This window comes from Phocaeicola faecicola, from assembly GCF_013618865.1.
Lineage (GTDB): Bacteria > Bacteroidota > Bacteroidia > Bacteroidales > Bacteroidaceae > Phocaeicola > Phocaeicola faecicola.
This window is the reverse complement of sequence record NZ_JABSOE010000014.1, coordinates 1-57671: the sequence shown is the minus strand read 5'-3', so window position 1 is coordinate 57671 and position 57671 is coordinate 1. Positions and strand designations below refer to the sequence as shown.

Sequence of the window (57671 nt, the reverse complement as noted above, 5' to 3'; positions counted from 1 at the left end):
TATGCTTCTGCAACAGCACATACACCAGGCTAAAGCCCAAAAAGAGAAACAAGAAAAGTCCGCTGCTGAAAATCATCGGCTGCTGCGGATTATACGTCAGTAAATCAGAAAGTTTACTCCAGTCCAGTTGCCACATATTGATTATACGCTTTTATAAATGCTTCATGTAATAATAATCCCTGCAAAATATATCCTTCACGGGTGAAATGAATCTTGTCACGCTGGAACATGCCCGCATTGTCCCAGTTCCGGCAGGCCTGCTGCTTCCCTCCTACCGTATCATAGAGGTCCCAGATGGCCAGTCCGTGTTCACGGGCATAGCGGAGTTCGGTATCCACCACCTTTTCCGTCCGCGGATTAGGAATCCGCTTTCCCCTTCTGCCGTTGCGGACATAGGCCCCCGGCGGAGTAGTCAGCAGAAAATGCCCACCCGGACAACTCTCCTTCAGTTGGGTGATGACACGGTCCAGCGCAGCCTCGTGTTCGGAAGCCACATAGCGCCATCCGTGCGCCTCATTCGTACCGAAAGAAAGAATGATCAGGTCAGGATGCAGGGCAATCACCTCGTCAAGACGCTCCGGAGTGGCAAAACTGGCACAGGTAGCCCCGTTGACTCCCAGCATGTGATACACGATGCCGTTCTTGCCGGTCTCCCTGGCAAGCCCTGAAGTACGGTAATCCACCGGAATATCCTCTACCGCATCCTTTCCGAAATCATCTTCCAGGCAGCGGCGCATGACATAAGGAAATAAATGTCCGCGCACATGCGAATCTCCGATATGCACAATGCGCAAGGGACGGTCCATCCGGCTCATTTTCTGCCAGAACGGATAGAGTGACCCCACCGGATCGGTAATCACGTTGTCCAATGTATCCCGGAAGGTTTCCGGCATCGGGTTGCTGACAGCCACAAAACGCATCAGTTCCCTGATTTCACGACTGGGATAGATGGGTACGGAATGCCTGTCGGGAACCGCCTGAGACGGCAAGTTGTCCTGCGCCCACAAGGCAGTAGGCAGCAGACATACGAGGATGACTGCCAGCCAGTGTTTCCGGCACCAGGCGGAACGGAACAATCGCTTACTCTGCTTCATAGGCCTTCCGCTTTTCATATTGCTCTTTTCCATACATCAATGTCTCAAACAGGATTTCGGCCAGGTGCTTCCCTCCCCGGAAGTTGATGTGTGTGTAATCCAGATTGGCCTGCGAAGGCTTCGCCTCCACCATCCGGACAATGCTTCCATCGCCACCCATGGCTTCAAAAAGGTTCCAGAATGCCACCTGCGCCTCCGCAGCCAGTGCCTGCTGGTAACGGATGAGGTTCTTGACACCCGGCATCGTACGGAGGTCGCCGTTTTCGTTCTTGTTCTCACGGTCTCCCACTCCGACAATCAGGATACCGGCCTGAGGAAAGGCCGCTTTCAGATGAGCCACGACCTTGATCATGGCATCCTTGTAATAGGAATAGTTGACTCCCTTCTCCGAAGCCACATTCAGTCCATACTGCAAGACAATCAGGTCGTACGTACGGAGGCGGTTGTAGTCGGCAAGAATGGAGTACGGAATGTTCCGCAACTGCTGTCCACTGCTGCCGCGGGTACTGAAGTTATCCACAACGACACCCTCCTGCGGATCCATGGTAGCCGCATAGAATACAGCCAGGGAATCTGTATCGTCGACCGTCCACTTGACATTTCCAATCCGTCCATTCACGGAAACGGCCTGCAGTCCCTCTTTTCCGGGCAGGGCAAAATGCTCGGTACGGCTGCCATTAATCACTGCAGTCAGTCTCACCGAATCGCTTGCCTGGAAATACAGTGCAGAAACCTCACAGGTATCCAGGCGGACCGCATATTTCTTCTGCCCCTGCAGCGTTACCGTCGCACCGGTGCGGGGAATGAAATAATGGTTGGAAATATCCTGTAAATCACGGTCGAAGTAAGTAGAGTCAGTAATCGAATGGCTTTCCCAGCCGCTAAACGAATGCTTCACGGTAGGACGGAATCCGAAGGTAGCGGAAGTAATGGGCACATAACCTACTCCACAGCCCCCGAAACGCTGCTGCAGCAGGGCTCTCAAATCGGCTGTCAGGATATCAGCCTCGATGTAAGAATCTCCAAAATACGCAATACGGACCGGACGGCCAAGGGTCTGGTGCTGAAGCAGAGCCTCATAGAAAGGACTCATGCCGCGCATGGTAGAGTCGGAATAATCCTCAATGCAGACCATCCCTCCCTTACAGGTATCTACGAAGACCGGTTTCACGGGAGGAGGCAGTACCACCGTATCGGAATCGGCTACCACTTCCGGGATTTCCGGACGCAGATCGGATAAAATATCCACTTTCCGCAGTGTATGATTACCTATCGTCAGCGAAGGCAAATAATAAAGTCCGAGCAGTCCGGCTACCACACAGGCTGCCAAAAAGAAGGTAAAAGTTATTTTATTTTTCATCTGTCACCATAATAAACAGGTGCAAAGATAGGGTATTTTTAATTACCAAGGAGAGTATCACTCCTGCTTTTCGACCACAGACTGCAAAAAAGCATTTACCATCTGCATACCTTTCTCCGTGGTAATGCCCCTCATGTGTAAAAATGTGATTTCCCGGTAAATATCGGCCAGCGGATAATCTTCGGTGATGTCGGAATAAATCAGCAGGTCCAACTGCATGGACATAGCCTGGTTGATAATATCGAAATTGATGTCGTCGCGGAAAATTCCCTGCTTCACTCCCTGCTTGAAATGCGCCAATGCCTCTGCATCGTTCGCCTTCTGTTTTTCCCGGATGCACTCCAGCACCTTCGGATATTTTCTTAAATCACGGAAAAACGACGGGTTGAGTTCGCACAGTTCCCTCGACTTGCGCGTATAGAAAGCGAAAATCACTTCCAGGGCATTCTCTGCCCTGGAAGCTACTTCCGCAATATAAAGATGCATCTCCCGGTGATGCTCCAACATGATTTCGAGCAAAAGCTGTTCCTTGTCGGTAAACAGTTCGTAAAGCGTCCGTTTCGAAATAGACAGCGAGCCTGCAATGTCATCCATGCGCACATTGCGTATGCCATGAACGGCAAATGCCCGGGCTGCTACAGCCAGCACCCTCTGTCTCAATTCCTTTCTGTCACACTTTACTTTCTTTACGCCCGCCATATCTGTTTTTTTCATCCATGTTGGATAATTCCCAACTGAGAGGTTTCTACAAACGAAATGATCATATCTATCTCCTTGCTGTGCGGTATCTGTTCACGGATACGCAACAACGCATCGTGCTGAGAGGTATTTGCCTTGTACAAGATACGGTAAGCCTGAGCAATGTGCTTGATCAGGGTTTCCGAGAATCCGGCATGCTCCAGCACCTTGGTATTGATGCTATAGAAAGCAATCGGTTCGTGAGCCGCTACAATGAAAGGAGGAATGTCCTTGATGAAACGGCATCCGCCCTGTACGACTGAATAGCTTCCCAGACGAGTCTTTCCCTGCATCAGTACGTTGGAAGTCAGTATCGCATAGTCCTCAATGATACAATCTCCCGAAACCTGAGAACCGTTACCTACAATACAGTGGTTTCCTACCTGTACGTCATGCGACAGACGGGCTCCCGACATGATGAAGTTATGGTCTCCCACACGGGTAGCATGACCGGCATGTGTACCGCGGATAATCACCGCATTCTCACGAATGACATTGTGGTCACCGATGTAAGCCAGTGTGTCTTCTCCCTGATATGCAAAATCCTGAGGAACCGCAGCAACCACTGCTCCCTGATATACAGTATTCCCCTTTCCCATGCGAGTACCGCTCATCAGACTCGCATACGGCATAATTACATTATCATCGCCTATCTCAACATTCTTGTCGATATAGGCAAAAGGATGAATGGTAACGTTTTTTCCAATCTTTGCAGACGGATCCACGTAAGCTAATGGACTAATCATAGTTGCATGTATTTAAGGTTAATTATTCTCTGCCCCCTCCCAATGCACTGTACAGGTTGATGACAGCCTGTATGCGCTGGAAGTTATCAGCTACCTCGCTCAACTGAGCACTCAGCAGGTTCTGCTGTGAAGTCAGTAGCTCCAGATAAGTAGCCTCTCCGCTCTGGAACAAGGCATTGGTGTATGTCACAGCCTTATCAAGCTGTTCCACCTGTCCACGGTCTTCTGCCAGTTTTTTAGTCTGTGTATCGAAGAGGAACAAGGCATCACTCACTTCTTTTCCTGCTTCCAGAATCGTCTGCTGATAGTTCATCTGGGCAATCTTTTCCTCAGCCTTTGACACCTTCAGGTTGGCAATCAGTTTTCCATTGTTGAAAATAGGCTGTGCCAATGAAGCCAAAGCCTGGAGCATGAATTCTCCCGGATTAACCACAGTCACTCCCGAACCGTTTGTCCAGCCGGCCAGACCTGTAATGTTCAGTCCCGGATAAAAGGCTGCACGTGCAGAGTTGGTAGTATAATAAGCAGCCGCCAAAGTCATTTCCGCCATCTTCACATCCGGACGGTTCTCGAGCAACTGCATCGGAACACCCGCAGCAAGTTCTTCCGGCATTACCTGTTCGGCCAGTGTACCCCGTTCTACGGTCTGCGGAGTTCTTGCCAGCAACACTGCCAGAGAGTTTTCCGTTTCACGTACCTGGCGCTTCAGGTCGAGCAGAGAAGCCTCAACCTGATGGCTGGCCGCACGCATCTGTGCCACAGCTGCTTCGGTAGTCATACCGGCAATCTTCATGGCCTCCATGGCACGTACATTCTCTTTATAGATAGCCGCAGTTTCGGTAGTGATTTCCACCTGACGGTCGAGCATCAGCAACGAATAATATACGTTGGCAATGCCACATATAATCTGTGAACGGACAGCCTGTTCTGCGTACTTGCTCTGCTCATAAGCCACCTTCTGTCCGCGCTTGGTATTCAGGATCTTTCCGAAAAGGTCAATTTCCCAGCTGGCAGATACCGGCAACTGATATGCCTTTACATAATTGCTTCCTCCCATGCTGGTGGCAGTTCCCTGAGGAGCCAGATTGATGGAAGGCAAGTAAGACAATTTCGCAGCGGTAAGCATCACCTTGGCCTCCTGTACCCGGAGCGCTGCAGCCTGGATATCCACATTCTTGGACAAACCTTCCTCGATCAGCGCCTGCAGTTTTGCATCCCGGAAAATTTCTTTCCAGGGCAGGTTACCCATATTTGCGGTATCGGCAGCCAGCGTATCGACAGCCGATGCCGGGTCACGATAGATGCCCGAGGCATCTATCGTTTCCGGTCTGTCGTATGATTTGTAAATGTGACAGCTACTCATCAAAGCAGCCAGACACATGGTTCCTATTATCTGTTTTTTCATCATCATAATCATTTGTGAATGTTTGTTGGAGAATACTGTTCGATTTCAGCTTCTACTTCGCTTTCATCAAGGCTATCCCATTCCATCGGTTTGACTTTTTCCTGCAGCCACTGGAATACCACGAACAGTACAGGCACGATGAAAATCTGGAAAATCATACCGATCAACATACCTCCGATGGCAGAAGCACCCAGCGTACGGTTACCGTGAGCACCTACTCCCATGGCCAACATCAACGGAATCAAACCAACGATCATGGCCAGTGAGGTCATCAAAATCGGTCGCAGACGGGCAGCGGCACCCAGTACGGCAGCCCATGAGATACTCATACCCTGCTTACGGCGGTCGAGGGCGAACTCAACAATCAGAATGGCATTCTTAGCCAACAGACCCATCAACATAATCAAGGCAATCTGCATGTAGATGTCGTTTGACATCGTACCCAGAATCATCTTCAAGGCCGGGATGCTTCCCAGTGCACCGAATCCGTTGACAAATACGAAGCTACCCATCAGACCGAACGGTACTGAAAGCAATACGGCCAACGGCAGGATGTAACTTTCGTACTGTGCACTCAGCAACAGGTAAACGAATACGAAACACAGCACAAAGATGATACCGGTAGTACTTCCGCTTGAAGAAGCCTCTTCACGCGCCATACCTCCCAGCTCATAGCCGAATCCCATAGGCAGGTTCTCTTTTGCCACTTCTGCAATGGCCTGCAATGCCTGACCTGAAGTATATCCGGAAGCCGGAGCCACCATCACCTTCATGGAAGTATACAGGTTGAAACGGCTGATGATATCCGGACCGTACACCTTCTTCATGCTTACGAACTGTGTAATCGGAGCCATTTCGTTTCCGTTTCTGACCTTGATACTGTTCAGTGATTCCATATTCTTCGTTGCATCCGGTTCAGCCTGAATCATTACACGGTACATCTTACCGAAACGGTTGAAGTTAGATGCATACAGACCACCGAAATATCCCTGCATGGTAGTAAGGATATCGCTCGGACTGATACCAGCCTTCTTACAAGCTGCCGCATCGATATCCAGCTGATACTGAGGGAAGTTCGGGTTGAAGGTTGTCTTTGCAGAGTTGATTTCCGGACGGGCTTCCAGGGCAGCGGTATAATTCTTGACTACGTCAAAGAAGTGATCCAGGCTACCACCGGTCTTATCCTGCATGTTCAACTCGATATCGCTTGATACAGAATAACCCGGAATCATAGGAGGTGCGAAGAACAATACCTGTGCATCCTTGATTACCTTCTGGGCACGCATGAACAAAGTAGCATATACGATGTCCGAATTCTGCATCATTGAACGTTCTTCCCAGTCTTTCAGCTTGATGATGACAGAACCGTAAGAAGGTCCCTGACCACCGATGAAGCTATAACCGGAAATGATGGTACGTGACTGTACGGCCGGTTCTGCTGCTACCAGACTGTCTACACGCTGGAGCACTTCCATAGCGCGTTCCTGTGAGGTTCCAGGAGGCAGTGTCACTGCACCCATGATGGTACCCGTATCTTCGTTCGGCACCATACCGGTCGGAGTAATCTTCATGAAGAATACCAGCAGCACGATAGAGGCAGCTACCAGACCGAATGACAACCATTTCTTATGAATGAAGAATACCACACGTTTCTTATAGCTCTTCAACAAAGAATCGTAAGCTGCATTAAACGAAGTATGGAAGCGGTCTACCATACTCATCTTCTTAGGCTTGTGCTCTGAATCATGCGGTTTCAGGAAGATGGCACACAGTGCCGGAGACAATGTCAGCGCGTTCAATGCCGAGAAGGCGATAGAGATGGCCATTGTAATACCGAACTGACGGTAGAACGTACCGGCCGTACCTCCCATGAAACTTACCGGGATAAACACGGACATCATGACCAGTGTAATGGAAACCAATGCACCGCCCAGTTCACTCATGGCATCAATAGAAGCCTCACGAGACGATTTATATCCCTGGTCCAGCTTGGCATGGACACCTTCGACCACAACGATGGCATCATCGACCACAATCGCAATGGCAAGCACCATGGCCGACAGTGTCAGCAAGTTCACACTAAAGCCGATCAGTTTCAACACAAAGAAGGTAGCAATCAACGCCACCGGAATGGCAATGGCCGGAATCAAGGTAGAACGCATATCCTGCAAGAATACGTATACTACGATGAACACCAGGATAAAGGCCTCGATCAATGTCTTGATTACTTCGTGGATAGAAGCGTAAAGGAAGTCGTTGGCATTCTGAGCCACATTGATCTTCAATCCCGAAGGCAAGTTTTCTTCAGCCTTGCTGATTACATCCAGCAAGTTGTTGATGGTTTCGGTAGCGTTGGTACCTGCCATCTGGAACACGATACAGGTTACCGCCTTATGACCGTTTACCGTATTATTAAAGGTATAAGCCAGACGGCCCAGCTCAATGCGTGCCACATCTCCCAGACGAAGCACCTCACCGTCAGGCAATGCCTTGATTACGATATTCTCGAATTCTTCAGTCTGCTGCAGACGTCCCTTGTAACGGATCGTATACTGGAAAGTCTGGTTACCGCGTTCACCGAACTGTCCGGGAGCCGCTTCAATATTCTGTTCAGCCAATACTCCAGAAATATCCGACGGAACCAGCTTGTACTGTGCCATCACATCCGGTTTCAGCCAGATACGCATAGAGTAGTCCTGACCCATCACGTTGGCATCACCCACACCTTTTACACGCTGTACTTCCGGAATCAAGTTGATCTTCGCATAGTTTTCGATAAACTCGATGTTGTACTTATCTTCCGCATCGTACAAAGAGAAGATCAGCAACATAGAGTTCTGACGTTTCTGAGTAGTCACACCGACTTTGGTAACCTCGGCCGGCAACAGACCCTGCGCCATTGACACACGGTTCTGCACGTTCACCGCAGCCATATCCGGGTCGGTACCCTGGTTAAAGTAAATACTGATATCCGCCGAACCACTGTTGGAAGCAGTAGACTGAATATACATCATATTTTCCACACCATTGATCTGGTCTTCCAGCGGTGCCACTACTGAGTTCAAAACGGTCTGCGCATTGGCTCCCGTATAGGTAGCTCTTACCGATACGGTAGGAGGCGCAATGTCCGGATACTGTGTTACCGGCAGGGTGGCCAGACCGATAATACCCAGGATAACTATCAAGATAGAAATTACCGTTGACAGTACCGGGCGGTTAATAAATTTATCTAGTTTCATTCTATTCCCTCAAAATAATATTATACGATATAGTTTTCACGCTGCACATCAATTGAACGCAGTCTGAATGTTTCCGTCACGCTGGTCCTGCAAAGCCTTCTGATACTTAGCCTCTTTCTGAGCCACAGTGATCGGAGTAATCTTCTGTCCGTCCTGCAAAGTCTGAACACCTTCCACTACAATCTTGTCGCCGGCCTTCAGTCCGCCAGTCACGATATAGTTCTTGCCGTCGTTCAGATTTGACACCTGGATTTCAGTATGTTTCAGTGTGCTGTCTGCCTGCAGTACGTATACGAATTTCTTGTCCTGGATTTCCTGAGTAGCCGACTGAGGAAGCAGGATGATATCATTCATGGCATAAGGGAATACCACATTGGCCATACCTCCGCTTCGCAGGATATTCTGCTTGTTCGGGAAGATAGCACGCATACTTACAGAACCTGTAGTCTGGTCGATGACACCACTTACGGCATCAATCTTACCTTCAGCATCATACAGGGTTCCGTCAGACAACTGCAGTTTCACTGCCGGCATCTTTTCCAGCTGTTCCTTCAGTGTACCTCCAGCCTTTGTCATGGCCAGCAACTGCTTTTCAGTCATTGAGAAATACACATACATATCGCCGATCTGAGAAACGGTAGTCAACGGTTCAGCCACCGAAGGACTCACCAGCGCACCTACACGGTAAGGGAACGTACCGATGACTCCGTCCGAAGGACTGGTTACCGTACAGAATCCCAGGTTCTGTTCAGCCGCTGCATAAGCCGCCTTTGCCTGAGCCAGGTTTGCCTTGGCAGTCAACAGGTTGTTTACTGCTGTCTGATATTCAAAGTCACTGATGATTTTCTGTTCGTGCAACATCTTCTTGTTGGCCTCTGTTTCAGTCACCGTCTTCAGGTTTGCCTTAGCCGAAGCCACACTGGCCTTCGCCTGGTCATAGGCTGCCTTGTATTGAGTCGGATCAATCTGGAACAATGCCTGTCCCTTGCGTACCGTAGCTCCTTCATCCACACACAATTTCACGATAAAGCCAGATACCTGAGGACGAATCTCAATGTCCTGAAAACCCTTTATCACAGCCGGATACTGAGTCGTCTGGTTGCTGGAAGTCATCGTAACCTCCTGTACAGCAAACTCATTATCGCCTATTTTCATACCGCCTTGGCCACCGCCGCAGGCTGTCAAGACCGATACTCCCAAAGCCATTAATGAGATCCGGCCAAAAGAAAAACACTTGTTCCTTTTCATGCACATATTCATATTCTTATCATTAAATATTTATTCCCCTTTATAGAAAACTTTTTATATACTCTTAGTTTTTAGCTCGACAAAGATAGTAAAAAAGCGAAGAAACCTTTGTGCATTTAACTAAGAATAACCATAAAAAAAGAAAGTTATGCCATAATATATTTCAAATTTTCCATTTTATATACTTTTTGGCACAGTGAATTCTTCAAATACATTAATCCGTAGTTTTTTATGTGAAAAAATCTTCTTTTTATCATTTTATTCATACATTTGCGATATACTTTCTAAACAGTGAATAACCTAAAATAAAATTATAACACTATGGCTAAAATAACCAAAGAAGCGGCTTTGCTTTACCACTCACAAGGTAAACCGGGGAAAATAGAAGTAGTTCCCACAAAGCCTTATCAAACACAAAGAGACCTTTCACTTGCATACTCTCCGGGCGTAGCAGAGCCCTGTCTGGAAATACAGAAAGACCCTAAAACAGCTTATGACTATACGGCCAAGGGAAACCTGGTAGCCGTAATCTCCAACGGTACAGCGGTTTTGGGACTGGGCGATATCGGTGCGATGAGCGGAAAGCCTGTCATGGAGGGAAAAGGATTGCTTTTCAAGATCTATGCAGGCATCGACGTATTCGACATTGAAGTCAACGAAAAAGACCCGGACAAGTTCATCGAAGCGGTAAAAGCCATTGCTCCTACCTTCGGAGGTATCAACCTCGAAGACATCAAGGCGCCGGAGTGCTTCAAGATTGAACAGCGCCTGAAAGAAGAGCTCGACATACCGGTGATGCACGACGACCAGCACGGTACGGCCATCATTTCCAGTGCCGGTTTGCTGAACGCTCTGGAAGTAGCCGGAAAGAAGATTGAGGAAGTCAAGATCGTAGTCAACGGTGCCGGAGCTTCTGCCGTATCATGTACCAAGTTGTACGTATCGCTGGGAGCCCGTCTGGAAAACATCGTCATGCTCGACAGCAAGGGAGTGATTTCGAAAGAACGTACCGACCTGAACGAACAGAAGAAGTACTTTGCCACCAGCCGTACCGACATCCACACACTGGCCGAAGCCATTCAGGGTGCCGATGTATTCCTGGGACTTTCCAAAGGCAACGTGCTGACACAGGACATGGTACGCAGCATGGCCGACCATCCGATTGTGTTCGCACTGGCCAACCCGACTCCCGAAATTTCGTACGAAGATGCAATGGCTTCACGCCCCGACGTACTGATGGCTACCGGACGTTCGGACTATCCTAACCAGATCAACAACGTAATCGGATTCCCGTATATCTTCCGCGGTGCCCTCGACACACAGGCCACTGCCATCAACGAAGAGATGAAACTGGCTGCCGTAAGAGCCATCGCCGGACTGGCCAAACAGCCGGTGCCGGATGTGGTGAATGAGGCTTACCACGTAAACAACCTGAGTTTCGGTGCCGAATACTTCATTCCGAAACCGGTCGACCCGCGTCTGATTACCGAAGTGTCCATGGCCGTAGCCAAGGCTGCCATGGAATCGGGAGTGGCACGCAAGCAGATTACCGACTGGGAGGCTTACAAGAACCACCTGCGCGAACTGATGGGACAGGAAAACAAACTCACCCGCCAGTTGTACGATACAGCCCGCCGCTGCCCGCAGCGCGTGGTATTCGCCGAAGGTACACACCCCAACATGCTGAAAGCAGCCGTGGAAGCCAAGGCAGAAGGTATCTGTACGCCTATCATTCTGGGAAATGAAGAACGTATCACCAAACTGGCCAAAGAGCTCGACCTGAACCTGGAGGGTATCGAAATCGTCAACCTGCGCCACGACCGCGAATCGGAACGCCGCGAGAGATACGCACGCATCCTGTGCGAAAAGCGTGCCCGCGAAGGAGCCAACTATCAGGAAGCCATCGACAAGATGTTCGAACGCAACTATTTCGGTATGATGATGGTGGAAACCGGAGATGCGGATGCATTCGTAACCGGACTTTACACCAAGTACAGCAATACCATCAAGGTTGCCAAGGAGGTAATCGGCATACAGGAAGGATACAAGCATTTCGGTACCATGCACATCCTCAACTCCAAGAAGGGTACTTACTTCATTGCCGATACACTGATCAACCGCCATCCGGATACCGATACGCTGATTGACATTGCCAAACTCGCCAACAAGGCGGTCCGCTTCTTCAACCAGGAACCGGTAATGGCCATGCTGTCATACTCGAACTTCGGTTCCGACAACATCGGCAGTCCGGCCAAGGTACACGAGGCCATCAACTACATGCATACTCACTACCCCGATCTGGCCATCGACGGTGAAATGCAGGTTAAATTCGCACTGAACAACGCCCTGAGAGACGAAAAATATCCGTTTACCCGCCTCAACGGCAAGGAAGTCAATACCCTGATCTTCCCGAACCTGAGTTCGGCGAATGCCACCTACCAGCTGATACAGAACATGAGCGAAACCGAAGTCATCGGCCCGATCCAGATGGGTCTGAACAAACCGATCCACTTCACCGACATCGAAAGCTCAGTCCGGGACATCGTCAACATCACCGCCATTGCATGTATCGATGCCATCGTAGCAAAGAAAATGAAGTGCAATCAATAATCTATCCTGACGACCAGACACCGCAGCGACCCGCTCCTACGGTGTCTGGTCATTTTTTTATCCGATAAAATCCTGTTATGAAAAAACCACTGACCCAATCCCAGTGCATCGTGCTTACCCTCTGCTGGGCAGCCCTTTGCTTCCTGGTACTCACCTCCTCGCCCCGCATCGACGGACCGCTCATTGTCACCATTTTGTTGTCTGGTGCCCTGGTATTTATCCCTGTCATCAAGAGCATACGACAAAGACAAAAATAAACACTTCAACCGCTTTTCGTGCAACAATATATTTTTTTGATATATTTATAACGATTTCTCCTATAAAATGTTGCATAAATAAAATTATATCTATACTTTTGTCACGTCAATACAATACAAAAGAAATAAACCAAATCAATAATTAGATCGATAATTCTTTTTATTATGAATGCAGCAAAAGTACTGGAAGATCTGAAAAGAAGATTTCCGAATGAACCTGAATACCATCAGGCAGTAGAAGAAGTGTTGAGTACCATTGAAGAAGAGTACAACAAGCATCCGGAATTTGACAAAGTCAACCTGATTGAACGTTTGTGTATTCCTGACCGTGTATTCCAGTTCCGCGTAACCTGGATGGACGACAAAGGAAATATCCAGACCAACATGGGATATCGTGTACAGCACAACAACGCCATCGGCCCGTATAAAGGAGGTATCCGCTTCCACAGTTCTGTAAACCTGAGCATCCTGAAGTTCCTTGCTTTCGAACAGACTTTCAAGAACTCGCTGACTACACTTCCGATGGGTGGTGGTAAAGGTGGTTCAGACTTCTCTCCACGCGGTAAATCTAACGCAGAAGTAATGCGTTTCTGCCAGGCATTCATGCTGGAATTGTGGCGTCACATCGGTCCTGAAACCGACGTACCTGCCGGAGATATCGGTGTAGGCGGACGCGAAGTAGGTTTCATGTTCGGTATGTACAAAAAACTGGCTCATGAATTTACAGGTGTATTGACAGGTAAAGGACGTGAATTCGGTGGTTCACTGATTCGTCCGGAAGCTACCGGATACGGTAACATTTATTTCTTGCTGGAAATGCTGAAAACCCGCCAGATTGACATCGCCGGAAAGACTTGTCTGGTATCCGGTTCGGGTAACGTGGCTCAGTATACAGTAGAAAAACTGATTGAACTGGGTGCAAAGGTAGTTACCATGTCAGACTCAGACGGATATATCTACGATCCGGACGGTATCGACCGCGAGAAACTCGATTATATCATGGAACTGAAGAACCTGTACCGCGGACGTATCCGTGAATATGCAGAAAAATATGGCTGCAAGTACGTGGCAGGCGCTCGTCCATGGAACGAAAAAGCCGACATCGCTTTGCCTTCGGCTACACAGAATGAAATCAATGGTGACGATGCAAAAGCACTGATTGCCAACGGAGTCATCGCTGTATCGGAAGGAGCCAACATGCCTTCTACTCCGGAAGCTATCCGCGTATTCCAGGAAGCAAAGATCCTGTACGCTCCGGGAAAGGCTGCCAACGCAGGTGGTGTATCTGTATCAGGACTGGAAATGACACAGAACTCTATCAAACTGAGCTGGAGCCAGGAAGAAGTGGACGAAAAGCTGAAGAGCATCATGAAGAATATCCACGAAGCTTGTGTACAGTATGGTACAGAGCCTGACGGATACATCAACTATGTGAAGGGTGCCAACGTAGCCGGCTTTATGAAGGTGGCTAAAGCCATGATGGCACAGGGTATCGTATAACACAAACTGATTGATACATAAACAGAAAATCCCCGGAGAGCTTCTCCGGGGATTTTTTTATGCGGTCCCCCTGCAGGAACACGAAGAACGCACCCGCTTAAAGATTTGTCCGATGACAACGACAGGTTCATGTTTCGCCGGAAATATTTCTTCCAACCCCCATATGCAAGTTGTCCGACCTGCGCCGCAAGGTGATACAACCCGCGTACGAAGGTCGGACAACCCCGCACCGGAAGTGGAACACTTCCTTTTTACATTCAGACAATCCTCTGCCCGTCTTTCCGGATCTTTCTTACATCCGGCAGAAAAAAGACACGAAGAACGGTACGCTGACATTAATCAGCAGTCCGTGAATCACGGCAATCGGAATCATCTCCTGACCCGAATACCTGGAAATGGAAGGCAACAGCAAGTCGGTAGAAGTCACCCCTGCCGCCGAAATCGGAGCAAAACGTCCGAACAGCTTGCAGATTACCGGGGCCCCCAGCAAGGCCGTCATCTCGCGGAAGATATTGGCCAGCAAGGCAATGGTTCCCAGTTCCGTAGCCAGCTGCATGCCCAGGCTGGGCTCCTTGAGCTGGGTAATCAGTACCGAAGAAAGCGAATAATAGGCAAAACCGCTGCCCACCGCCATGCAGTCGAACACGCTCCACTGGCTCAGCACCAGTCCGGCCAGAGCCGAGAACAGGAAAGTACCACTCACCGTAGCCACCGGCACCAGCAGCATCTTAAACGAAAAACGTGAGGCAAAATGCCCAATCTCCCGGTTGCTGCCCAGGCTGATACCAATCAGCAGCATCAGCACATACAATATGATGACCGAAATGGCATGAACATCAAATCCGGCCTCGTGATAACATCCGCTCAGACAACCCAGGATAAAGCAGACCAAAATCAGCAGACTTCCTTTCATGAGTTCTTCTCCTTTCTGAAAAATGTGTGAAACACCAGCCAGGAAGCCAACAGACTGCCTGTGAGACTCATGAAAGCGATGAAAGCGGCCTGACCGCAGAAATAGCTGAGATGGTCGATCAGAAAACGGTTGGAACCAATGGACAAACCCAACATATAAAGCAATGCGCACACTACTACCTGAATGACAGTGCCTGTCTTCTGCACTGATTTTCTGTCACGGACGAAATAACCGATTACTGCTCCACACAGCATGATTGAAATAAAAATATACATAAAAAAACTATCCCCTTGAAACTTGTTTAATGAAAATAAAATAAAGAACGCAATCAAATAAAAAACAGGTTCCGAGGCCTAGGGCACATTAATAAAATTCCATGAACGGATGGATAAAATTTTTTTCATTCTACTCTACTGCTATAATACTACATGGGGTTCAAAAACGCGGCAAAATTACTGCCATTTCGAGAATAAATCATCGTGATATGCAGGAAAAAATTACGTGCTTTCAGTTTTCAAAATCACCCGCATCTTCACTTATTATCTGTTAGACGAAAACCGGGATATGCTAAAAAACAGTAAAATCTGATAAATATTTATGCAGAAGATATTCAGTAAAAATCTGCATTTCCGAGGCGGTTGTGCTACCGTTTCTTAAAAACCCGCAAACAAGTTGCGAGCTTTCTTTTACATATCATACATTTTTATATACCTTTGTAATAATCGGAAAACAATTAATTTATATTACCAAAGTATATCGAATAATGAAAAAGATTCTTGCATTCCTTTGTTTACTGACCTTTGTCCTGGGGCTGCATGCCGGACAGAATGTCACCTTGAAGCAGATAGCCGACGGGGCATACAGGGCAGAAAATATCTACGGCATCAAACCGATGCTCGACGGAGAGCACTACACACAGATCAGTGCCGACAGAAAGCGTATCGTAAAGTATTCTTTCAAGACCGGCAAGGAGGTGAGCACACTGTTCGACGTGACCACTGCGCGTGATTATTCACTGAAGTCGTTCGACGACTATATCATGTCGCCCGACGAAAAGCAGATTCTGATTCAGACAAAGACGAAACCGATTTACCGGCGCTCGTTTACGGCCGAATATTATATTTTCAATGTCAAGAACAACCGGCTGACTCCGCTGTCGGAAAACGGTCCGCAGCAGGTGCCGCAGTTCTCGCCCGACGGCTTCCAGATTGCCTTCGTACGCAACAACAACATCTTCCTGGTAAAGCTGCTCTTCGGCAACAGTGAATCGCAGGTGACCAAGGACGGAGAGTACAACAAGGTATTGAACGGTATTCCTGACTGGGTGTATGAAGAAGAGTTCGGCTTCAACTGTGCCTTCGACTTCAGTGCCGACAGCAAGATGCTGGCTTACATCCGCTTCGACGAGAGCGAAGTGCCGATGTTCCGCTTCCCGTGGTACAAGGGTATGGCTCCCGAACGGAGTGAATATCAGACATATCCGGGATTTTATGAATACAAGTATCCGAAGGCAGGCGAAGTGAATTCGAAGGTGAGCGTGCATACTTTCGACATCAAGACTCGCGTAACCCGCAAGATGGACCTTCCGCTTGATGCAGACGGCTACATCCCTCGCATCAAGTTTACTTCCGATCCGGAAAAACTGGCCATCATGACCCTGAACCGTCATCAGAACCGCCTGGATATCTATATGGCAAACCCCAGAAGCAGTCTGTGCAAGCTGGCAATCCGTGACGAATCGGAACAGTATATCAAGGAGCAGGCATACAGTGACATTGCTTTCTATCCGGAAAACATTGTGATGATGAGCGAACGCGACGGATACAACCACCTGTATCTGTATACGATAGGAGGAAACCTGGTACGCCAGATTACCCGCGGGGAGTTTGAGGTACAGGAATTCCTGGGATGGAACCAGCAGACCAATACGTTCTACTACCGGAGCAACGAGGAGAGTCCGCTGCGCAGCGCCATCTACAAGATTGACGCGAAGGGAAAGAAGACGAAACTGTCATCGCGCACCGGTACCAACCAGGCTATTTTCAGTGCCAACCAGGCCTATTACATCAATACGTATTCCAGCATGAACACGCCTACCCTCATCACCATCAATGACAACCGGGGCAAGGAGCTGACTACGCTGCTGGACAATGCGGCTTTCAAGGCGAAAGTGGCTCAGCTGAACATGCCGGTGAAAGAGTTCTTCACCTTCCGTACGACCGAGGGAGTGGAACTGAACGGATGGATGATGAAACCGGCCAATTTCGATCCGTCGCGCAAGTATCCGATAATCATGCATCAGTACAGCGGACCGGGTTCGCAGCAGGTACTCGACAAGTGGGGCATCGGAAGTTTCGGTGACGGAGGTATGTTCGAAGCCTACATGTGCGACAGGGGCTACATCATGGTATGCGTAGACGGACGGGGTACCGGAGGACGCGGAGCGGCTTTCGAGAAATGTACGTATCAGTTCCTGGGAGTCAAGGAATCGCACGACCAGGTAGAGGCTGCGAAGTATCTGGGTACACTGCCTTATGTCGACGGAAAACGCATCGGTATCTGGGGATGGAGCTTCGGCGGATACAATACGCTGATGTCCATGAGTGAGGGAACTCCGGCTTTCAAGGCGGGTGTGGCCATTGCGGCTCCGAGCGACTGGCGTTTCTACGATACGGTGTATACCGAACGGTTCATGCGTACTCCTAAGGAAAACGGTGACGGATACAATGCGGGATCGGCTATTCTGAGGGCTCCGAAATTGCAGGGAAAACTGCTGCTGATTCACGGTACGGCCGATGACAACGTACATTATCAGAACTGTACGGAATACAGTGAGGCGCTGGTACAGGCAGGCATTCAGTTTGACATGCAGATTTATACCAACCGCAATCACAGTATCTTCGGGGGAAATACCCGCAATCACCTGATGAACCGGGTAGCCAACTTCTTTATAGAAAACTTATAAAACTCATTACAACAGCCGCCACAGCAGGCTCTGCCCTGCTGACGGCTGTTGTCTTTTTATATTGACCTTGAGGTAAATGACATGGAACACGTAAAAAAACCGGAATGGCTGAAAATCAAGATCGGTACCAATGAGCGGTATACCGATACGAAACGGATTGTAGACACGCATAAGTTGCATACGATATGCAGCAGCGGACGTTGTCCGAATCTGGGAGAATGCTGGGGAAAGGGAACGGCTACGTTCATGATTGCCGGAGCAATTTGTACGCGGTCGTGCAAGTTCTGTAATACACTGAGCGGCAAACCGCTGCCGCTGGACCCGGAAGAGCCGGCACGGGTGGCTGAGTCTATCCGGCTGATGAAACTGGATCATGCGGTGGTGACTTCGGTGGACCGGGATGACCTGGAGGACCTGGGTGCGGAACATTGGGCAGAGACTATCCGCTGCATCAAGCAGGAGAATCCGAATACCACACTGGAGGTGCTGATTCCTGACTTTCAGGGAAGAAAGGAACTGGTGGAGAAAATCATTGCGACGGCCCCTGATATCATTTCACACAACCTGGAGACAGTGCGGCGAATGACTCCGCTGGTACGGAGCGTAGCTACCTACGACCGGAGCCTGGAGGTGATACGGATGATTCACGAGGGAGGAATCACTGCGAAGTCGGGCATCATGGTGGGCCTGGGCGAAACTCCGGAGGAAGTGGAGGAAACCATGGACGACCTGAGAAGCTGCGGCTGTGAGGTCCTGACCATCGGACAGTATCTGCAACCGAGCCGGAAACACTTCCCCGTAGCCGAATACGTCACTCCGGAACAGTTTGCCCGGTATCAGCAGACGGGAAAGCAGAAAGGGTTTTCCATTGTTGAAAGCGGACCGCTGGTGCGCTCGTCTTACCATGCGGAAAAACATATCCGCAAAGGGTGAACAAAATCACATTCCACGTTGTTTCAAATGTATGAAGTTCTCTTATAACGCGTATGAAGTTTCTTTTTAAGTACAAAGACAAGATTGTTTCCATGGGATTGCTTCCCATTATCGGTACACTGATCGGACTGCATTTTCTTCCTGATTCCCAGATGTTGGGCATCGGGGCACTGGTGAGTCTGGTGTTGCTGGTATATGGGATTATCCGGCTCCGGCAACTTAATTTTTTCCTGTTGATGGGTACCATCGGAATTGGTATGTGTTTCTTCGTCCGTCTGGCAAGCGACTATCTGCTGATTCCCTACGGAAGCATTACCCCCATCCTGGAACTGATGCTGTTTGTGTGTGCCTTCATTCACATTACCGTCCCCGAGGTATACCTCAGTCTGCACCGGAGACTGAAACTGAATGAATGCCATTCCTTTACGCTGGAGGCGAAGATTATCGTCGTTTTATCGGGTATACACCTGATAATATGGGCGGTCAGCTACAAGCATTTCCAGGATTTGTCGTCTACGGGAACTTTCATCATGATGTATGGCATTCCCATTTCCATTTACATTATCTGTCTGCTGATTAATATAGTAGGAATCCGACTGGCACTGCAGGAGAGTATCGGCAATCACCTGATACGGATTGCCCTGATTTCGGGAGGAAAGATTTATCTGACTCCTCAGAAACAGAAAGAAGAGTCAGGTGAAGCATTGTGGGACCTATCCATCGAAAATATCTACAGAGGACCGACGGAATTTATCGGACAATACATGCAGAAGCTGACGCGTCAGCAACCGGTGATTCATGCTGCACATGAGGTTCCCCGACTGATATTGAAGCATACTTCTCATCTGGAGTGCGCCCATCTGGAAGATGTCCTCCTGTACATCCTGCCCATTGCACCTCAAATGGCAGAAGAACTGCTGGAGGGACAGTGGTTCGAGTTTGAGGAGGTGAGTGCATCTCCCCAGAAATTTGCTCCGATGCTGCTTTCTGAAATCAAGCACCTGGAGGTGGTAGCCGGCATGTGGAAGAAGTTCGGCTACTGATTCTTGCCTCTCCCTGTCCGGCAAATCCATTATTTGTAAATCAGGAAAATACAAGGAATTTTCGTCAGGTCGGGCAAATGGTTCTTCCATTCCTTCACGGTACGGGTCTTGATATATTCTCCTTCGCAGGTAATATTGGCTGCGATACACAGTTTCGTCTGAGGACGGCAGTTGCGGATAATGTCCTCCAGCATCTTGTGGTTACGGTAAGGCGTTTCGATAAAGAGCTGTGTCTGATGCTCCGAATAAATGCGGTTCTCGAGTTCCTTCAGGCGGCGTGCACGTTCCGAAGGATCGATGGGCAGATAGCCGTGAAAGGCAAAGCTCTGTCCGTTGAAGCCGGAAGCCATGACGGAAAGAATAATGGAAGAAGGCCCTACCAGCGGAATGACTCTCAGGTTTTTCCGTTGGGCAATGGCAACCACATCCGCTCCCGGATCGGCCACTGCGGGACATCCGGCTTCGGAAATCACTCCCATTGAATGACCTTCCATCAGAGGAAGAAGATAGCCTGAGATTTCATCGGGAGAAGTATGCTTGTTCAAAGGATAGAAGGTCAGTCCGTCAATATCCATGTCACGGTCGACTTTCTTCAGAAAACGTCGTGCCGAACGCACGTCTTCTACAATAAAATGCTTAATCTGACAAATAATCTCCTTATTGTAAGCAGGCAACACTTGTTCCAGGGGGGTATCTCCCAATGTAACAGGAAGTAAATACAATGCGGTTTCCATAATTCCATATTTCTCCCTCAGACAGGGAAAAGACTAATAATCAATCAATTTAAAGACAAATCATCAAAATACTGGGTCTCGAGCAGTTCCTTGATACTCAGGTCCGGATGCTCATCCATATACTTCTGTACCAGCTGCATTCCCATCCATACACCTATGACAGGGGGAATTTTCTCACCGTTGAATACAGCGCTCGGATCGGGATGAGTATAGGCCCGGACAACCATCGGATCGGTACTGGAGAGATGTCCTTGCGACTTCATCCATTCCCAGATTTTTTTCCTGTTTTTCTTGCACCAGCGGCTTTCATCCTCTGTATATCCCAATACAGCAGCGTCCGATTTCAGTTTCAGGATGTGTTTCACTACCCAGTTAATCTTTCCCTGGTGCATGATGATATCGAACAGCGAACGGTGGTTGGGCATCCAATGAAACGGATAATAGCTCATCAGGTAGAAAGTAAAGCAATCCGGCAGTATACGCTCCGGATTCATCGACCTGCGCTGGTAGGCATAATAATATTTCTGGTAGAGCGGATAATCCTCTCCCATGTATTTGTCCAGACTGAATCCGACCAGACTGTCTCCTACTACCACGGACTGGTTCAGGGCAGATATCTGGGCATAGATGCGGGGAACCGGGATTTCGGGAACTTCCCGTACCAGGTTTCTGAAACCGTCAGTCAGCCCTTCCTCTATCCATGTCATGTCCTTGAACTTGCTTTCGGCATCTTCCATCAGTTTCAGCAATACCGAATCGGAATAGTAGGCACACAACCGCTCGTTGATGGCCGGTTCGTTGACGCGGCCCAGTCCAAGTACCTCTTCAATCAGAATCTTGGTAGCCTGCGGACAGTCAAGACTCATTTTCTGCATTGCGGAAAAGCTGTTCAGCGCCACCGCTTCATACTGCAGACGGTCGTAACGAAAAACCTTCACGTCTGTCTGTAAAGAATTAATGCCCTGCTGCCTGTCAGAAAGACAAGCAGTCAAGGCAAAAAGACTCATCAATATCAGTACGATAATGTTTTTCATTCATCCATGAATATTATCCGTAGATAATGTTACCGTTTTCGTCCTTATATTCGTCCAGACCCTTTTCATAAGTAGCCATGGCACGCAAACTCATACCCACGCTAGAGAATCCGCCGTCGTGGAAGAGGTTCTGCATAGTCACCTTACGGGTGAGATCAGAGAACATCACGATACAGTAGTCTGCACACTCATCAGCCGAAGCATTGCCCAGAGGAGACATACGGTTTGCGAAATCGAACAGTTTATCCATACCCTTCACTCCCGATCCGGCAGTTGTCATGGTCGGCGACTGAGAAATGGTATTGATACGCACATGGTGCTCACGGCCATAGATGTATCCGAAGCTGCGTGCGATTGATTCCAGCAATGCTTTGGCGTCTGCCATATCATTATATCCGTAGAATGTACGCTGTGCTGCCACATAGCTCAATGCTACGATAGAACCGTATTCATTGATGGCATCCAGTTTTTTTGCTGCCTGAATCATCTTGTGGAATGATACTGCAGAAATATCCAATGTTTTGCTCAGCATATCATAATCCAAGTCATCATAAGTACGTTTCTTACGTACGTTCGGTGACATACCGATAGAGTGCAGTACAAAGTCGATTTTACCCCCAAGTACTTCCATTGAGCGCTTGAATACATTTTCAAGATCAGCTACACAAGTAGCATCAGCCGGAATCACTTCACAGTTCAATTTTTCTGCCAAAGCTGAAACTTCACCCATACGGACTGCAACCGGAGTATTAGACAAAGTAATGACAGCTCCTTCTTCTACAGCCTTTTCTGCTACTTTCCAAGCGATAGACTGTTCATTCAAAGCACCAAAGATAATACCTCTTTTTCCTTTAAGTAAATTATAACTCATACCTTTTAATTATAAATTTGGGGCAAAGATACAAACTTTTCTGTTATAAATTTGCTTTTTTTTGATTAAAAACATAAGATATCGGGGGTAATCTGTAAAATCCGCATAAAAAAACTTCTGTATATGAAGAACTTGCCAGATGCTTCATATACAGAAGTTGCCACTGCGGGTTATCGGTTTCCTCCGATCAGTTACTCTAATTCCAGCGGAATGCCCCGGTAAAAATCGAGTATCTTCACCCGGAACAAATAATCATATTTAGCCTGAATACGGTCGGAAACCGCCTTCATCCATGCCGTTCTCGATTCGTTATATTCAGTGGCCGTAGCCTTTCCGTTCAGATACTTTTCCTTGATCAGTGCGAAAGACTCTTCCGCAGCCTCATCGGCCACCCGGCTGCTCCGGTACTTGGCACTGGCATTCTGGGCATTATAATAAGCCTGCTGTATTTCCTTATACAAAGTCTTCTTACTTTCCTCCAGTTGCCAACTCAGCGTAGTATGCTGAAGTCGTGCACTTCTCACCTGGTTCCGTGTAGACAGGCGGTTGAATATCGGAATATTCAGCGAAAATCCGATGTACTGACTGAAGTTATCACGAAGCTGTGACCCGAAGTTGCCGTTTTCCCGTCCCGACACATTATAAAAATTGGTACTCAGTCCGGCCCCCAGACTCAGTTTCGGATAATAAGCACTCTGGGCGATACGGATACTCTTCTGCGCTCCCTGTACCCGGTACTGTGCAGCCTTGATCGACGGTTTGATCAGTAACGCATCGGTATAGATATCGGCAGGAGACATTGCCATGCTCTGACTCTGTACCGTATCCACCTTCGGTGACAATATCGCAAAACCATCCGGCGAAGGAAGTTCCAGCAACTGCGAAAGGTCGAGCAAAGCCAACTTATAGTTGTTGTCTGCCTGAACCGCCGAAAGCTCATCCTGAGCCACCCGGGAACGCGCTTCATACCATTCGGCACGCGAAGCCTTTCCGGCTTTATAGAACGCCTCTTTCTGCGCCTTTATCTCCTGACTCAAATCAACCTGACGATGAGCCACCTCCATCAGTTCCTGGTTGAACAGTACCTGAAGATACGAGGAGGCAACCTGAATGCTGATATCTTCTTTTGCCTTATTCAGATCCTCAATGGCCGCACTCAGGTTCAACTTAGAAAGTGCGATGTTGTGCGTAAGCTGCATTCCCGTAAAAAGCGGGACACTGGTCGACAGGTTAAACCCTGTATTCTGTGTATTGATACTACTATACGTATTATCTGCCTGAATACTTCTTCCGAAGTTGAAAGAATGGGAAAAACTACCATTCAAATCCGGCAGCCGGCTGTTTTTGGAGGTACTCAAATCCACCTCACTCTTATCTCTCGCTACCTCCTGCTGCTTGACCGTCAGATTGTGTTCAATCGCATAATCGATGCAACGCTTCAGATCCCATACTTCCTGTGCCTGAAACGGAGAGGCACAAAGCAAGGATAACACTCCAAGAACTTGCAGTTTTCTCATACCTTTTTCATTATAATCCTTCCATCTTCAATCCACGCACCCGGTCGGCAGCCGAAAGGCCTTCCTTTACCTCAATGTGAATTCCATCACTCACTCCGGTCTGTATCCTGCGGCGTTCAAACTTCTGCACCGGGACACTGTCTGTCAGTACATAAGTATATACCGTATCCCCTCTGAATTCCACCGCGCTCTCAGGAATAGCCAGTACCTGTTCTGCCCGCTGCAGCTCCATTTCCGCATTGGCACTGTATCCCGAACGTATGGTCACACTGTCGGGAACCGTAATAGCCGCCTTGATTTCAAACTGATTGGCTCCGTTGTTCTCCACGCTTTTCGGAGAAATATACTCCAGTACCGCATCGAACGTCATATTCTGTAAGGCTCCCAGCTTGATTTTCACCGGAATACCCTCCTTGATTCTTCCCACTTCCGTCTCATCGACATTTCCCCGGAAAATCAGGTCGCCCATATCCGCCACCGTCGCAATGGTGGTTCCGTCGTTGAACGTATTACTCATGATTACCGAATTTCCCACCTTTACCGGCACATCCAGTATCAGTCCGGTTATGGTAGAACGGATCAGCGTACTACTGAAAGAAGCGCTGTTCTTGGTAATTCCCTCCTTGACAATTTCCAGGTTGTCCTTTGCAGCCTGAATCTCCTCACGTGCCTGACGGGCTGCAAGCAACGTCTTTTCATACTCCTCATTGCTCACCAGCTTATCCTGATACAGCTTCTCCATTCGCTCCAGGTCGATTTCCGCCTGCCGTCCGTTCATTTCCGCCAGACGAACCCGGCTTTCCGCTGCATTCAACTGTCCCAGTTCCGGAATCACCTTCACCTTTGCAATCACCTCTCCCTTGCTCACCTGCTGACCGGCTTCCTTATATACCTCCGCAATGATTCCCGAAATCTGAGGCTTGATCTGCACCTCATCCCTCGGCTCAATCTTTCCGGTAGCTACCGTAGCCTGCACCACATCGGTCCGCTCCACAGGCAATATGTGATACACGGTATCCTGAGGCTGAGATTTTTGATACAAAAAAACAAAGGTGCCCACAAATATCAGTGCCACCAGTACCAGCACTGCTATTTTCACATACTTTCTCATAGATACAAACATTTAAAAACATTCGGAAGCCTGTTTCCATACACCCTAACCGGATGACTTGCAAACGGTTCTATCCCAATATCTCTTTTTTATACATTCCTTTTATTTTCTGCAAAAACTGCTCACAATATTGATTAAAATAATCGAGATATGCAAGCCTTCTTTCCAAAAACTAAAAAAAGAGATTGATTTTTCTTTGTTTCCATGACCTTTTCATTTGCTCCCCAATCATCAGCCTCATCCGAGAAATACCGTTTTTCACCTTACAGATCCCTTCTCCCCTTTGCTAGATTTCATACCCCAGTCTCAACAATCCGATAAGATTCCTCTCCCGACTGTTCACAATAACGTGTAAAGTCGGCTGAACATACCCTTTCTTCAGACAAGGAATCCGGCAAGTCAGTTCCCCGGCCCATTCATACGCGTCCGTAAAATCCGCATAATCCACAAACACACCTCCGGTCCACCGGTCGTTGTTTCCGTGAAACACCAGTCCGCCTCCGGCATAACTCCGGCATCCCCAGTCGCGCGACGGAGCCACAGACCCCTGACACAAAAGAGACACACGGTTGCCCAACTTCTGTTCGGTATATCCCCAGACCACCGCTTTCACTTCCTTCTCCACCGTCTTCCCTTCCAGTTCCGGATTTCCCATCTCATCAACCACAGGCAGCCCGTAACGTAAAGCAGCCCCCATATAATAACCATTGCCACTGTTACTCTGATAATTTACAGATGTTACACCCATTATTCCATCTTCTCCCGGACAAAACCGGAACATATTCTCTCTTCCGCTCCAGGCCTTATATCCCACACCGTTGTAGACAGAAGTCTCCCACATCCACTTATCCAGTTCCAGTTTATAATCCACACACACCGACGACATCGGATAATTGGCCAATGGAAAATTCACCGACAACGTAGGAAAGATGCCACACGAACTGTTCGTAAACAACGAAGTCACTGGCGACGTGAAATAATCCTCATTCACATTCCTGATTCCCCCGAAGAAGACCGACCTGCCCACCTTCCACTCTACTCCCAGCACCGCCAGCGACAACGGCAAGTTGTCCTCCTCAATATTCGAAAAAGTCTGCAAGTCATTCGCCAGCCGCTCCTCCCGCGTCTTGGCAATACTGATGGAAGCCACATGAAAACCAACTCCCTTTCCTAAGTTCCACGCACCCTCGGCGCGCAGCAGATTTACCCAATTGTAACCATTTTCTCTGAAATCCGTCTGCATTTCAGCAGTATACGTCAATCCCACATGCTGAGCCATCAGGCAGTGGCTGCCCGTCACAGCCACTGCCATCAGGCAACATGTCCTCAATCCTACCCTCATCTCTTACAACCATTTTACGAAACGTTTGATATACCAGTTCTTAATCACCTGTGTCAGTACACAATACGACAGCAGAATACCTGCCAGCCACGGGAAATAACTCAGCGGCAATGCCGACAGACCAATTGAACTGCCGAAAGGCGTAAACGGAATCACAATACCTACAGCCATGATCAGCAAGGTCAGTCCCGTCACCTGCCAGGAAGCCCGGCTCTGGAAGAACGGAATCTTCCGCGTACGGATCATATGCACAATCAGCGTCTGTGACAGCAGTCCCTCGATGAACCATCCCGACTGGAACAGAGTCTGATGATCCACCGACTGGCAGTCGAACACATACCACATTACCAGATAAGTCACAATGTCAAATACCGAACTGATAGGGCCGATGAAAATCATGAACCGGCTCAAGTCGGAAGCATCCCACTTGCGAGGCTTTTTCAGGTAATCCGCATCCATCCGGTCGAACGGGATGGTAGTCTGTGACACATCATACAACAGATTCTGTATCAGCAGATGAATCGGCAGCATCGGCAAGAAAGGCAAGAACGCACTGGCCGCCATTACACTGAACATATTTCCAAAGTTCGAGCTTGCCGTCATCTTGATATACTTCGTAATATTTCCGAACGTCTTTCTGCCTTCCAGTACCCCGTCTTCCAGTACCATCAGGTCCTTTTCGAGCAGAATAATGTCCGCACTCTCCTTCGCGATATCCACAGCCGAATCCACCGAGATACCGATATCCGACTGCCTCAGCGCTGCCGCATCATTAATACCATCTCCCAGGAATCCCACCGTATTCTGCTGTTCCTGCAGCAAAGCAATGATCTGCGTCTTCTGGATGGGAGTCAGTTTGGAGAATACCGTTGTCTCGCGCACTGCCACCAGCTGCTGCTCCTCACTCAAGGCAGCAAAGTCCACACCGGTCAGCGTATTCGTCGTATCAATACCCACCTGACGTGCAATGGTTCTTACCACCGCATCGTTGTCGCCCGACAGAATCTTCACCTCTACGCCGTGCTCATGCAACTGCCGGATGGCACTGGCAGCCGACGGTTTGGGAGGATCGAGGAAAGCCAGATACCCGATCAGCACCATGTCATTCTCATCCTTCACACTAAAGTCACATTCCTTGTCCAGGTAACTCTTCTGTGCCACGGCCAGTACCCGCATACCCAGCTTGTTCATCTGCTCACTGATGCTCTTGGCATTCTTCTTCAGTTCCTCCGAGAACGGACGCACCTCACCCCTAAACTCCGCATGCGAACAAATCTCCAGCATCTCTTCTACCGCTCCCTTAGTGATAATCTGACGCTTTCCCTGTCTGTCTTCCACCACCACCGACATCCGGCGACGCGTAAAATCGAACGGAATCTCATCCACCTTCCGGTAATTGTCCTTCAGATGCTCCATATCCAGTTCCTTCACGTGCGACAAAATCGCCTTATCCATCAGATTCTTCAGTCCCGTCTGGAAAAAACTGTTGAAATAAGCATGACGCAGAATACGCTTCTCCACATCCCTGCTGCCATCCGCATTGATATACTTCTCCAGCACAATCTGGTCGCAAGTCAGCGTACCCGTCTTATCGGTACAAAGAATATTCATCGCCCCGAAATTCTGGATTGCATTCAGGTCCTTCACAATCGTCTTTTTCTTCGACATCGCCACTGCCCCCTTCGACAGATTGGCAGTCACAATCATCGGCAGCATCTCCGGAGTCAGTCCCACAGCCACCGAAACCGCAAAGATAAACGCTTCCAGCCAGTCGCCCTTCGTCAGTCCGTTTACCAGGAACACAAAAGGAATCATTACCAGCATGAAACGAATCAGCAGGAAGCTCACCTTACTGATACCCCGGTCGAAAGCCGTAGCTGCCCGGTGTCCCGCAATGCTCTTCGCAATCGTACCCAGATACGTATTGTTTCCCGTACCAAAGACAATTCCGGTAGCCGAACCACTCACCACATTCGATCCCATGAAACAAATGTTGTCCAGTTCCACCACACTGCCCTTGCTATATTTATTCTCCTTATTCTCCGCACATTTCTCAATCGGGTCCGACTCTCCCGTCAACGAAGACTGACTGACAAACAAGTCCTTTGCCTCAATGATACGGATATCCGCCGGAATCATGTCTCCCGCAGCAATCATCACCACATCCCCCGGAACCAGTTCCGCAATGCTGATTTCCTCATCCTGCTCACCCGCCCGTCTCACGTAACAAGTATTTGTCACCATTTTCAGCAGCGCCTCGCTCGACACATTCGCCTTCCACTCCTGACAGAAACGAAGAATCGTACTCACAATCACCATTGTCGAGATAATCACGATTGCCGTCCAATCCTGCTCTCCGGGTTCCGCCAGCAGCACATCCAGCACAAACGAAATGACAACCAGTCCGGTCAGTACCCCGATAAACGGATTGATAAAAGCCTTTATGAAAGCCGAAACCGGGTTTTTCTTTTTCTCATGCTCCACCTCATTCTTCCCATACACTTCCTGCCTGTTCTCTATCTCCTCACCAGTCAGCCCCGAACGGGTTGTCTGAAAATATCCCCAAACAGTATCCAGCGGTTGTGCCGCAGCCAGAAATACCTTTTCAGCATTAAAAGCAAACTGAGTCTTTCGTGTTTTCTTCTTCCACATAGTCCTTCACATTTACAAATTACTACCCTAGTTGATTTTCACGCCGCAAAAGTAAGAAGCATTTTTCCGGGAGGCTGTTAGAAAACTATTAGAAGCGTATTAGAAAACTATTAGAAACGACATACCATACTGACAAACAACTGATTACAAATAAAAAGGAGCAGCATACCTTCCGTATCTGCCCCTGTAAACATAGCTCAGGCCGGTCGGTCGGGATTTCCGACTGACCGGCCTGAGACTCCTATCATACTCCTCCTGCCCCCAGTCCGAAGGCAGAAATCAACCCTTACACTCAGTTCAGCATAGACACCACATACAAATACAATACCGCAGCCGGTACCGCCATCAATGTACTGTCAAAACGGTCGAGCATCCCCCCGTGTCCCGGCAGGATATTTCCCGAATCCTTAATCTGTACCGTACGCTTCAGCAACGACTCGGTCAGGTCGCCCAACGTACCGAATACCACTACCACCAGCGCCAGTCCGATCCATTCACCCAGACTCAGGAAAGAGAAGAAATGAGCCAGCACCACCGCAGCTACCACCGAGAAGCACGCTCCGCCGATAGAACCCTCCCAGGATTTTTTAGGAGAAATACGCTCAAACAACCGGTGCTTACCCAAGAGCGATCCCACACAATAAGCCCCCGAATCATTCACCCAGTTGAAGATAAAAATCGACAACGGCAAAATCGGATTATACTGCGACACACTCTCAGCCCCCGCATTATGATAAGCCAGCACATTCAACATCGAAAAAGACAACGCAATATACATCTGGCTCATCATCGTATAAGCCCAGTTGTGAATCGGATTCTTCTGCTTCCGGTACAATTCACTGATCATCAGATACAACATCAGGAACAGATACGGAACAAACACCTCCTCCTTTCCCGGAATCAGTCCCACATAGCCGAAGCAAAGGAACAGAAAGACTCCCGCCAATACAGAGATCAGCCGGTTGATCTGCACATCCGGCACATGCCGGTTGACAATCGTTCCAAACTCATAAATGGTCAATGCCGTAATCAAGGCAAACAAAAGGGTAAACGTCACCGGTCCGCCCATGATAGCCCCTACCAGCACACCCACAAAGATCACTCCTGTAATCGCACGTTGGATAAAATTACTCTTCATACTTCCTATAAATTATATAAGACACCCCGGATTCCTCCACTTTTCCCATCCGGAAAAGTATCCGAAATCCGGGGTATCCGGTTATGCTTCAGCCTTATTTTCCTGTTCAGTCTCCGAAGACTTCTCTCCCGTTTCAGGCAACCCTTTCGGTTCCTCCTGACGAGCTTCAGTATCCTCCTGCTGCGCCTTCTTCTCCTGTTCCTCGATAGCCATAATCTCCTCCGTACGCGATGTCCACGGACGTTCACCGAAGATACGTGCCACGTCTTCCGCGAAAATCACCTCACGCTCAATCAGCAGCTGTGCCAATTGATTATGACCTTCCTTATGCTTGAGCAACAGGTTCTTGGCTCTCTCATACTGCTCATTCACCATCTGTTTCACCTCCTGGTCAATCAGCTCGGCCGTATGTTCACTGTAAGGCTTACTGAAACTGTATTCCTCATTATTGTAATAACACAGGTTCGGCAACTTGTCGCTCATACCCGCATAGGCCACCATTCCGTAAGCCTGCTTGGTTACCCGCTCCAAATCGTTCATCGCTCCCGTAGAGATATGCCCCAGCATCACCTCTTCGGCCGCACGTCCACCCAGTGTCGCACACATCTCATCGAGCATCTGCTCCTTCGTCGTAATCTGACGCTCTTCCGGCAAATACCATGCAGCCCCCAACGCCCGTCCGCGAGGCACGATTGTCACCTTAATCAACGGATTGGCATGTTCCAGGAACCACGAAATAGTGGCATGACCCGCCTCGTGCAGCGCAATCGTACGCTTCTCGGCAGCCGTCATCACCTTCGTCTTCTTCTCCAGACCACCCACAATACGGTCGATCGCATCCAGGAAGTCCTGCTTGCCCACCGCATTCTTCGAATGGCGCGCAGCAATCAGAGCCGCCTCGTTACATACATTGGCAATATCCGCCCCACTGAATCCCGGAGTCTGACGTGCCAGCAAGTCCACATCCACCGTATCATCCAGTTTCAACGGACGCAAATGCACCCCGAACACCTCCTTACGCTCGTTCAGGTCCGGAAGGTCCACATATATCTGACGGTCGAAACGACCCGCTCTCAGCAACGCCTTGTCCAGAATATCCACACGGTTGGTTGCCGCCAGGATAATCACCCCACTGTTGGAACCGAATCCGTCCATTTCCGTCAGCAACTGGTTCAAGGTATTCTCGCGCTCGTCATTTCCACCCATACTCGGGTTCTTGCCACGAGCCCGTCCTACCGCATCAATCTCATCGATAAAAATGATACACGGCGACTTTTCCTTTGCCTGACGGAACAGGTCGCGCACACGCGAAGCACCCACTCCGACAAACATTTCCACAAAGTCCGATCCCGAAATCGAGAAGAACGGAACCTCCGCCTCTCCGGCTACCGCCTTTGCCAGCAACGTCTTACCCGTTCCCGGAGGACCTACCAGCAAGGCACCCTTAGGAATCTTACCTCCCAGTTCGGTATACTTCTGAGGCTGCTTCAGGAACTCCACGATTTCCTGCACCTCCTGCTTGGCCGCAGCCTGTCCGGCCACATCCTTAAACGTAATGCGGTTGGAACCCTTTTCAAACAACTGCGCCTTGCTCTTGCCTACACTGAACACATTGCCCGCACCACCGGGAGTACCGCCCCCGCCTACGCGCCGCATGATCAGCATAAAGACTCCGAACAACAGCAGGAAAGGAGCGACATTCCAGAAAATGATACTGAAATAATCCGTATGCTTCTCATAACTCACCTCACCGGTAAAGTGTCCTGCCTCCTGTTCCTTCTCCAGGAACTTGTCAAGCGCCTCCATCGAGCCCACCTGTACATTCACCGCCGGGCTCTTTCCAGCCCGCTTCGCATCGTTCTTGAATACATCCACCACATGGTCCGGCTTAATAAACACCTCAGCCGTATTATCGTCATATGCCACAATCTTGTCGGCATATCCCTTGTTCACAATTTCTTTAAATTCCGTATAGGAAACCTGCTTTACCACGCCTCCCTCATCGCTGGAGATATAAAGAAAAAGGAAAAATACGGCAATCAGCACGTACAGCCAGCTCAAGTTCGGGCGGGGAATATTAATCTTGGGCTTATTATCATTCATATTATTACTCATCACTATTCATTGCTATTAATTACAATACTCGCGGACCCCGCTTTCCAAAAGCGTCTTCCGCCTCCACACTCTCAATCCAAATCAGGGATTTCAGTCAACTTCGCGTCAGCCCACAAATGTTCCAGCTGATAATGCTCGCGAGCTTCCGGAAGGAAAATATGAACCAGCACGTCTGCATAATCCAGTACCACCCACTGTGCATTACGCATACCGTCGGCTCCCAAAGCCTTTTCACCTGTCTCCTTGCGGACATATTCCTTGACCGAGTCGACAATGGCCAGCACCTGGCTGGGAGAATTACCCTGGCAAATTACAAAATACTTGCATATCGTATCATGAATCTCAGTTAAATCTACAACTGTGATTTTCTTTCCCTTCTTTTCCTGAATTCCTTCTGTGATTTTTTGTACTAAAATTTCTGTCTTGTTGCTCATTTATAGTTTTTTTAATTACGCTAAATTTTCTACTTTTACTATCTCGCAAATATACTTGCTTTTCTGTACATCACGAAAAAAAGTAACCATAATTATTTTTTTAATCATTTTTTTTAAAAAAATATCGGGAAAAGATTGTAGGTTTTGAAAAAAGCTGTACCTTTGCACCGTCGAAACAAAAACGAAGCGTCGACAATGACATTCTGGGCTATGGTGTAATGGTAACACAACAGATTCTGGTCCTGTTTTTCTTGGTTCGAATCCAGGTAGCCCAACAAAATTGAAATGACATTCTGGGCTATGGTGTAATGGTAACACAACAGATTCTGGTCCTGTTTTTCTTGGTTCGAATCCAGGTAGCCCAACGATAAGGAGAGTTTTTACTCTCCTTTTTTCGTATATATCCGCCGGAAATACGCTTCAAGATACGCTATATGAATCTTTCCGGATAAAATAAAGCAGAAATACATCAGAAAAAATCCTTTTCCACAAAGAAACTCTCCTTTCCTCCTGTTTATATATAATCCAACCTCCATACGAAGGTCGTCCAACCCGCGTACGGAAGTTGCACAACCTCCCCATCCGGGTTGTACAACCCCGCCCCGCAGGTAGAAAATCACCTATACTTCCTTTCCTCTTCCCAACTATATCCATCAAAAAACGGGTAACCGTCTGAGGAAATCCCCTTCCGGTACCCGTTTTTCTCACACAATATATACCCAACAATAGTTACATCTTGGTCAGCTCCACTTCAAAGCTGGCGGCATCCTTGCACACAAACTCCAGCACAGTCTCCTTCTTTCCAGCCTCAACCACCTTGCAGAACGGTGTTTCCTTCAACGCCCACTTTCCTTTCAAGGTAATCCGTACCGGAATCTCCAGACTCTTGTCGAACTTCCACGGACGCGAATAAATACTCCGCTCGATCCGCTTGCCGTTCTCGTCGAAAGCCTCATCACTCGGACCGCGATACAAGGCCAGGTCAGGCTGTGCCACCGTCACCCGAAGCATCTTGCCCTCTGCCTGCGTCATGACCAGGCAAGACGTATCCGCCTTCGCCACCGGCCCGCGTTCCGGCAGTTCCACTCCGCCCTCGAACAACACATACGAAGTCAGCCCCTGTTCCGGATCGGCCACCACATGCGCCGACTGATCCTTCCGCAACACCCGGTAAGCCGGCTTCCGCACAAACGCCTTCAGCTCCTTCGCCGTAGTCCGCGGCAACACCGCATATTCATACTCTCCTCCCTTCGGAGCCTTGCCGTGCGCCAGCACCAGCGAAACCCAGTCCCCCTGAGTCGGCTTCGTACTGCGCTCACCCACAGTCACCTGCGGGAAATTCTTTTCGAAACGGGCAATTCCCGCCGAAGCCTTCGACAGGCAGTATCCCACTCCGTTCGGATCCAGGTACGCCCGGTCCGCCATTACCTCGAACCCACTCCGATTGTTCCAGAAATCCACCCGTTCCGGAGAATTGGGCGCCAACTGGAAGACCGTTGTCTCCGTCGGATACTCCCGGTTCTCATTCTCGATGCCCGTACCCAGGCAGACAATCACATCTCCCAGGAAATGGTACGACTTCCGTGCCCGCATCGAACCGTTGTACTTATCATGATCGTGCAGCTTCATACCGAAGTTACCGTTCTCACCCCGGTGCGACAAGCCGCCCGCAAACGCCTCGTCCGAATAAAGCATTTCCTCCATTCCCGAGAACGCATCCACGTTCAGCACCTTGGCTCTCAACTGATCGAAAGGCAAATGAATCGACGTCGCTCCCGGAATACGGTTCCAGTCGAATCCAGCCTCCTGCCACCCGCTCGTAGCAAACGTCACCTTCTCTCCCGGTTTTCCAGTCTGAATCTGCATGCTGCCGTGCGCCAGATAACGCCCGTAGAAATTCGCATCCAGGTAATGCTCGGCCGCCCACAGATAACGCGAGTGTCCTCTCACCACCGCCGACCAGTTGTCTCTCCGCTGCACCGATACACAACCGTATCCCAGCGCCAGGTTGCCCGACGGATCCGTCTCAGCCCGGTAACCCGCCTTTGTCAGTTCCTCTCTCAACTGCTTTTCCTTTTTCGGAGAAGTCTTAGGCAGATAATCCGGCGCATTCTTATCCTGCGTAGCCGCATACGAAGTCAGTCTCAGATAAGCCTCCGCCATCTCCCTGTCGTATTTTTCCTTGCCGTCCGGACTTCCGGCCACCGCCATCGTACCGTAATGCGACGGAATCAGCTGTCCCTTACCGTTCGGGTGTCTGCCCGACATCGACAGCGGCCACTGCCACGTATTGCAATAAAAACGCATGGCCAGCAGCACCTCCTTCACCGTCCGGTGCGCCTCTTCCGATACCCTGAAATCCGTTCCGCTCAACAGGTAAATCATATTCGTTGCCCCTTCCAGTCCACCTACCGCATACGCCGGATAGTTGTTGCAATGATGGAAAGCCGCCCCGTCACGCTTGAACGAACCCGCCAGTCCCTCCGAAGGACGACAGCCGAAATCCAGCCAGCGCGAGAAAGAACGCAGGTACTGCAACTTCTCGGGCGAATCCTCCATGATCAGGATGCTCGCCATCCGTCCCTGCGTCTGCGTATTAAACGTATCAATGTCAATGCCGTTCACCGTAGGCTTCGGATACACCTCATTCGTAATGGCATACCACTGCAGCGTACGCTGCGCCTCCTCCAGTTTTCCGGCATTCCGGAGCACATCCTTCATCAGGAAATAAGACACATACAGACTGCGCACGCTGTATCCGTAATGATGGATATTTCCCCAGCAGCTGCCATAAGCCACTCCCTGATCCGTAATATGATCGTACATCGCCAGGAACTTCTCCTTCATTTCCTGCCGTACCTCCTCCGAATCCGTATTCCGGTAAGCAAAGGCAATGCGCTTCATCAGGTCGAAGTAACGCGCCATCTCCATGCCCAGTTTCACGAACATATCCTTGTTCCAGTCCGGTACCAGCCGCTCGTAAGCCTCCGCCTGACGCACCATGAATATGGGCATTCCGCTCACCTTTCCGTTCTTATACACGATGCCGTAGCGGTCATACTCCTTGCGGATGGTCTCCACCTCCTTCGGCTTGCAGACCGAAGGCGTGTACAGCATATCCAGGAAACGCTTCTCCATCCGCTGAATATCCTGCTTCAAAGCCGGAGTAAGTGCCTCCAGCGCAATATCCGGCTTCCACAGCGAATGCGGATAAATCATCAGCCAGTGACTCTTCGTCAGCTTGTTGACAAAAGGCACCTGCACGTCTGCCGTCTGCTGGCGCGCATCCACCTTGGCACCGGTAATCATATGGTCGAAGAACAGCTTTCCCTTGACATCGGGAGCCACGATTCTCAACTCATTCATCCCCTCCTCGGGAGTTCCCTGCATGTCTCTTTCATAACATACCCAGGCCCCCCGCCATCCGGTAAAGTTAATGCCGAACGGGAAAGAAGCACAGACCTTTCCGTCCTTCAGGAACTGAAACTCAATCTGCTTGTCGTGCGCCTGTTCACTGTACACCCACACGATAAATGCCGACAGGTACGTATCCTTTCCCGTAGGATCCTTCCGTTCAAACTTCAAATCCCTCTTGAGCGACAGCACCGCCCCCGGTTCAAACTCCCACGACAGGCAATGCTTGCCATCCTTATAATGCTCGTCATTGATGCCCAGCACCCCGTTTTCCGCAGTAAAATCGGCCGGTACCTCCGTTCCCTCAAACGAGAGCAGACGCTCGTGCTTCACCACCTGTGCCTTTGCCGGACACCATGCGGCAGCCATCCACAGCATCCCGGCCCCACAAATATATCTTCTTAAATTTCCCATGATATACATTTAATTAATATTGTCACACTCCTCTGTCCGCCTCCATCAATACGGAATCATGTCCGAGAGAATCCGGTCGCGGTACCAGGGATCATCTATCTCCTTCAGCATCGCTCCCATCCGCTTGCACAGGGAAGCCACCACCTCACGGTTCTCCTCCAGCGGCAGGTTCTTCAGCTGATAAGGATCCACCGCATCGTGATACAGCATCGTATTCTTTATCTTACCCGTCTTCTTGTCGATGAAGATAGCCAGCGTATAATCCTTGGTCTTGATACCCCTCGCCGACGGGAAATAACTTCTCACCATACCGTCCTTATCCTTGTCTCCGTTCAGGTTCTGGATATACAGCGCCGCATCCGGACGCACCATCCGCACGTTTCCGTTGAAGAACAGCGGAGCCAGGTTGCGGCCCTGCACCTCCTGCGGAATCCGGTCCTCCAGTCCACACAAGCCCAGTACCGTAGGCATGATATCCGGCGTAGACATCATCATGTCGTCCACCCGCGGCTTCAGCACCTCCGGATAACGCACCAGGAACGGAATATTCATTGACTCCGCATACGGAGAATTCTTCGGATCGTCCGTCCACTGACTGCACATGGTCTCTCCATGGTCGGAAGCAAAAATCACAATCGTATTCTTATCCAGGTTCAGTTCCTTCAGCGCCGCCAGAATCTGCCCGAAAGCCCGGTCGACACCCGTTACCGAAGCAAAATAATACCGTGCCGACTCCGCCTTCTCCATCTTCAGTCCCGCATTCGGGCGCACCAGCAGTTTCTCCAGCGGTACATTCTTATACAAGTTGAAATCCTCCTCCTCGCAATCCTCCAGCGAACGGTAAGGACTGTGCGGCGGATTCATTCCCACCATCATGAAAAACGGCTTCTTTCCGTCGCGTTCCCCCTGTTCGTTTCTCAGGTACTTCACCACCTGCGCAGCCTCATGCAGCGGCGACCACTCCTTCGGCTCGTGCTTCTTTCCATTCGTATCCCAGTAGTGCGGGTCCTTATGCACGTCGAACGTACCGTACGAATACCAATAATTGAATCCATGCCGTCTCTCGGCCGGTGTATACGCATCCCAGGCAGGCACCCTGTCCTCTACATAATGTCCCGGATTCTCCGGATCATTCGGTGTAGGGAAGTCGGCATGCAGTTTTCCGAAGTACGCACAGTCGTATCCCGCCTGGCTGAACACGTCGCTGATACACTCCGCATCCTCGCGCAGCGAACTGATAGGACGCTCAGAGTTACAGTTCAAGGGCACCCCGCTCCGGTTAGGATACATCCCCGTAAGCAACATTCCGCGGTGCGGACTGCTCAGCGGACAGTTGCTCATGGCCGAACTCAGCACCACCGACTCACGCGCGAACCGGTCCAGATTCGGCGTATGTACCGGGTCGTTCACCCAGTTGACATGCTCCTTAAACCCATCCTGCCCCCAGAACGCCAGTGCCTGATTGCGGAACTGGTCGGGAAATACATAAATCACATTCGGAAACTCCTGTGGTGCAGCCTCCAAAGCCATACATTCCGGAACGCCCAGCAAGGCCATTCCTCCCATTACATAACCTGAAAGTCTCATTATATCCATTGATTAAAATTGTTTTCAATAAATTAAAAGCAAATAATTACAAACAGCTTAGAGCTAATATCACATCAGCTCCAAGCCGTCAAGCCTTTGTCCCCTGACGGAGACCCGGCTTCCCATGTTGACATAAAAACGATTATTTTAGAAAGTCACAAACGATATTTCCGTACTTCTTATTTACAAGCTACGAACTTCCATTTAAGATTAACGAACAATAAGGCTTATGATTTACTATCGAACTTCAAACAAGTGATATCTCAGTTGCAAATATTATCATTATCCCTTAAATATCCGTATCCAATCTTCCATTATTTATCCAAAATAGTCCATCCGCCTCAAAAATCCTCCATTCACAGATTTCCCGTTAACAATGAAACACTTGCATTCCCGGAGAACGAAAAATCAAAAATTCCCCGTCTTTTCCGCCCGGAAAGAGAGGAGAAATACGAATCAGTTGAAAAAATCATCCATATGTACAATTTTATATATAAAATCGTATGAAATGTACATATTTAATTGATAAAAAAGTCCTAATATTGTAACTAGAATTCAGGCTGATAATCCTTCAGCGATTATCCGATTCTGCCACGCGGCACACTATGAAAGCCATGAAAATAATTTTAGCATAATCATATATATAAAAAGAATCATTTATGAAGTTAGCAAACATCCTTCGCACCAGTGCACTGTCACTGATGGCTGTCGGAGCTATCAGCTGCACATCACAGAAATCACAGGAAGTGGAAAAGACTTGGAGTGAAAAAGCTATTGAAAACGCGAGAAAACAGATTGGTCTGGAAATCGACACAATTGAAGCAAGCGGAAAGATCCTGAACCCGGTTACGCTGACTCCGGAAGGTAAGGTATTCTACTGCGGATACGAAGACTGGAGAAGCGGATTCTTCCCAGGCAACGTATGGTATCTGTATGAACTGACCAACGACTCTACCCTGATTCCGCTGGCACAGAAATATACTGAAGCACTGGATTCGGCCAAGACTCTGACATGGCACCACGATATCGGTTTCATCGTAAACTGCAGCTACGGTAACGGTCTCCGTCTGAGCCACAAGGAAGCCTACAAGGATGTAATGATTGAAGCTGCGAAGTCACTCTGCACACGTTTCCGTGAAAAAGCCGGTATCATCCAGAGCTGGAACGTAGACAAGGGATGGCAGTCACAGAGAGGCTGGGAATGCCCGGTTATCATCGACAACATGATGAACCTGGAACTCCTGTTCGAAGCTACCAAACTCTCAGGCGACTCTACATATTATAAGGTAGCCGTAGCACATGCCGACAGAACCCTGCAGGAACACTTCAGAGAAGACGGAAGCTGCTACCACGTAATCGACTACAGCCTGAAAAACGGAAGCGTACGCAACCGCCACACAGCTCAGGGATATGCACACGAATCAGCATGGTCTCGCGGACAGGGATGGGCTATCTACGGATACAGCGTATGTTATCGTGAAACCGGCGACAAGAAGTACCTGGATCAGGCACTGAAGACCTTCAACTTCATGAAGAACCACAAGAGAATGCCGGCCGACCTGGTTCCTTACTGGGATATGGATGCACCGAACATTCCGAACGAACCGAGAGATGCTTCTTCGGCTGCAGTCATCGCTTCTGCACTGTATGAAATCAGCACTTACAACTTGCCGGATGCTGCTTCTTACAAGGAATATGCCGACAAGATCATGGAATCACTGGCATCGCCCAACTACACCGCTGCTCTGGGAGAAAACGGACGCTTTATCCTGATGCACAGCGTAGGAAGTATTCCTCACAACAACGAAATCGACGTGCCTCTGAACTATGCAGACTACTACTATCTGGAAGCGCTGAAGCGTAAGATGGATATCGAAAACAAGAAATAAACCTATAAAAACAGCAACCGGATTCCGGTTGCGCAATCACTTATAAAAACCAACTGCAAGAATCCTCCGGTTTACGGGATGTAAACCGGGGGATTCGCTTTTTTATCCCCTTGTACGATCAATCTGTTACCTATTCCCTGCACTGCTATTGCAACCCGATTCCGCAGACATTCCATTACTTGCTGCCTTTCATCTCCCTCTCTCTTGTTTTCCCTTTCCCCTTACTCGCTTGCTGTCTGCCTCCGCATCCATACCTGATGCCTGTTTCCTCCACTTAATTCCTTTTTTTTCTCAAAAGCAGTACCCCCCACCAGTAATACCGGCTTATTCATTACACTTACCATTCCTCAGCTATATCCGACTTACCTACAAAGAAAAAACAAGCAGCCACGCCCTTCCTTCCTCCCATGTTCCATATCAGACACTCCCAGTCTTTCAGGCAAGGGCATAAAAAGTACGCAGCCGACTTTTCACAAAGCCGACTGCGCGAATATAGTAAACTTTATAAGAGAGAATAATTCTATCTGATTATCAAGTCTCTGTACATTATAAATCCTTGCTTAGAGACAAATTCAAAACCTGTTCTACCCAACCTGCAAAAGTGGATCCCTGGAAAGCACCCAGAATCAGATCAGCCACGGCACTACCTCCCGAAGCAGCTCTGGAGCGGCCAAACTTATAAACCACTTTTCCATTCTCATACATTGGGAGACCTACAATATCACCTTCCAAGAACAAAGCCCCACCTTCTGAACTGTACAAAGTCACCAGGTTAAAGCCTTGGATAGTTCCCACATTCTGGCCGGCAGCAATCTTTAAAAGCCCATTCTCAAATACCAATGGAAGATAAACATCCTGTAAAGTTAAAGCAGGAAGCACGTAAAGATGTTCGGTTGACGTCTTCTGTATAGGTACATCTGCAGCTACAGGCACAGGTACTCCATCATCACCAGCCAGTCCCATAGAAGAATAAGCACAGTTCCATACATCAGCTATCATCTCTTCGGCAACTTCCACCTGCGAGATTTGCAATTTAACTTCCTTAGTAGAAGTAAAAATACTTATGACAGCTCCACGAGGAGTACTGCTTGCATTAGGTTTTACAGTAACATTCAACAAGTGATTCTCTTCGTCCATCTCATAAGATACCCATGATGCCGCATCAGCAGACAAAGACACATCGTATGTACAGTTTGCCTTAAATGAATAAGAGAAACTGCCTCCCGAATAATCAAACCAGTGATACAAATCATACTCATCGGTACTCATAACCAGTCCCTCCTGTACTACAGGAACGGTAACACTCTTACCATCAGCATTGATTGTAATAGCCGCCGTACGGCTGGACATTCCAGTAAAATGCTCTGCATGCACATTCACTGTATTCCCTTCGATATTAAACGTACACCACTCCTTGTCCGAAGACGCTTCCAACGTACCTACAGCCTCTACAGTAATGCTGCCCCATCCGCCATCAGGCTGAAAATTAATGTTTTCTACCGAAATAATTCTCAAAGTTGAATCATATACCGGAGAATCCTCTTCGCTACAAGCTGCAAATGCACAACAAATGCATAATATCCAAATATAAAAAAGATTTCGTTTCATAATACACATTTTATCATTCTGACACTTTCACAAATACCGGATTTTCCCAAATAGCTGTGGCCCGGTAGCCACCATCCTCGTAGATAAACAGCCAGTCGTACATGCCAGCTCCTTCTGTATACGGATTATTGGTAAAGGAGATTTCAATAGAACCATCCCTTTCTACCGTATGTCCTTCGAAAACGCTGTTCAAATCAGCATAGAAATTACCCGAGGCAGATCCCGGATACAGACAAACCGGGAATCCATTATAATAACCAGCTACCTGACCTGCAACCGAGATATCATCCCGTTCCGTATCATAATACAGTTCCAGTTCCATGGTCCAGCTAGAATACGGTATCACAAGCTGATAGCTCTTACCATCCTTCTTTACCTTTATTTCCACAGGGATACGCTGTTTACCTGCCTGGATATTATATTTACCCACATACATATCATATTTTGCAGGACGTTCGAACACCCACTTCACATCCACACCATTGTCCGTGCAGATAAATGAATTCGAATTGAAATCCCAAGTAAAATTCTGAACCATTACCTCGCCGACAGTCAAAGGCCGAATCAAGTTCATCCCCTTATCGGTAAAAATAAAAGGGACATACGTGTAGGAAACTGTACCAAACTCATCCTGCGAAGCGAGAATAAAAGTTCTTCCATTTCTTTGAATTTTCCCAATATTCTTTCCATTTACCAACATATTAAATGAGGTGAAATCCGACTCCACATCAATATTTGCCGCGGCAGTCAGGTAACCCTCCCAGTCAGTAGCAGGTTCCAGACGAGTCAACGCCATCTCCACCCCATACTTTTTACCAGTCAAAATGATTTCATTCTCAGATACAGAACGAACGATGAATTCATAATCTCCTTCATATCCCGGATCCATATAACTGTTAGGCTGACAGAATGAATGCAGAATAGGGTTATACGAATCGAAAGTCAGCATGGTACCCTGATAAGACTGAATCGAGTAACGACTGGTCTTCACATCTCCCGCAGTATAGGAAGATGTCTGAAAATCAGAAGCCATTTCCACCTCTTTGTCAGTAAACTTCAAAAAGATATTTGCAGCTCCACCGTCTCCAGACGAACCACCATAACGATATCCCAATTTCCACCCTCCTTCTGAACTGACCAGCACCTGGCTCAATTCTTCTACTGCCGCATTTTCCCTTTCAGCAGAAGATACCTCAAACAAATCATCTTCACTGAAAAGACATGACTGCATACTCCATGTAATACAAGCCATTAAACCATATAATACAATTTTTTTCATACCTCATCCATTTTAATCATTGAACAACATCGGGAAATCAGCCTGCCGGCGCTGTACCACAGCACGGAGCTCATCCAAATCTACATTCCAAGATTCCTTCATGTACTTGTACACAATAGCAAACTTCTTCTCAATAATAGCCCTACCGTTTACATTCGGATTATAATATGGACTACTCGGATCAGGTTCTGCTATTTTCAGATAATTCTCCCAAATGTCTGCCGTACTGGTTACGTAAATAGACATCATCTCAGCAAAATCCTCCGAGCCACGGTCCATTGCATAATTTGAAATAAATCCCTTCTGCAGTGCTTCTGTACCAGAAATCCGGTACCAGTCAGATCCTACATAATCCGATTCCGTAATCAAGTCATAATTTACATCATACGGCTTACGCTGATTCAGAATGTGAGTAAATTCATGATGCATTGTCTTGAAATAAAACTCATTCAACTCATCCACATTCAAATTATCCAGATCCAAGTCATTTACTTTAAAAAGCGTAACCTTCATTCCCTGTTCTGCCTGTCCCAGAATCATACCCGATTCAGTATAAGCCACATTACCAACCATCTGAATCAACTTCGGAACATATACACGGGTAGTCTGCAAGCCCCACACTTCATCATAAGCCTCCATCCACAGATACTTGACTATCTTGGCCAGGGCAAAAGCCTTATCGTAATCAGCCGGAACCAGATCATACTTCACATCCGTCTCATTATCATCCAATCTGTACTTTACCTGAATATTGTAAGTATAGATATAGTTCTCCAGCAACCATTTATCAAATTCATTCATCTCCCCAGGAACCAGATCTCCTGCAAAGATACTGTTTGCTGTATCCACCTCGTTCTCTTCATTATTGCAGGCAGACAGACCCACCATTGCAAAAAAGACAAGCCAACTATAAATAAATATTTTTTTCATACGTCATCCTCCTTAATTTCTTGGGTTAGGTTTCATACCGGCAGTAATCACATCACTAGGAAGCTGAATAGCCCGGCGTTCGTCATCTGCCTTCATCATATCCATAATATCGATCTTACCGTCATCACGCATGAAACGGCGATAAATTGTAATACCGAACCGTTTGATATCCAACCATCTGAGTCCTTCATACAAAGTGGTAATACGGCGTGCCTGCAAAACCGCATGCAATATGTTTTCCTGCACATCACTGACGAGTGCAAACTGCGGATGCAATTCCTTTTTCACAGTCGGCTGTAACGGTTGATAATATGCCAGTCTGCCATAAAAATTATTTATGCTTTCTACCGTCATAGGTGTCTCCTGATTAGTATATGCGAACATCCACGCGTTCAAATCGGCAACTGCGCTCTCATAATCCTGCTTCACCGCATAAGCCTCAGCACGAGAAAGCAACAGTTCATCCATTGTCAGTGCCGCATTGACACAATAACCATTAATCGTACCAGCCACCGGGTCAATCACCTGCTTATATTGAGCTACCTTCATTGAAACCACCTTAGTAGGCAAAGCCGAAGAATTGCTCCATACATCTGTATAATACACATTATGTGACGGATCATAGTTTCCCCAAGGGCCGTTGGAACGATTGGTCTCATACGAAAGCTTAGGTCCGTGTGCATAACGTTCTCCCAATCCATAAGGACCACTTACATACCCCCAATAAGAGTGATAACTGATAAGCAGGATATTAGCCGGACTCTCTACATCAATGTATTCATTCGGCTGGACATCTCCGTTCACTGACAACTTGCCGATAGCTTCCCAGTTACGCAAGTTCACTGACGGATTATCACCCAATACCCTTGTAGCATAGTCAATCACCTTATCATAGTTTGACAAATCAGGCTGAGTATAATTCAGATAAAAGCGTGCAGCTAATGCATAAGCCGCATTTCTGGTAAAATGATATTTGGCCTGTTTGTAGCGGCTGTCATCAAGCAAAGGAATACCTTCCAGCAAATCCTTCTCAATCATCTCATAAGTCTCTTTCAGCGTACCTCTCTCATAGCTCGGTGAAACAGTTGTTTCCAGATAAGTCATATATGGAATACCCAAATCAGTCTCTGCCGACTGAGAATATGCCTTACAGAAAGTGGTAGCCAGTACAAAATGATTGAATGCACGGCATAACAGAGCCTCTCCCTTCAAAGAAGCCAAGTTGGCAGGATTTCCATTCCGTTCAACCATATCCAATACCTGATTGGCTGCCGCAATGGCATGATAGCACGATTCCCAAAGAAAAGCCGGAGAATCTGTACCGTTCTGAGAAGTATCTTTCCACCAGAACAAATCTCCCTGCAGCATATCCATTTCAGAAAAACGGTTAGGATATGCATCTGTATTATCACTATACATTTCAAAGATTTCCAAAGGCATACAATTCGGATAAGCCGAAACCAGCAGATAATCGGCATTATCAGGAGTTACCTCCGTACGCTGATCAGGCATCACATCCAGAAAATCATTACATCCGGTAAACCCAACAGATGCCCCCATGAACAAGAGTCCCCAAATATATTTATTATAAAGTTTCATAGTCAACGAATTTACAAATGTTTGTTATTACAATCCCAATCTCAAAGTAAGCGTAAACTGACGAGGAACCGGAGAAGCTACACCACCGGCATTGAAGAATTCAGGATCCTGTCCGTTCAACTTCTTGTCAGCATACAGCAGGAACAAGTTAGTAGCCTGTATTTTCAAAGACAGATTAGACAACAGCAACGGCTTAATCCAGTTTTTCGGGAAATCATACGACAAAGAAATTTCTTTCAGACGAATGAAATCACCTTTAGCTACACGTACATTTGAGTAATTATATGCATTGTAAGCATATGCATAATCACTGAGTTCGTTATACATACGTGCAGACATGATAGCCGGAATATTTGTTACATTTTCATCACCCGGCAATGTCCAACGGTTTTTAAACTCACGTGTCATGGCGCTCAAGTCTGAATATTTCGCATTAAATACCGGATTCAAACGTACCACATTACCGAACGAATAAGTCATAAATACATTCAGACGGAATCCTTTATATGTAAACACGTTACCCAAACTACCTGTAATTGTCGGATCAGTCGGACCTTCATAAATCAAGAAATCCGTATTGTCACGTTCCTGGAAATTGAAGCTGGTACTTGACAACTGTCCAGACTCATTTCTCAGTACAGGGATACCATTTTTGTCCAGTTTTTCAAACGGGATAGAGAACAAACCTCGTACCGGATAGCCCTGTTTTGCAAATCCCACACCTGCAACCAAATCCATTACATTCGCATTCTGCTGCAAATCGGTTACTTCATTCTCAGCTTTTGAGAAAATAAAGTCGGTATTCCAGTTAAAGTTCTTGCTCTTGATATTATGAGTAGACAACGTAAATTCTACACCGTGCGATTTCATAGAAGCCACATTGGCCAGTTTCAGAATCGTACCGCCCACACCCTGAGTATTCACAGCACCAATCAAATCATAATTATTACGCGTATACCAGTCCATGGCAAAGTTGATGCGGTTATTCAAGAATCCGACATCCACACCCAGGTTCAACTCATGCTTCTTTTCATAAGTCAATTCACTGTTTTCCAAGTCAATGATTCTCAATCCCGGTTCCTGTATACCTGTAAACGGACGGAACGGAATATAACTGTTGATGATAACCTTGGAGTTAGTCACATCCGCCGGACCACGGTCAGCGGTCAATGAATAAGAAGCTTTGAATGTCAAGTGAGACAATGCTGGTTCAAGTGCCGAGAAGAACTTCTCTTCGTGAACGTTCCAAGCTCCAGATACGTTCCATGTAGGCAACCAGCGAGAACTACGGCTCTTACCCATACGGTTAGTACCTTCGTAACGCACTGTTCCATTCAAAGAATACCGTCCGGCATACGAGTAGTTGACATTTGCAAAGAAAGCCACACTACGAACTTTAGAGTTATTCAGGCCGAAATACTGATCTCCCTGTTCGATTCCACGTTTAAAATATTCATATACGTAGTACGGAGTCTCTCCATTGGCATACTGCAATCCCCATCCCTGGAAGTTCGCTTTAGTACGGTCAATTGAATTGACTTCCATACCTCCGAACCAGTTAGTCAGATGCACTTCATCAAATACCTTATTCCAGTTGACAGTTCCACGGAAGTCATAACTCAACATCTTATAATCCGTTCTTCTGTAAATGCCACCTTCCGGCAATACCGTAATCGGCAATGCATACGGGTTATCCGGATTTTGATAAAGGAAAGGATTCTTATCCATGATTGTCTTATCATCCAATCCAGCACGGTAAGCTTCAGCCTGGTTCGAATTATCCTTAATCTTATGTTCCTGCGAAGTACCCTGATACTTCACTGCTCCCAATGCGGCAAATTCCAGACCAGCAATCGGTTTCCATTTCAATTCTCCCTGGAATTTCACATCTACAATATTTAAATCAATATAGTTGTTGTCCAACTCATTAAGAATATTGAACGGAGCATAGTTACTTGTGTAATATTCCTGAGGATCGAGTGTACGTGAAGTATTCAATGCATACGAATACGGGTTAATATCAAAATCACGCTTTACTTCACCACTTACTACATCCACTTCCTGTCCCAAAGTACCCGGAGCTTCCTGTTTACGGTAAGAAGCATTCGCAATCATATTGAAACTTAACCACTTTGAGATATTATATGAAGTATTGATATTGGCTGTATAGCGTTCTACTCCACTTTTCTTATACCATCCCGGGTCATACATTGCACTTAAAGAAGCATAATAAGAAGACTTATCCGTACCTCCACTCAAGCTTACCGAATGATTCTGGCTAAGACTCGGAGAAAACAGTTCGTCAAACCAGTCTGTATTTCTCATTTCTGCCTGTCTGAGATACTGAGCCTTACTCTCTTCCGTATTCCACAACAGAGGCAATCCGCTTACCGAATCAAATGTATTCATCAACTGATACATTTTACCGTACACACCACTCTCAGCAGCACGGATGGTTTCTGAGAAATTCAGCCATCCTTTTTGTTCCATCTGTTTATAAACTCCCATCTGCTCCTGAGAATTCATGATATTGAAATCATTGTAACTAGGAACGAGACGAGTCGTAAATTCACCGGTATAATTTACCTTGCTGACTCCCGACTTACCTTTCTTGGTAGTCACTACAATCACACCTGCCATAGCACGTGCTCCATAGATAGAAGTAGCAGAACCATCCTTCAAAATCTGGAAACTTTCAATATCATCCGCATTCAGACCTGCGATAGCCGAACTGATCAGAGTTTCCGCATCACCCGAAGAAAGCTGATCGGCACTCACCTCAACCGCATCCTCCATAATGACACCGTCGACTACCCACAACGGCTTAGAGCTACCATAAATAGAAGTAGCACCACGCACACGGATTTTCGGAGCAGTACCGAAAGTACCCGATACATTCTGTACCGATACACCGGCAGCCTTACCTTCCAGGCCTCGGCTGATATCAGCCAAACCATCCATTTTTACATTTTCACCCGAAATCTGCGTGGCGGCACCAGAGAACAAACGCTTGTCCATGCGTTGCATACCTGTTACCACGACCTCTTCCAGCAACTCGGAGTCAGACTCCAGCTTCACTACCATATTGTCTTTGGCTGTCAACGATTTCGTTTTCATGCCGATGTAGCTAATCTGTAACTTCCCCCCTTTATTTACTTTCAGGGTAAACTTTCCGTCAATGTCTGTGATTGTTCCGACGGTAGTTCCCTCCACTAAAATCGATGCTCCTACTACAGGCTCTCCGTTCTCTGCAGAGAGCACTACACCTGAAATCTCAGATGACTGAGCAATGGCCCAACCTATATTGATCAATAGGCAGGCACAAAACAACATAAACTTTCTTTTCATAAAACACTCACTCAATTAACTATTAATTTTCACAAATATAAACGAAATAAAATACAATAAGCAAGAATTATCCCCTTATTATTTTCTCATAGCAACATATCAAAACCTCACTTATTGCAATTCAGTCATGGCAAATATATATAATTTATCAGAAATAAAACCTTTTTTCATACATTTTTTCATAAAAATATGCTAAGAAGCAGAAAAAACATCAACAAGTAACAAATTAAAAAACATTTAAAATTAGTTTATAAAAGAAGGGGGTATTTTAATAAAAAGAAACTGAATTCTACAAATTTATTTTACGCATAACAGTAATTCTAACTTTATTCTCATAAAAACGCCCACATATAAACAAAAAGAAAGAGAGCAATGCCCTCTTTCTTCATTTTGCCAACTAACGCAACCATTAGCCGAGCAAAATCATTATGTCACACTCCAAGACCGCGCTTACATTCCGCTGCTTTGGATGATATCAATCAGAATCGGTTTCATACCTCCCACGAAACACTCTACGGCAATCACCATCAGAATAAGTCCCATGAGACGCATCATCACGTTGTTTCCCGTCTCCCCCATCACCGTCACCAGACGGGTAGAAAGTCGGAGAATAAAAAACGTCAGCACATACACCAGCGCAATCACCGTTACCAGCGTCACCTTCAGTTCCCAGGTCTGCGCATCATCCATCAGGATAATTCCGTTGGCAATCGCTCCCGGTCCGCACAACATCGGTATGGAAAGCGGCGTAATCGAAATATCATTGGCATACGCCTTGATTTCCTCATCCTTCAGTTTCGTATTGGTATAACGCGCCTGCAGCATATCATATCCGATCTTCAGGATAATGATTCCCGCAGCGATACGGAAGCCATTGGTCGATATTCCGAAGAACTTAAACAAGAACTGCCCACAGAACGTAAACGAAATCAGGATAATAAACGAGATGATGGTAGCCCGCTTGACAATATGCTTCCGCTCCTCCTCGTCCAGTCCATTCGTCATGGTCAGAAACACAGGCATCGTACCCAGCGGATTTGTCAGCGTAAAAAACGAAGTAAAGCACAACAGTGCAAAAGGAATTACAGTTTCCATACCTAATATTTTATCAGTTCATATATAGTAAAATCACTCACATTCTTCTTTCTTCAAACGCACCACCGACGAACAAAGCTGCGCGATGGTCTCCCGGTGCGTAATCATGATTAAGGTCTTCCCCTGCATCTGCTTCGACAACCGCTCCAGCAGTTTCCGTTCCGTATCCTCGTCGAGCGAAGAACTCGGCTCATCGAGCAGCAACACATTTCCCGGGCGCAACAGTCCGCGCGCAATGGCAATTCGCTGTGCCTGCCCCTCACTCAGTCCCGCACCCTGCTCCCCGCAAAGCGTATTCAGACCTTCCGGCAGTTCCCACACAAAATCCGCTGCCGCCGTATGCAGCGCTGCTTTCAGTTCCTCCTCACCCGCATCCGGATTTCCCAGCAGCAGATTATCACGGATGGTTCCACTGATCAGCGTATTTCCCTGAGGCACATAAGAGATATTGCAACGGGTACGCGAAGAAGCTTCTACCGTACGATTACCGTTGTAGAACACCACCTTCCCCTCTACCGGCGACAGCAAAGCCAGGATCAGCCGGATCAGCGTACTTTTTCCGACTCCCGTCTCTCCTACTACGGCCGTCAGACTTCCCGGCAGAAAATCGTGTGAAAAATGCTGCAAGATACTGCGCCTTCCTTCAGGATATGCAAAACTCACCTCTTCCAGACGGACTCCCACCGGAGATTCGAGCATAATCGCTTCCCCCTTCTGCTCCAGGTCGAGCGAAGACAGTTCCGACAAGCGCTCGGTAGAAGTAAACACCTGTATAAAGGCCGGAATCTGACGCCCCAGGTCAACAATGGGACGCTGCACCTGAGCCACCAGCTGCAGAAAAGCCGTCATCATACCGAAGGTAACCGTACCGTAATAAATACCGAACACTCCCCACAGAAAAGCCGCCACATAACCAGCCGAAAAGCCCAGTTGGATGACCGAGCGTGAAAAGACCGAGAAATCCGTGCGTCGCATCACCTTCGTCTGCAAGTCCGACTGCAAGGATGCCAGCGCATTGTTGGAATACGCCGTATATTCCATGGCACGGATAAGGTTGCGATGCTGCAAATGCTCCTGCAGGTGACTCTGCACCCGACTGTCCGTATCGCGTATCTCTCTCGACAACTTACGCATCTTCCGTACATACCGCCGGCTCAGCAGCAAGGCCACCGGCATAATGAGCAGGACAATTCCCGCCAGGCGCATATCCAGCCGGGAAAGAAACACCAAAGCTCCCAACAGCTGAACAACCGTAGCCAGTGCAGAAGGAATGTTCCGGCAGATTGCCGTTGTAATGGTAGGCACATCCTCCACCAGGCGGTTCAGCATATCTCCCGTGTGCAGCACTTCCTTTCCCATCCACCGGCTCTCCATCACATGATTGAACAGACGATGACGAAGGTTGTTGCGGAAAGCAATCTCCACCTTCGTACCCAGGCGCATATTCGTCACCGAGAAAACGAGCTGCAACAGCAGACACCCTATCAGTGCGGCAATAAACCACTGCAGCCGGTCGTCCGAATGATGCGTAGCGATATCAATCAGATGCTTGCACACCCACACGAAAAACAGGGAAGCAGCCACCTGCCCCATCCCGATCAGTGCGATGAATACCACCGGCAACCGGAAGCCCCTTGACGCATTCCAAAGCCATACGGCACAATCCCTGACACGTATCTCTTTATTTCCTTTCAGCAAATCCATCATGATCCGACACTTTCAAGTTTACTTTCAAACAATACATTCCACCGGCATCCTCATATCACTCTATCAGTGAAATCTTTCCACATATAACAAAGTTATACAAAAAAAGTTCTATTTCCGCCTGTAGTACACAAGCAAAAATAGAACTTTTTTCATTATATAAACCCTTTATCCGTCAGAAAATACCGACAGACAAATACGGATTAGTTGCTGCGAGTAATTGCGGCACGGCTCAGACGAGGATCATCGTAGAACATATTGTCTACACCACCCTTATAGTCGATACGCAACTGAGAAGCAGAAACGCCGAATTCGTTAACCAGGCAGTCGTATACAGCCTCAGCACGTTTCTTACTCAAGCGTTCGTTCAGCTTCTTGCTACCTGTACCGGCATCTGCATAACCAGTAATTGTGTAAACTGCATTCGGATCAGAAGCCTTGATAGCTTCAGCCATCATCTTCAAGTTCACACGTGCTTCGTTAGACAGTTTAGACTTGCCAATCTGGAAGACAATCAGGTTGGAAGCAACCACCTTCTTGGCAGGTTCCTGACGATTGCTTTCGTTGATGGCACGCTGCAGACGTGCATTTTCAGCATTTGCACGGTCGAGTTCGTCACGCAATGCATTGATAGCGCTGTTGTCCACACGCAGGATAGTCTTGCTGCGGTCCCAGCCACGCGGTTTGATTTTGTAAGTTACACCGGCAGTAAGAGCGAACATACCTTCACCACCGCTACCACCGATTTCACCGTCGAACTGGTCGTTAGTCAAAGAACCTCTCAAATCCAGATTCAAGTCCCATGCAGAACTCAGACGGAAAGAGTTCATGATACCCAGATGACCGGTAATTTCTGTATTCTTAGGCTTGCTGGTTACACGTGCAATACCCAGACCGAAGTAAGGGCTGCAGTTGTAAACCCGCTTTTCATTATAACCGCACAGTATATTTGACAGGTTGAACAGTACATCTGCATGGAAGTTGATGTACTTCACTTTCTGTTCTGTCAACCAATATCCGTGCCAAGGCTTTCCCTCGATAGGCTGATTATTGGTATAAGCTCCGTTCTGAGTAGCACCTTTGAAGTTCAGACCACTGTACATCAAACGCACGCCGATACCCGGAGTAAACCATTTACCCACTGCGATATCCAATGCCGGAGAAATGCGTTCACCGAACTTACGCTGCTTGTCATGGTCTCCTAAATAAACCTGACCTCCCAAGCCTGCACTGATGAACCAGTTGCTCCAGAATGAGTTGGTTTCTACCTTATACTTATCTGTGCTATATTCCACAGTTTCTGTAATGTCTTTATTCTGCTCAGTCTGAGCCCAAACAGAACCGGCCGCAAACAAGGCTAAGGCCGCCATTAACGTTTTCTTCATCATAGTTTTATTTTTTAAGTTACTAGATTATGTTTATTCCCTTACACAACGAATTGCATAACCATTACCTCGCTGGCAAAGTTCCATCGATGAGATTGTATTATCATCGGCTTGTTTAGGAGAAACCGGTACATATTCACCACACCATAACCCTGTAGAAAGTGTACGGGTCCGGTGAGGAGAACTGGCAAAATAATAAGCATATTTACCATAATACATCATTTCTCCATCTACTGTACTCCGCATGCCAGTGGTTGGATAGTAAACACCAGACATATCTGTTTCATCCTTCTGAAAATACCAGCCATTGTTTTCATACTTAACATAATGAATCTGATCCAATCTTGAAGTCGGCGAAACAGACTTATTTGAGCCATCACTTGCATTTACAAAACCAGTCCATACATAAGGACTTGCAACTCGATAACCTACAGGAGAAGGGTCATAGATTGTTTTCTGTGAAACCCATCCCGGTTTACAGTCTGGATGACCATATACATCCGGCCATATATATGGGATTTCCTTATCGTCCCCCCACAAGCTGTTATTGGGAACCTGCATCCAATCTCCGTCTGTACCTGTCTTGGAATTTGTAATAAACTTATCCGGATTCAAAACTGAAGCTGTTAAAGTTCCCATTTCAACTCCGGAAATAACGGGCCAAATAGAAACATCTTGAGCACCAGACTCACCATAAACCGTAGTCTGGTTAGAAAATGGATCCTTTCGTCCCCATTGATAAAGTGTACAGATCATAGATTCTTTTGCATGAGCTCCCAACGGACGGTCCATTACCGTATATTGATAACCCGCACTGCTTGTATATACATCATCTGAAATTGGCTCATCACCAACTCCCCAAATATGCCAGCTCCATAAAATGTCACCAGTACAGTCTTCACCACTATAAACAGCTATAACCGCATTACCGACATTTGATTTAGCAGTATAATAGCAACGGTTATCAGTGCCCAGTCTAACTGATGCCGCATCCACAAATCCATCTACATCCTGCCATAACAGCTTTGCTGATTTCGGAGATATGTAAGCCGACTCAGTATGAAAACCAGCACCTGGAATAATTCCTTTCGGTCCATTACCGATTACATTTGCCAGGAAAGAATGCTCACCACTCTGATTTATCATATAACAATTGGCAGTTTCTTCTGGTGCAGGTGCCTCCTCGATCACAGCATCGTTGTTTTCCAATATCGTGGCATTCAAAGGCATGACGTAATACTTTCCAGCCTCCAAGTCACAAAGAGCCGTTGTAGAAAAAGAAACTTGATGCTTATCAGTCAGGAAAGTGCAATGCCAGGATTTACCCTTCTGAATACCAGGAACTGCAACAGCATATGCTATTACTTTCTCCACTAAGGAAGGCTGATTTACAAAAGTCAGATTCAGAGATGTACTCTGAATACCAAATGCACTTGTAAATCCACTCTCAAGATTTGCAAGATCATACGTATAGTCACCTGTTACAGAAGCCCCAGTCTCTAATGTTACCCGTACTAATTTTTCATCGACAGACAAACCTGCAACATCTGTAAGGCTGAATTCAAAACGTATCAACGAAACCAACTGTTTCATATTTAGCTGATAGTTTCCACCTCCCAAATTGGAAATTGCATCAGTTGCCTTTACATCGTATGCAGAAATTGAATTCTCATCTACATAAATTTGTTCAGTAGGAATTGAAACCGGAACTGCATGAAGATTAGTCACTTCCTCGCTATACGGATAATAGGCATATTTCGGTATATCACCAGAAGTCACACTTCCTGAAAAAGTAGTCTGCGCAACTGGTTCTGTATGATTTCCTGTAAATTGTGCATTCACAGTATTGTCACTGAATACACCTACCTGATCACCTACCGACCATTCCATAAACAAAGCTCCATTATTCGCAACTCCGCCTACTTGTGTACGTGAAGAAGATTCACCGGAAAAGCTATCCAGTGTTCCTGTAATATTAATGCGTTCCTGTGAGAAAACATCCGCCTCCTCTAATTCAGAGCAGGCAGGTAAAACACCAACTGCTGCAAGCAAATAAATCAGATAGTAATTTTTCATTTATCGTTGTTTAAAGAGAGAAAAAGGAAGTCATTTCTGAAAATAAGCCGAAATGACATTCCTTTTTATAAAGCTCATTATTCTATAATATTACCACCTTCTGAGAATGAAGCATCATAATTCAGATCCGTAGTTCCTCCGGACTTACGCTTCAGTTCGAAACGGAAGTTATTTTCAATGATTGTCTGAGGCAACCATTTTCCATAAACATTGGTCTCAACGCCCTCATTTTGAAGTTTATCACAGCCCAAGAAGTTCATCAAAACTACGCCAATAGGAGCAGAGTTCTTGGTAGGATCAATCAGATAATTATAAATAGGACCATTGATTACATTCGCTGCTGTAACAGTATTACCACTCTGTCCCAAAGCAGGATTATAACTTTGGTTATCATTTACAACACAAAAACCTCCCAAACTATTTATATACCAGTTTCTCAAACCAGCATCACCTGCTTCAGGTTTATTATTATTGATTGCTTGCTGGATAAAATCTTCTACAATAGAGATTTTCTTATCTACACGTCCATTATCTGACCAATTTGGCACAGTAAGATTAGGATTGTTCAGACGTTCCAAATGCTGCTTCCATACCGTAATTCCACTTGCATTTTCAGGTGTCATGTAGTATGGATAATCTATATCACGGTCGTTCTGAGCGTACAAAGTAGAAGAGATATCATTTCCGGAGGTATCATAAGCCTGACGCATAAATACATAATTTGTAGCATCTGTTGCAGGATTGTAGGTAAAACCTGCATATTCTTCACCCTTTGCCCCAAAAAGACCATCAACCTTATCAACTTGACCCTCATTTACTGGCAAATCTGGACATTGATAGTTAACAAATACCACAATCTTACCCATCAAATCTTCTATGGTCGTATTAGCGTTCAAGTTAGTTTCCAATGTAATACCATTAACACTTGAAGGTGTATAGCCATCCAAAATACGGTCTAATTCCCTAATCCATCGTTTAACCTCTAAATATTTTCCTGAATTATCATCACCACTTGTTCTCAACTGCTTGAAGTTTATATTCAGTACGATAAACTCTTGACATGTTCTTCCTAAACTTCCATATTTGTCGTTATACATGGTAATTCTGTCATCAAGCATTTTAACATAAGAATTCAAAGCTTCAGTCAACTCTGTTCGTGAGCTATTTGCATCATAAGTATACAAGTAATAATCATCATTCCAATTAGTTGAAGATTTCCATGCTAAATACTGTCCTTCGTCAACCTTTACTGCATCATTAGCCTCATCAGCATTTTTAAATCCCACCATGAAAGAAAATGCACGTGCACCTGCAGCAAACTGCTCTTCAATGTTCAGTTTCTGATAAGGCCCCATTACAGTATTTGAACCAACCACATCAGCATCAAAACTATAAGAGTTATGTGTACCCGGTATAGACAACTGTGAGAAATAAGTTCTCTTATCCATCGCACTCAACCAGTAATAAAAATCAGTACCCTTCAAAGCCGGTAATGAGGTGATATTAATTTTTTGAGTTTGAATATCTGCAGTCTTTAAGAGTTTTGTATTACTACCCTGTCCTACCATATTAACAGTTACAGCAGTTTGTGAAACCTGCGGATTAGCATACGGCAGCATGAAAGCCTTTACGACCAGTTTCTGTCCTGTTTTCAAAGTAACAGGCTTACCATCCATATATGTCGGAATAGTCACCAAGTTACTTACTGTACCATTATTAACTGGAGTACATTTACCGTCATTGCTACCAAAATTCTCATCTATTGTCAGCAAGAACTCTCCTGCAATATCCTCATTTGAACGGATTGAAACTTGAGAAACCTGATATGAATCACCCGCAACAGTTCCAGCCTTTGGTCCATTAACCGTAATTTCGAGTACTGTTACAAGAGGCTTAAAAGTCAAAGTAATAGGTTGATCTCCTTCTGTGAGACGAGAAGCTTTACTATGCGCATACATATAAGCATAATTCATATTCGGATAGGCTGTATAAGTATCCGTACCATCAAACTTAATACTAATCGGGTCCTGACGTACCGGAATCTGACATTTAACTTCTGTTGCACTTACACCTCCCTGAGAAGCCGAAGCTGGATAAATAGCATAAAAATGATGTTCATCACCATCTCCCCATTGCAAACCATTATCACCGTCATTAATTTTTGCCAATGTACCAGTAGTAGATTTATCTCCTTCTGTGACTACTTTATAGTGAAACTCACTAGTGTCTCTTAATAATTGTAAAAAGACTCGTTAATTATTTGATTTACAATATTTGTTTTCAAAAAATGCTTGTCGCATATTTGAATCAGTTACCTTAGGGGCTGGGCCAAATTGCGATAGCT

General features: G+C 47.2%; 39 protein-coding genes and 2 tRNA genes (1 of these 41 running past the window's edge). 9 read left to right on the top strand and 32 right to left on the bottom strand.

What is annotated here, in order from left to right; all coding sequences use genetic code 11:
• The 8 genes in view from H3001_RS05885 to H3001_RS05850 are tightly spaced (at most 57 nt apart) and all read right to left on the bottom strand, a layout consistent with a single transcriptional unit that may run on beyond the window.
• A protein-coding gene (locus tag H3001_RS05885; RefSeq protein WP_181214365.1) for an MBOAT family O-acyltransferase crosses the window boundary here: on the bottom strand, positions 1 to 136 show its beginning. The gene continues 1346 nt to the left of window position 1, outside the view; only the first 136 of its 1482 coding nucleotides appear in the window; the start codon lies at positions 134 to 136; its stop codon lies beyond the left edge, outside the window.
• On the bottom strand, positions 114 to 1094 hold the full coding sequence (locus H3001_RS05880; protein WP_246368507.1) for an SGNH/GDSL hydrolase family protein: 981 nt from the start codon (positions 1092 to 1094) through the stop codon (positions 114 to 116). The genes H3001_RS05885 and H3001_RS05880 overlap by 23 nt, the downstream gene beginning before the upstream one ends.
• Entirely contained in the window at positions 1081 to 2454 is a 1374-nt protein-coding gene (locus H3001_RS05875; RefSeq protein ID WP_181214363.1) for an SGNH/GDSL hydrolase family protein, read from the bottom strand. The genes H3001_RS05880 and H3001_RS05875 overlap by 14 nt, the downstream gene beginning before the upstream one ends.
• A 57-nt stretch (positions 2455 to 2511) precedes the next feature.
• Positions 2512 to 3168: a TetR/AcrR family transcriptional regulator gene (locus H3001_RS05870; RefSeq protein WP_246368506.1), complete on the bottom strand. Its 657-nt coding sequence runs from the start codon at positions 3166 to 3168 to the stop codon at positions 2512 to 2514.
• The gene (lpxA, locus tag H3001_RS05865; RefSeq protein ID WP_181214362.1) at positions 3165 to 3938 is read right to left on the bottom strand and encodes an acyl-ACP--UDP-N-acetylglucosamine O-acyltransferase; all 774 of its coding nucleotides are present in this window, start codon (positions 3936 to 3938) and stop codon (positions 3165 to 3167) included. Before lpxA ends, H3001_RS05870 begins: the two co-directional genes overlap by 4 nt.
• Positions 3939 to 3960: 22 nt before the next feature.
• On the bottom strand, positions 3961 to 5349 hold the full coding sequence (locus H3001_RS05860) for an efflux transporter outer membrane subunit (RefSeq protein ID WP_181214361.1): 1389 nt from the start codon (positions 5347 to 5349) through the stop codon (positions 3961 to 3963).
• A gap of 2 nt (positions 5350 to 5351) precedes the next feature.
• On the bottom strand, positions 5352 to 8582 hold the full coding sequence (locus tag H3001_RS05855; RefSeq protein ID WP_181214360.1) for an efflux RND transporter permease subunit: 3231 nt from the start codon (positions 8580 to 8582) through the stop codon (positions 5352 to 5354).
• A gap of 48 nt (positions 8583 to 8630) precedes the next feature.
• Positions 8631 to 9842 carry an efflux RND transporter periplasmic adaptor subunit gene (locus H3001_RS05850; protein WP_181214359.1) on the bottom strand — a complete coding sequence of 404 codons (1212 nt, stop codon included), beginning with the start codon at positions 9840 to 9842 and terminating at the stop codon, positions 8631 to 8633.
• A 309-nt stretch (positions 9843 to 10151) separates the two neighbouring features.
• On the opposite strand from H3001_RS05850, the gene H3001_RS05845 reads away from it, so the two are divergent.
• The 3 genes from H3001_RS05845 to H3001_RS05835 all read left to right on the top strand — a co-directional run bounded on the left by H3001_RS05845 (position 10152) and on the right by H3001_RS05835 (position 14197).
• Positions 10152 to 12440 (top strand): NADP-dependent malic enzyme, encoded by a 2289-nt coding sequence (locus tag H3001_RS05845; protein WP_181214358.1) that lies wholly within the window; start codon positions 10152 to 10154, stop codon positions 12438 to 12440.
• Positions 12441 to 12517: 77 nt separating this feature from the next.
• On the top strand, positions 12518 to 12697 hold the full coding sequence (locus H3001_RS05840; RefSeq protein WP_181214357.1) for a hypothetical protein: 180 nt from the start codon (positions 12518 to 12520) through the stop codon (positions 12695 to 12697).
• Between the two features lie 165 nt (positions 12698 to 12862).
• The gene (locus tag H3001_RS05835) at positions 12863 to 14197 is read left to right on the top strand and encodes an NADP-specific glutamate dehydrogenase (RefSeq protein WP_181214356.1); all 1335 of its coding nucleotides are present in this window, start codon (positions 12863 to 12865) and stop codon (positions 14195 to 14197) included.
• A 292-nt stretch (positions 14198 to 14489) separates the two neighbouring features.
• Here H3001_RS05835 and H3001_RS05830 read toward each other — a convergent pair whose 3' ends face one another.
• Both H3001_RS05830 and H3001_RS05825 read right to left on the bottom strand, forming a co-directional pair.
• Entirely contained in the window at positions 14490 to 15110 is a 621-nt protein-coding gene (locus H3001_RS05830) for a lysine exporter LysO family protein (protein WP_181214355.1), read from the bottom strand.
• The gene (locus H3001_RS05825; RefSeq protein WP_181214354.1) at positions 15107 to 15385 is read right to left on the bottom strand and encodes a LysO family transporter; all 279 of its coding nucleotides are present in this window, start codon (positions 15383 to 15385) and stop codon (positions 15107 to 15109) included. The genes H3001_RS05830 and H3001_RS05825 overlap by 4 nt, the downstream gene beginning before the upstream one ends.
• A gap of 488 nt (positions 15386 to 15873) precedes the next feature.
• Here H3001_RS05825 and H3001_RS05820 point away from each other — a divergent pair, with 488 nt between their 5' ends.
• From H3001_RS05820 to H3001_RS05810, 3 genes are all read left to right on the top strand, one after another.
• On the top strand, positions 15874 to 18075 hold the full coding sequence (locus H3001_RS05820; RefSeq protein ID WP_181214353.1) for a S9 family peptidase: 2202 nt from the start codon (positions 15874 to 15876) through the stop codon (positions 18073 to 18075).
• Between the two features lie 81 nt (positions 18076 to 18156).
• A complete protein-coding gene (gene lipA / locus H3001_RS05815) occupies positions 18157 to 19008 on the top strand; it encodes a lipoyl synthase (RefSeq protein ID WP_181214352.1) in 852 nt (283 codons plus the stop codon).
• Between the two features lie 53 nt (positions 19009 to 19061).
• Complete coding sequence (locus H3001_RS05810; RefSeq protein WP_181214351.1) at positions 19062 to 20051, top strand: hypothetical protein; 990 nt, start codon at positions 19062 to 19064, stop codon at positions 20049 to 20051.
• A 29-nt stretch (positions 20052 to 20080) separates the two neighbouring features.
• Here the strand turns inward: H3001_RS05810 and H3001_RS05805 are convergent, their stop codons facing one another.
• The 10 genes from H3001_RS05805 to rsfS all read right to left on the bottom strand — a co-directional run bounded on the left by H3001_RS05805 (position 20081) and on the right by rsfS (position 32999).
• Positions 20081 to 20785, bottom strand: a complete 705-nt coding sequence (locus H3001_RS05805; RefSeq protein ID WP_181214350.1) for an SAM-dependent methyltransferase — start codon at positions 20783 to 20785, stop codon at positions 20081 to 20083.
• A 44-nt stretch (positions 20786 to 20829) separates the two neighbouring features.
• The gene (locus tag H3001_RS05800) at positions 20830 to 21819 is read right to left on the bottom strand and encodes a gliding motility protein GldB-related protein (protein ID WP_181214349.1); all 990 of its coding nucleotides are present in this window, start codon (positions 21817 to 21819) and stop codon (positions 20830 to 20832) included.
• 13 nt (positions 21820 to 21832) lie between these two features.
• Positions 21833 to 22690: an enoyl-ACP reductase FabI gene (locus H3001_RS05795; protein WP_181214348.1), complete on the bottom strand. Its 858-nt coding sequence runs from the start codon at positions 22688 to 22690 to the stop codon at positions 21833 to 21835.
• Between the two features lie 191 nt (positions 22691 to 22881).
• Positions 22882 to 24207 (bottom strand): TolC family protein, encoded by a 1326-nt coding sequence (locus tag H3001_RS05790; RefSeq protein WP_181214347.1) that lies wholly within the window; start codon positions 24205 to 24207, stop codon positions 22882 to 22884.
• A 10-nt stretch (positions 24208 to 24217) separates the two neighbouring features.
• Positions 24218 to 25318: an efflux RND transporter periplasmic adaptor subunit gene (locus H3001_RS05785; RefSeq protein ID WP_181214346.1), complete on the bottom strand. Its 1101-nt coding sequence runs from the start codon at positions 25316 to 25318 to the stop codon at positions 24218 to 24220.
• A gap of 286 nt (positions 25319 to 25604) precedes the next feature.
• Positions 25605 to 26660, bottom strand: coding sequence for a hypothetical protein (locus H3001_RS05780; RefSeq protein ID WP_181214345.1), 1056 nt, complete (start codon positions 26658 to 26660; stop codon positions 25605 to 25607).
• A gap of 3 nt (positions 26661 to 26663) precedes the next feature.
• Entirely contained in the window at positions 26664 to 29312 is a 2649-nt protein-coding gene (gene mgtA, locus H3001_RS05775) for a magnesium-translocating P-type ATPase (protein ID WP_181214344.1), read from the bottom strand.
• A 292-nt stretch (positions 29313 to 29604) separates the two neighbouring features.
• Positions 29605 to 30450, bottom strand: a complete 846-nt coding sequence (locus H3001_RS05770) for a phosphatidate cytidylyltransferase (RefSeq protein WP_181214343.1) — start codon at positions 30448 to 30450, stop codon at positions 29605 to 29607.
• 81 nt (positions 30451 to 30531) lie between these two features.
• Entirely contained in the window at positions 30532 to 32565 is a 2034-nt protein-coding gene (gene ftsH / locus H3001_RS05765; protein WP_181214342.1) for an ATP-dependent zinc metalloprotease FtsH, read from the bottom strand.
• 71 nt (positions 32566 to 32636) lie between these two features.
• Positions 32637 to 32999: a ribosome silencing factor gene (rsfS, locus tag H3001_RS05760; protein WP_181214341.1), complete on the bottom strand. Its 363-nt coding sequence runs from the start codon at positions 32997 to 32999 to the stop codon at positions 32637 to 32639.
• A 204-nt stretch (positions 33000 to 33203) separates the two neighbouring features.
• Here rsfS and H3001_RS05755 point away from each other — a divergent pair.
• Positions 33204 to 33274: transfer RNA gene (locus tag H3001_RS05755), tRNA-Gln, on the top strand.
• Between the two features lie 19 nt (positions 33275 to 33293).
• Positions 33294 to 33364 (top strand) — tRNA-Gln (locus H3001_RS05750).
• Positions 33365 to 33728: 364 nt separating this feature from the next.
• Here the strand turns inward: H3001_RS05750 and H3001_RS05745 are convergent.
• Together H3001_RS05745 and H3001_RS05740 are read right to left on the bottom strand one after the other, a co-directional pair.
• Positions 33729 to 36791 (bottom strand): chondroitinase family polysaccharide lyase, encoded by a 3063-nt coding sequence (locus H3001_RS05745; protein WP_246368511.1) that lies wholly within the window; start codon positions 36789 to 36791, stop codon positions 33729 to 33731.
• 81 nt (positions 36792 to 36872) lie between these two features.
• The gene (locus tag H3001_RS05740; protein ID WP_246368510.1) at positions 36873 to 38384 is read right to left on the bottom strand and encodes a sulfatase family protein; all 1512 of its coding nucleotides are present in this window, start codon (positions 38382 to 38384) and stop codon (positions 36873 to 36875) included.
• Between the two features lie 689 nt (positions 38385 to 39073).
• Between H3001_RS05740 and H3001_RS05735 the strand changes: the two genes are divergently transcribed.
• A complete protein-coding gene (locus H3001_RS05735; RefSeq protein ID WP_181214339.1) occupies positions 39074 to 40303 on the top strand; it encodes a glycoside hydrolase family 88 protein in 1230 nt (409 codons plus the stop codon).
• A 546-nt stretch (positions 40304 to 40849) separates the two neighbouring features.
• Here the strand turns inward: H3001_RS05735 and H3001_RS05730 are convergent.
• The 10 genes from H3001_RS05730 to H3001_RS05685 all read right to left on the bottom strand — a co-directional run bounded on the left by H3001_RS05730 (position 40850) and on the right by H3001_RS05685 (position 57495).
• Positions 40850 to 41818, bottom strand: coding sequence for a BACON domain-containing protein (locus H3001_RS05730; RefSeq protein ID WP_178243427.1), 969 nt, complete (start codon positions 41816 to 41818; stop codon positions 40850 to 40852).
• Positions 41819 to 41924: 106 nt separating this feature from the next.
• Positions 41925 to 43190: a DUF4302 domain-containing protein gene (locus H3001_RS05725; protein ID WP_178243426.1), complete on the bottom strand. Its 1266-nt coding sequence runs from the start codon at positions 43188 to 43190 to the stop codon at positions 41925 to 41927.
• Positions 43191 to 43202: 12 nt separating this feature from the next.
• Complete coding sequence (locus tag H3001_RS05720; RefSeq protein WP_178243425.1) at positions 43203 to 44120, bottom strand: zinc-binding metallopeptidase; 918 nt, start codon at positions 44118 to 44120, stop codon at positions 43203 to 43205.
• 12 nt (positions 44121 to 44132) lie between these two features.
• The gene (locus H3001_RS05715) at positions 44133 to 45719 is read right to left on the bottom strand and encodes a RagB/SusD family nutrient uptake outer membrane protein (protein ID WP_246368505.1); all 1587 of its coding nucleotides are present in this window, start codon (positions 45717 to 45719) and stop codon (positions 44133 to 44135) included.
• 27 nt (positions 45720 to 45746) lie between these two features.
• The gene (locus H3001_RS05710; protein WP_181214338.1) at positions 45747 to 49067 is read right to left on the bottom strand and encodes a SusC/RagA family TonB-linked outer membrane protein; all 3321 of its coding nucleotides are present in this window, start codon (positions 49065 to 49067) and stop codon (positions 45747 to 45749) included.
• 450 nt (positions 49068 to 49517) lie between these two features.
• The gene (locus H3001_RS05705; RefSeq protein WP_178243423.1) at positions 49518 to 50162 is read right to left on the bottom strand and encodes a MarC family protein; all 645 of its coding nucleotides are present in this window, start codon (positions 50160 to 50162) and stop codon (positions 49518 to 49520) included.
• Between the two features lie 33 nt (positions 50163 to 50195).
• The gene (locus H3001_RS05700; protein ID WP_246368504.1) at positions 50196 to 51869 is read right to left on the bottom strand and encodes an ABC transporter ATP-binding protein; all 1674 of its coding nucleotides are present in this window, start codon (positions 51867 to 51869) and stop codon (positions 50196 to 50198) included.
• 200 nt (positions 51870 to 52069) lie between these two features.
• Positions 52070 to 53251 carry an OmpA family protein gene (locus H3001_RS05695; RefSeq protein ID WP_394367794.1) on the bottom strand — a complete coding sequence of 394 codons (1182 nt, stop codon included), beginning with the start codon at positions 53249 to 53251 and terminating at the stop codon, positions 52070 to 52072.
• A 33-nt stretch (positions 53252 to 53284) separates the two neighbouring features.
• Positions 53285 to 55327 carry a fimbrillin family protein gene (locus H3001_RS05690; RefSeq protein ID WP_181214336.1) on the bottom strand — a complete coding sequence of 681 codons (2043 nt, stop codon included), beginning with the start codon at positions 55325 to 55327 and terminating at the stop codon, positions 53285 to 53287.
• A 77-nt stretch (positions 55328 to 55404) separates the two neighbouring features.
• Positions 55405 to 57495: a fimbrillin family protein gene (locus H3001_RS05685; protein WP_181214335.1), complete on the bottom strand. Its 2091-nt coding sequence runs from the start codon at positions 57493 to 57495 to the stop codon at positions 55405 to 55407.
• Positions 57496 to 57671: the final 176 nt, after the last annotated feature.

What these genes read in the sequence shown, in the direction of transcription:
- H3001_RS05880 (WP_246368507.1), bottom strand. Translation starts at nt 1,094, where the DNA reads ATGAAGCAGAGTAAGCGATTGTTCCGTTCCGCCTGGTGCCGGAAACAC.
- H3001_RS05875 (WP_181214363.1), bottom strand. Translation starts at nt 2,454, where the DNA reads ATGAAAAATAAAATAACTTTTACCTTCTTTTTGGCAGCCTGTGTGGTA.
- H3001_RS05870 (WP_246368506.1), bottom strand. Translation starts at nt 3,168, where the DNA reads ATGAAAAAAACAGATATGGCGGGCGTAAAGAAAGTAAAGTGTGACAGA.
- lpxA (WP_181214362.1), bottom strand. Translation starts at nt 3,938, where the DNA reads ATGATTAGTCCATTAGCTTACGTGGATCCGTCTGCAAAGATTGGAAAA.
- H3001_RS05860 (WP_181214361.1), bottom strand. Translation starts at nt 5,349, where the DNA reads ATGATGATGAAAAAACAGATAATAGGAACCATGTGTCTGGCTGCTTTG.
- H3001_RS05855 (WP_181214360.1), bottom strand. Translation starts at nt 8,582, where the DNA reads ATGAAACTAGATAAATTTATTAACCGCCCGGTACTGTCAACGGTAATT.
- H3001_RS05850 (WP_181214359.1), bottom strand. Translation starts at nt 9,842, where the DNA reads ATGAATATGTGCATGAAAAGGAACAAGTGTTTTTCTTTTGGCCGGATC.
- H3001_RS05845 (WP_181214358.1), top strand. Translation starts at nt 10,152, where the DNA reads ATGGCTAAAATAACCAAAGAAGCGGCTTTGCTTTACCACTCACAAGGT.
- H3001_RS05840 (WP_181214357.1), top strand. Translation starts at nt 12,518, where the DNA reads ATGAAAAAACCACTGACCCAATCCCAGTGCATCGTGCTTACCCTCTGC.
- H3001_RS05835 (WP_181214356.1), top strand. Translation starts at nt 12,863, where the DNA reads ATGAATGCAGCAAAAGTACTGGAAGATCTGAAAAGAAGATTTCCGAAT.
- H3001_RS05830 (WP_181214355.1), bottom strand. Translation starts at nt 15,110, where the DNA reads ATGAAAGGAAGTCTGCTGATTTTGGTCTGCTTTATCCTGGGTTGTCTG.
- H3001_RS05825 (WP_181214354.1), bottom strand. Translation starts at nt 15,385, where the DNA reads ATGTATATTTTTATTTCAATCATGCTGTGTGGAGCAGTAATCGGTTAT.
- H3001_RS05820 (WP_181214353.1), top strand. Translation starts at nt 15,874, where the DNA reads ATGAAAAAGATTCTTGCATTCCTTTGTTTACTGACCTTTGTCCTGGGG.
- lipA (WP_181214352.1), top strand. Translation starts at nt 18,157, where the DNA reads ATGGAACACGTAAAAAAACCGGAATGGCTGAAAATCAAGATCGGTACC.
- H3001_RS05810 (WP_181214351.1), top strand. Translation starts at nt 19,062, where the DNA reads ATGAAGTTTCTTTTTAAGTACAAAGACAAGATTGTTTCCATGGGATTG.
- H3001_RS05805 (WP_181214350.1), bottom strand. Translation starts at nt 20,785, where the DNA reads ATGGAAACCGCATTGTATTTACTTCCTGTTACATTGGGAGATACCCCC.
- H3001_RS05800 (WP_181214349.1), bottom strand. Translation starts at nt 21,819, where the DNA reads ATGAAAAACATTATCGTACTGATATTGATGAGTCTTTTTGCCTTGACT.
- H3001_RS05795 (WP_181214348.1), bottom strand. Translation starts at nt 22,690, where the DNA reads ATGAGTTATAATTTACTTAAAGGAAAAAGAGGTATTATCTTTGGTGCT.
- H3001_RS05790 (WP_181214347.1), bottom strand. Translation starts at nt 24,207, where the DNA reads ATGAGAAAACTGCAAGTTCTTGGAGTGTTATCCTTGCTTTGTGCCTCT.
- H3001_RS05785 (WP_181214346.1), bottom strand. Translation starts at nt 25,318, where the DNA reads ATGAGAAAGTATGTGAAAATAGCAGTGCTGGTACTGGTGGCACTGATA.
- H3001_RS05780 (WP_181214345.1), bottom strand. Translation starts at nt 26,660, where the DNA reads ATGAGGGTAGGATTGAGGACATGTTGCCTGATGGCAGTGGCTGTGACG.
- mgtA (WP_181214344.1), bottom strand. Translation starts at nt 29,312, where the DNA reads ATGTGGAAGAAGAAAACACGAAAGACTCAGTTTGCTTTTAATGCTGAA.
- H3001_RS05770 (WP_181214343.1), bottom strand. Translation starts at nt 30,450, where the DNA reads ATGAAGAGTAATTTTATCCAACGTGCGATTACAGGAGTGATCTTTGTG.
- ftsH (WP_181214342.1), bottom strand. Translation starts at nt 32,565, where the DNA reads ATGAGTAATAATATGAATGATAATAAGCCCAAGATTAATATTCCCCGC.
- rsfS (WP_181214341.1), bottom strand. Translation starts at nt 32,999, where the DNA reads ATGAGCAACAAGACAGAAATTTTAGTACAAAAAATCACAGAAGGAATT.
- H3001_RS05745 (WP_246368511.1), bottom strand. Translation starts at nt 36,791, where the DNA reads ATGCTGTGGATGGCTGCCGCATGGTGTCCGGCAAAGGCACAGGTGGTG.
- H3001_RS05740 (WP_246368510.1), bottom strand. Translation starts at nt 38,384, where the DNA reads ATGGCCTTGCTGGGCGTTCCGGAATGTATGGCTTTGGAGGCTGCACCA.
- H3001_RS05735 (WP_181214339.1), top strand. Translation starts at nt 39,074, where the DNA reads ATGAAGTTAGCAAACATCCTTCGCACCAGTGCACTGTCACTGATGGCT.
- H3001_RS05725 (WP_178243426.1), bottom strand. Translation starts at nt 43,190, where the DNA reads ATGAAAAAAATTGTATTATATGGTTTAATGGCTTGTATTACATGGAGT.
- H3001_RS05720 (WP_178243425.1), bottom strand. Translation starts at nt 44,120, where the DNA reads ATGAAAAAAATATTTATTTATAGTTGGCTTGTCTTTTTTGCAATGGTG.
- H3001_RS05715 (WP_246368505.1), bottom strand. Translation starts at nt 45,719, where the DNA reads ATGAAACTTTATAATAAATATATTTGGGGACTCTTGTTCATGGGGGCA.
- H3001_RS05710 (WP_181214338.1), bottom strand. Translation starts at nt 49,067, where the DNA reads ATGAAAAGAAAGTTTATGTTGTTTTGTGCCTGCCTATTGATCAATATA.
- H3001_RS05705 (WP_178243423.1), bottom strand. Translation starts at nt 50,162, where the DNA reads ATGGAAACTGTAATTCCTTTTGCACTGTTGTGCTTTACTTCGTTTTTT.
- H3001_RS05700 (WP_246368504.1), bottom strand. Translation starts at nt 51,869, where the DNA reads ATGATGGATTTGCTGAAAGGAAATAAAGAGATACGTGTCAGGGATTGT.
- H3001_RS05695 (WP_394367794.1), bottom strand. Translation starts at nt 53,251, where the DNA reads ATGAAGAAAACGTTAATGGCGGCCTTAGCCTTGTTTGCGGCCGGTTCT.
- H3001_RS05690 (WP_181214336.1), bottom strand. Translation starts at nt 55,327, where the DNA reads ATGAAAAATTACTATCTGATTTATTTGCTTGCAGCAGTTGGTGTTTTA.